Here is a 57,671-nt window from a genome sequence, read left to right as displayed (position 1 = left end):
AGTTCGCTATGTCTGGACCCGAGAGCTGGGGAGTGGAGGTAGGCCCCACTACCATCTGCTGATCCTCCTCAACGCGGATGCGTACTTTAGAGTGGGTAAGAAGACCTCTTCTGGACAGAACATATTCACCCGTTTGCAGGAGGCGTGGGCGCAAGCGCTTAGGCTAAGAGTTGAGGCTGTAAGTGGGCTGGTAGACATCCCTATAGCGGCTGAGTATCGAATCACTCGACAGCCCGCCGATGAGGAAGCTCTGGCTTCTTTGTTCTATCGAGCGAGCTACCTGTGCAAGGCTGCTACCAAATCCTATGGAGATGGCCTGCATGGCTTTGGTAGCAGCCAGCATTGAGGCTCTCAATTGCTAGAAGGCTTGCCCGGCGTTGGCTCTGTTTGGGTAGTCTGGGCCAGCCGGGCTTTTAGATGGGTCTTCCGTAGAATTTTCCCGTCTGAAGCTCGGATCTTGTACAGCACACCGTCCTTGAGCAGATAGGTGATGTCCGGCATGGCCAGGATGATATTGCCTGTGAGAGAGCCATTATCGGTAGTGACCTCTTGCTCGGTTTCTAGCCCCTGCAGTTTTTCTTCAACACCGAGTGATTGCGCTGCAACCTTTAAGGCTGCGTCCTTTCCAGGAGTGAACGCAAAAAAGTAGGGGCCCGTCACAACGAAGAACAGTCCCGAAGCGATAACCCAAGCGAGTAGGGCTTGTGGGACGAAGTGCATGTCTCGCTTGAAGCGAAGCATGATCGCCATCACCGGTAGCGTGAGGAAGGACGCGACGATGGCTACAGCTAACTGACCAGAGAGCGTCATGTTCAGGAAGCTGACGTAGCCAAAGGAGAGTAGGTCGGAAAGGGTGAATGCGACTTCGGTTCGGCTGATGCCAAAGGGCTGCATCAGTCCTACGTAGCGCATGTAGCCCATCACGAGGAGTGCGGTATTCGTTACCCCAACCATGATCGCAGCGAGCTTTAGAAATTGATCAATGCTGATCAGGCCGGTGCGCGGCCCTGTCTCTTGAGCTGCGCTTGGATGTGCAACGGGGTGGGCAGTGGTAACCACGAGTGGTGGGCTTAGAAGCTCGACCCGCACCGTCCTTTCTTTGTTCCAGAACATCCTTGTCTCCTTTAGGCGTGGTGCCCACCATAAACTGGGCCAGTTCCCTGTATTAGTCTGGCCGTTGGGTACGTACCATTCAGAGCTCCTCTGGGACCTTCTGCGAAGCTTGCGCTGGGCTGGAGCTCATCGAGATGCTGGAATGTTCTGAGTCCATTTGCAGCTGGGATAGTTAGAGCAACCGTAGAACTCTCCATACTTTCCGGATCTGACCTTCCTGAATCCATTGCCGCACGCCGGGCAGGGTTCCGAGGAGACCGCGGCTCCATCCTGGCCGACTATGGTGAGCTGCTTTTTTTTCTCCAGCTCGACCAAGAAGGCAGAGCGTCGGAACTCAAGCGTGTAGATGAAGACGCCGCGCCGCGCGCGAGTGAGAGCTACGTAGAAGAGGCGGCGCTCCTCAGCGAAAGGGAACTCCTCAGCTAGCGGCATAGCTGCTTGGAGAATTGGGTCGTCGGTGATTTCGCTAGGAAACCCTTTGCGCCCGCGGGTGACATTCAAGATCAAGACGTAGTCTGCCTCAGTGCCCTTGCTACTGTGCACCGTGGTGAAGTTGACTTCGACATTCGGCCCGCAGATTCGCTTGAGCTCGGGCATGTTGTACGGCCGATCGCTGCGATATCTGCCAAGCAGCATAATCGTGGGTTTACGAGGTAGATCCCACACGGTTTTGAGTTTTGCCGCGATCTTCGTCAGGGTGTTTTCTACGAGCCCTCGCAGCTCATCATCGCTTTGTGCGGCGTAGCATTGCAGCGCCTTTCCACTCACAGTCGAAGTCGTCTTGACGTCCTTCTTTAGCTGTAGCGGATTTTGCTGAACGAAGTCGCTGGAGATCTTGCAGATCTCTTCCGGGCAGCGAAATGTTTGCGTCAGCTGTAGCACAGTTCCTGAGCCGTAGAACGTTTTGAAATTCCGCATAACGCTGATGTCGGCCCCGGCAAAGCGGTTGATGCTTTGCGCGTCATCACCGACGGCTGTGAGGAATGTGTCCGGTCTCACTGTGATTGCGCGAAGCAGCCGCGCTCGTGCAGCTGAGGCATCCTGATACTCGTCGGCGATGACAAGCTTATAGGGGGAGCGGTATCGCCCCGATTCGGCGTGATCAATGGCGAGGTTGATCATGTCGTCGAAGTCGACTGTGCCAGCAGCTTTTAGCTCCGTCTGCCAACGATCGAGCACTCTCTCATACAGGCGGATGATTAAGGGGCCGCGAATAGGGTCGACTTTTGCAGCTCGCTCACTGAGCTCGTTAGGGCCTAGGCGGTTGCCTTTGGCGTGTTGAATCAGGTTGCGGATGATCCTAGCCAGCGCTTCGTATTCAAGCGGTGGACGGCCGGTTGGGATCCGATCTGGATCTGGTTTGAGAACAACCCCGCGGCTCTCGAGTGCGTGCTGAAGCGCTGGCAGGCCCTCGCCGCACCGTAGTGTGTGGCTAGTTGTCTCGAACAGATCCGTCTGATGTTGCTGATGCAGAGCGCGTTTCCAAGTGACACCCTGGGCGTAATCTTTGAACTCCTTAGGCGGAACACCGTGGGCGTCTAGCGCAAAGTGCTCATGGAACAGCTGTATCTGCGGATAGTAGAAGTCCGGGTGGTATTGGCTGTGCTTGGCGTCGGCTGTATCGAAGGGGTAGGGGGCTTCGTACCGATAGTCCACCCAATGGAAATACAACCAGTCGGCAATCAGTTGCTCCTCGCGACTTTTGACTTTTTCTCCTCGCGAAGTGAGCAGCTCATCATCGTCACTCTGGGAAGACGATGATGAGCCAGGCATCCCGCCAATTGGGCGAGAAAAGACTGTCCTGACCAACATCAGAGTGCTGTGGAAGGCGGCATCAGTCTGATCCAGTGCTTGCATCAGCGACACCACCTTTGCGATGTCCTGTCCAGACTCAAGCCACGGCGCTGGGCGCGGTTTAGAGCCTGTCGCCTCTCCAACTACTGAGAGCCCGAAACTGTGGAACGTCCGACATTCGATGTTATTGGCGTCTGGGTATTGAGCCAGACGCTTGTCCAGGCGTTGCTGTAGCTCTTCAGCTGCGTCTGCGTTGAAAGCCAACATAAGAATTTCGTGAGGCTTGGCAATCCCCGTAGCGATTGCGTAGGCGGCCTTAGCGACCATGGTCGCAGTTTTTCCTGATCCAGCTGCCGCCACTAACAACAGCTTGGAGTCGAAGCAGATCACGGCCCGCCGTTGCTCCATGGTGAGCGGCGTGGTTTCAAGAGTGTCGAACAGCGAAAGCGACTTGTGCCGCTCGAAGAGTGCCTCGTTGAGCCTGCTCAGGTGGGCATTCAGGCCCTGTGCAGGGCTGATGGGCGGCGTCGGCAGGATGTCGGGATAAGCCTTGCAGGCGTCAACTATCAGAGGGTGCGAGGCGATGTCCTGAACAGAAAGACCGCATTTGAGATCAGCTTCCGCCTTGCTGCTGGCCAGGTGATCTCCCATCCACGATGGATGCCAGCTGTCGGGTAACCTGCTGAGAATCCTTTTCGACCATTTCGCATAGTCTGCCAAGGCCTCTTTTCCTGCCGTGGCAAGATACTTGAGCTGCAGAGACCTGAATGCGCTGAGCCAGCGATCTCCCTCGACCTTTTCGATTCCATCGAGCTTAACGTCGTCACCCTTGAGCGTTCTGATCTGCAGTGCTGCCCAGACAATTCCAGGCAGTAGCTCAATCTCTGCGATAGCCACGAGCGACCAGGAGTAGCTCTGGTCTCCAAGCTTTAGGGTGAGCTCGTCCTCGGTCAGATAAGCAGTGAAGCGAGGCGAGAATGTGAGGCCGGCGCCAATAAGACTATTCTTGAGTAACACGTCCTTGTTCCGATGCGCGGGATTCGGAGATCCCTTGAGCCAGTTCGTCTTTGTATCACAAGGATTCGTTGAGTCCTTAGCCTGGGCCGAGCTGACAAGCATTGGGTGAGTTTCGGTGCCGACTTCAAAATACAGCGAGTAGTCTAGCGGCAGCTGGAGAACGTTTGAGCCGGTGCTGAGAAAGAAGCTTCGCCACTGAGGTCTTCCGGCTCTACTGCGTGATGGCTGGTCTCGACAGCTCGAAGGCTCGTCTTTAAGCAGTCATGCTGGCTCTAGGAGGGCAGAGCAGGGATTTCGCCATGCTCGAACAAATCCCAGTACCACCAACCTTTTGGGTACTTCTGTCTGTCTGCATAGTGGATGCGTTTAGCAGCCTTACGCTGCTGGTATTCGGGAGTATTCATGCCAAAAACCTCAATGGGGTAGTCACACTCCATATCCAGCAGCCAGAAGTCCGGGAAGACTGCGTCGTCGTGGTCAAACCTCATCGGTTTTGTGAAGCTACGTCCGGCGGCGACTAGTTGCTGCTCCAGAGTTCCTTCGTAGCTCGAATCCAGCGGAATGAAGCGTTCGCTTAGACGTAAGAGGCTAATCCCTAGAACGTCAGCAGTGTCTACGGACGTGCGCGGATTTTTGGGACAGAGTGCCATCTGAACGATTGCATATACTTTCGCCCCGCGTTGCCAGGCACCAAGCTCGTTGGCATAGCTAAGTCTGAGTGCGGCTCGAGTGACCTCGTCTAGCTGTAACTTGGGTACACCGAAGGGCGCGCCTAGGCGTAACTGGAGCATGTCATTGTCTCGTTCCGGATCGAAGCGAGCCAACGGCCCTATTGCCACTAGTCGCAGTCCGCTTCCTCGGGCTTTACTGACCACTCTCTTGTTACGGTCATGTTCTTGCTCGCCTTCCCGCGCAGGTAGTAATAGGACTTCGTCCAGCGTTCTGTGGCGGACATGGATTCGCCTTGCTTGAGTGAGAAGTGCATTGCCGACGCGCTGATCCCATAGTTTTCTTGGATGATCGCTGTGCCAAGTATTGAGCTCCGCTTCCGTCCACAGAAGGTCGAGCAGACCGCCCAGGCTCATTGTGTTTCGGCGTTGCCTTGGAGCGCGATCCCGTGGGGGCGCTAGCGCAGGTTCGGTAGCCCCCGCTCGCGGAGGCGACAGTGCTCGATCTAGCCGGATAGCCAGATCACCATCCTCGCGAATCTGAACTGCTTGCTGGGTGTAGCCTTGCATTCCGCTCTGCTCGTTGCTGGGAGCATAGAATCGGCATTTCTTGTGATGGTGATGGCTCGTATCGCGAAAGCGAGCTACGTAAAAACTCTCTCCTAGGCGTCGGATCGATACGGGCCTAACACGGTCATCATTCATGCACATGCAGAGGCCGTGAGTGGACCGATGAGCTTTCTCAAGGGCGTCGATCCATGCTTTGCCGGATTGCTCCGAAGGAAGGAAAACTTTGCCAGTGTTAGCAATCTTGATCGGATATTTTTGCACTGCAAATCCTTAATCGACTGTCCTTTTTTGCTGCCGACCCTGCTGCGGGGACAGGGACTAAGGGGCGAGCTGCTTGGCAAAACAAAACGCTAATCTAATGGTCCTCCATGCGTGCATTCCTGTTCCGTCTTCAGTGCACAAAGCCAATTGGGCGCTGCGCCGGCGCCGCTTTGAGTGCTAGCTCCGATTGCAGGCCAAGGAAGAATTCGTCTGCATCAGAGAATGGGCGGAAGCGAGAGCGTCGGGCAAGGGTGGCAAAATCGCCAGGCGTCAGACGTTGCAGTGTCCGCACTCTTGCATCTTGGCCAGCAGTAGGGGCATTAAGCCCCAGCTGCTCCAAATGCAGGCGGAACAAATGACTGACCTGTTCGGGGCGCAGATAACCAAAGCCAACCTTCAGATCGAAGCGTCGTAGGGCTGCTTGATCGAGATTCTCCATCAGGTTGGTCGACGCAATAAGTAGGCCCCGATGGCTGTCCATCTGCATGAGCATCTCGTTTACTGCGGTGACCTCCCAAGAGTGCTGGGCGTGCCTACGCTCCTGGAGAAAACTGTCTACTTCATCAAGAAGAAGAACGGCGTCCTCGTCCCTTGCTTGCTGAAAAGCATGGGCGAGGCTCTTCTCTGTCATGCCGAGGTAGGGCGAAACAAGGTCGGAGACCCGCTTAATCAGCAGCGGCCGACCAATTTCTCGCGCAAGCCAATGGCCATACGCGGTCTTACCCGTTCCAGGGGGGCCGTAAAAGCACAGCCTGGCATCGCGATTGTGCGTTAGACCTTCTAGAAGTCCTTCCAAAGGAGTATCCGTATTGCTCTGCTCTGGGGAGTAAAAAACGGGTAGGACTTGATCATGACCGCGTGCAAGCTTGTCAAAGCCCTGAGCCTGAAGGGTGGCGTTGACCATGTACTCGACCGCATGGCTGAGATTGGGAGCATCAGCCAATCCGCGGAGGCTCTCTGCTACCCGCAGAGCTCGGGTGGCAACAGCGGGGGTGAGATGTTCATGGCCTGCCATTCTCAGGACCAATTCATCTTCCAGGTCTCCTCCCGCATTGCGAATGATGCGCTCACGTTCAGATTTCGGGGGATTCTGCAGCTCCAAAAGTAAGTCGAAGCGGCGAATGTAGGCATTGTCTAAAGCCTGAATGTTATTCGTGAGCCAGAAGCAGGGCAGCGAATTTTCTTCCAGCGTTCGATTGATCCACCCCTTTCTTTTGCCCTGGTCAGGGGAGTAGATGCTGGGTTCGCTGATCAGGTCCTCAATCTCGTCGAGCACTAGCATCGTTGCCTTCTGATTCAGGATGCCCATAGCGGTGCGCAATGCGCAAAGGCGTCCGCGGCCGTCGATTGGATCACCATCTCGATTTGTGCAGGCAATCTCGTACAGCTCAGCCTTCAATTCCTCCGCAAGAAGGCGGGGTAGCTGACTCTTCCCTGTTCCGGGAGGTCCGTAGATCAATACGTTGACACCGCGCGTGCCCTCTCGAAGAGCTCGTTTGAGATAAGGGCGGGCGATTGAAAGGGGGAGAGCGAGATGCCGATAGTCGTCGATGCGTAGCTCGCCTTCTGGCGCCTTGCGAAAAGCACTTTGGAATAGGCCGATGGGGGAGCCGCGATGAAAGCGCAAATCGCGAAGCAAATCCTTATTTCCAACACCCAGCCGGTCAATGAGCCCCGAGCGATAGGTGCGAGACATATTCACTTCAATTAGCCCTGTACGTACCAAGGGGCTTTGGGCAGACAGATGTTGCCTGATGTCCTCTGCCGAGTGGCCAAGCAGGTGAGATAGCACGCGCAAGGTGCGGTTGAATCCGATCTGGCCGAGCTGGTCGGTTGCTTCCTCCAGGAGTGCATCGCTATGCATGAGTACGCAAAATCCGAGCAGCGCGCGATCAAGCTCCTCCAGGCCGATTAAATGCGCCAATTGGGCTAGGTTTTCAGCCAAGTTGTCCGGGTAGCCGGGGGTGGGATGATCGCGCAGGAAAAGACGCCGCTCTGCGGCCATTCGACTGAGCACTTTTTGGCGGAAGCTGGTTTTTTGCTTCGGATGCGAAGCGTCATCCTCCTCATCATCGAAAAGGAATCGTCGTTCTTTGAATTGCTCCTCGAGGTCTGCCACTCCCAGTTCAGCGGCAAGAGCATCATCATTGAAGTTGCGTTCGCCAACCAGCTGACGGTGACCGCCTAGGTCGAGAGTTAGGGAGAAGATCCACTTCAAGGTTAGCGGGGTAACGTCATCAGAATGCGGGCCTGCGGCGCGAACAGTCTTACTGCGCATGATGTCTCCTGGCGTTCTTAGACAGTGAAGGCTCCCGGCAAAAACCTTCACAAGGTCGACCAGAGGATTAACCAAGTGGGCGACAGATTGTGTCGTGGTGCTGTGTGGGTAGCGACAACTCTTATGGCGGTCCGATCCTAAGGAGTCTGAGGCCGCATCCTGAGACGCCTCCAGCCAGCCATCCGGAGGCAATGATTTGCTGCTCGATAGCGGCTTCGAGCCGGTGCGCAGTGTTTATAAGATCGCCAAAGGTGAAGTCCAGGTTGGACTCGATTAGCAGCAAGGCCTGGGTCGTATCTGAATGATCAGCAGGCTTCAATTGTGCCAACAGACTGCTCGTAGCCAAGGCGGTAGTAGTGCCCCAGCTACTTTTCACCTGGCCAACTCTAGGGCCGGGTGACCATGCGGTGTAGCTGTCCCAGTTCAGCCCTGGGATGCATGAGTTTTCTCGAGCTAAATACAGGCTTGCCCAGAACGCAGCCAGTTCGTCCCAGTTGGCCCACAAGTAGTGGCGAGCGTGAGGATGCACATCGGGACTAGGCGGCTCCAGGTGATGTATATGGACGATTTTCGCGTGAGCGAACAGTTGCAAATAGGGGATAGGGGCCGAGGGAAGGGCCCTGAGCCAATGGATCTCATCGAATCGCTTATTGGGCCAGTCCTGCGCCATCTCCAGAGCCGTGAGCTGGTGTTGACGGAACTGCAGTTGGCCCAACGTCAGAGGGCTATTGCAGTGCATGTGGATGTCGTTCACGACTCGCCCGGCTTCGAGATATGCCGTAGACGACCATCCTACGAAAATATGGTCTCTGGACGGTGTTTGCTTCGCGGTAATTTTGTCTGCCAATAGCGGTGCCGCGCCGTCGATGCCTTCGTCGCGAGACAGTAGGTGACGCAGGTAGTCGCGAGAATGCCAACGGCGCTGCCCCATAGTCAGCGCACCTGTACCGGCGCGTTCACACATTTGTAGCCGGGGTACTGGGCTTCAGCCGTTACTCGAGCCATATCCGAACTGACAGCCTGAACCGTGATCTTGAAGTTGGCTCGAGAGCCTGCATTGGGCACAACACGCTGCAGAAACGCGGAATAGGTTTTCATCATTAGGTCTCCTATGAATGCCGATAGGAGACAGGTTGCCGGTTGCTTGCGACACCCTATGTCGCATGGGCTAACTCAATCCATAGAGCATTGCCATGCGTGTCACCGTCTCGCGGATTTGTTCGCGTAGCTCGATTGGTTCAAGCACCTCCACATGTTCCCCCTGGCTTAAAAGCCACAGATCTAGTCCTTGGCTCAGATGGAGGCTGCCCGTCACTAACCACCAGCCGTCTGTGAGTGCTTCCATTTGCTGGTCGTGGGTGAGCGCGTTTTCCTGTAGGCGTACGAAAAGTGTCGGGCTGACGCGTAGCTTCAAGGGGACTGGCAGGTCTGTCTTCAGGCTTATCAGGCTCTTCTGAGCGGCGACGGAGTTGATGTCATATTTTTCGGGAGCGTGGAGGTCTTCGAAAGTGGAGCGGGCAGATAAGAAGCGGTGTAGCGGAAGGGCGGCGATGTTGCCGTCCGGAAGGCCCTTGAAGACGCAGGAGAGATAGATGTTCGAGTCTTGGTAGGAAAGCCCAAGGGGCTTGAGAAGAAGCTCTTTAGGTTGCTGCGCCCCTCGTCTCAGATAGCTGGCCTTCACACTGGCGCCGTCCAACAGTGCTTGCTGTATCACCTCAAGAATTTCTTGGGGTACAGAGCTTGGGGCGAGAGTCACGAACCGGGTATTGCTGACAATTTTTCCGGTGCAGTCCTGAGCCGGTCGGTTTCCCTTTAGAAGGGATGCCGCGTATTCCCGAATAGGGGCCAGCTTTCGTACCTGCGTCTCCATACCGAACCGCGATGCATGATCCATGATCATGACGAGGTTCATCGCATCAGTTGGCAACATACTCAGGCGTGAGAGCGACTTGTCTGCCCACCACAACTTAGCTTTACCTCCACCCTTGGGTCGGCTGTGTACATGAGGGAACTTAAGTTCAAGCTCACTCAGGTCGCGCTGGATGGTGCGTTTGTCGACATCGATTCCCTGGCTTGTGACGCGTTGATGGATGGCGGCGCTTTCGAGCGCATTTTCTTTATTTGGAAGCAGGCCAAGGATTAGATCTTGGCGGTAGAGCTGTTCCACTCAGTTACCCCTATTTGCTTGCGACACGAGATGTCGCATGGCTGTTGAAAATGGGCTGAAGCGAATGATCAGCAACGGGGCGTCAGCTTTGGAGAAGCCATCGATGTGTTCAACGAACGTGAGTTTCTTCCAGCCGACCCAATCCTTTCACGTTCGCATAACTGTCCTAACGCTACGGATGCCATGCTGCAAAGACAAGGGATTAGCCGGGCTGGAAAGCTCTTCCAGTTTTGACGAGTGTCAAATGGCCATCCATCGGTAGTAGGATGCTGGAGCTCAAATTCAATATGCAGCAGGGAGGCCGCATGGAGCTATTCCGAGCGATTCCGTCCAACCAGATAGCCAAGGCAAGGGATGGGCTGCGCAGGCACGCGTCTGCTCGTGTACCAAGCAATGTTCCTTATGTGGTTGATAACCTCTGGGAGTGGCTGAGGCCTTTGAGCATGCCCTCCCGGCGGCACGCTATATATGCCAGTCCTACGCCCGAAAGCGCCCTTGCCAACGCAAGTGCCCCCCTCAACGCGGGAGAGCACTACATTGCGTGCCGCGTGATCGTCGACCCAGGCCATATCCGAATTGCACAGCTACCCGTGCGCGATGCGCGTGAGCATCCGGATATTCGAGCAGTTGCTCGATGGGTGAGCCGCAATGGCGATGCGTTCACCGCATTAGGGTTTACGGAAAAGCAGCAGGTCGGGCTGTTGTTTATGCCGGGACTCAAGCGTGACGAGCTTGAGGGCTTGCTCCTAATGAGTCCCTTGGTAGAGCAGCTGTGCAGCTGCGTACGCGAGACATCGACCTTCTGGAGCGCAGCGTCGACGCCCTCTGAAGTATCCGAAGGGGAGCTGTTCTTCGAGCTTATTGACCAATTTGTTACCTACCGGCTGGAGCCGGTTTGAGGATGTAGCGACATGATCGACGTTTTCCAGATTGAACCGTGCACCCAAATTGATCGGGCACAGTCCTACATTCGTGCCTACCCCCATATTTTGTCGGCGTTGAAGACGCCGCATGTGCTGGACGAGCAAGCCTTCGTTTGCGGTGCCCACATGGTGTACGGGTGGATGCCGACCATTTTGGAAATCCACGTCAGCGAGTCGATTGATGTACATGCCGGGGTGGCATTGCTCAACAAAGCTCGCACTGCTGGACGACTTAGCCGTGAAGAGGTTGAGCAGCTAGCGGGTCTCGTTAATCGGTCTGTCGTTGGGGCATCCAAGCTGCTCCACTTTGTGAACCCTGAGGCATTCGCGATTTGGGACTCGAGGATCTACCGCTTCCTGCACCGTGGGCAGAAGGCTGCACACGCTTATCGAGTCAACAACGCCGACGAGTATGAAACCTATCTGGGCCTGCTGCAGCGCTTGCAGCAGGACGATCGATTTCCTGAGCTCCATGCCTCCGTCAATCGGAAAATGGGGTATGCGGTTTCGCCGCTACGCGCGCTTGAAGTGGTGATGTTCCTCAACTCTCCCGCCGTGAAGGTGCCCCCAGAGAAAGGACCGGCAGTGGCGGTTGCCGTTTAGCGATGCTGTTTCAACGCTGTTGCGCACTTTGTGAGCCATGAGTTGGTGGCGACGACATGCGTTGTCGTCGCGCTCCTTTAACGTTTCCCTTCTGTGCATATGCAGGAACCTGACTGATGCAGGAGCTTGAGCCTGGCCTGATCATCATCCACGGCAATCACCTGGAAGAGCTGCGTTCTCTTTCGGTGCAGTGGATGCGCTGCTACCCATTGCGGCCACTGGAAAACGAAGTGCTACTGGTGCAAAGCAATGGCATCGCTCAGTGGCTTAAGCTTGCGCTCGCTGAGCACGAAGGCTGTGGGATCGCCGCGGCGCTTGATGTTGATCTGCCGGCGCGCTTTCTGTGGCAAGCCTACCGCACCGTTTTGGGCAAGGACGCGATTCCTCCTCAATCGCTGTTGGACAAGGCCCCCCTGACGTGGCGTCTGATGCGATTGCTCCCTGGCTTGCTCGCTGATGATGCTTTCGTTCCCTTGCGCCGCTTTTTGTCGGACGACAGCGATCTGCGTAAGCGATATCAATTGGCCGAGCGCTTGGCAGATCTGTTTGACCAATACCAAGTTTACCGCGCCGACTGGTTGGCTGATTGGGCTGAGGGGCAAGATCGGCTACGCACATCGCGTGGCGGCGAGCGTCTGTTAGACGATACCTCTCGGTGGCAGCCGGCTTTGTGGCGAGCCTTGCTCAGCGATGTAGGGCACGAGCATTTGGCGGAGAGCCGGGCGGGCGTGCACCCACGCTTCGTCGCCCGCCTGCGAGAGCTTGAGGAACGACCACCGGGCCTGCCGCGTCGGTTGACGGTCTTCGGGATCTCTTCCTTGCCAGCTCAGGTGTTGGAGGCGCTGCAGGCAATGGCACGTTTTACCCAGGTCATGCTGTATGTCCACAATCCTTGCCAGCACCACTGGGGCGATATTGTCGAAGACAAGGATCTGCTACTCCACGACTACCGACGGCAGCAGCGTAAAGGTGGACTAAACGGGCCATTCGACGACACGCAGATGCACCAACATGCTCAGTCGTTGTTGGCTGCGTGGGGGAAACAAGGGCGCGACTACATCAACCTACTCGACCGGCATGACGAGCCTGAGCGTTATCGTGACCGGTTCGAGCGCATCGACTTGTTCACTGCGGCTCCTGAAAGCACGTTGCTTGGTCAGTTGCAGAACGACATCCTGGATCTGCGCACGCTGGCCGAAACTCGAGCGACTCACCCGCCGGTAGATCCTGATCTTGATCGCTCGTTGCGCTTCCATGTAGCCCACAGCGCTCAGCGTGAAGTGGAGGTGCTGCACGATCAGCTTCTGGCGTGCTTTAGCTCCGACCCGAGCCTACGGCCGCGCGATGTAATCGTGATGGTGCCGGACGTGAATGCCTATGCGCCGCATATTCAGGCGGTTTTCGGTCAGTCCACCCCTGGGGACGCGCGGTTCATCCCGTTCACCTTGGCTGACCAAGGCGTACGTGGCAAAGAACCTCTAGTGATTGCATTGGAGCATTTGCTGCGGCTGCCTGAGAGCCGACTTAGTGTCAGCGAAATACTCGACCTTCTGGATGTAGCAGCTGTACGTGCGCGCTTTGGCATCGCTGAAGAGGACATGCCGATGCTTCGTCGTTGGCTTGAGGGTGCTGGCGTGCGCTGGGGCTTGGACGCTGCCCAGCGTCAGTCTCTAGGTCAGAGTGAAGGGCTGGAGCAGAACACATGGCGCTTCGGTCTTCGACGCATGCTGCTGGGATATGCAGTTGGGGCCGCTGGGAGCTTTGCCGAGATCGAGCCTTACGATGAGGTGGGTGGCCTCGATGCGGTACTGATTGGTCCACTAACTCGTTTGCTGGACGCACTCGATCGACATTTGCAGGTTCTTCAAGAGCCGGCTGTGCCGTCGACCTGGGGAGAGCGTTTGCGCGGGCTGCTAGAGGCTTTCTTCCTGCCCTGTAGTGATAGCGACGAGATATTGCGTACTCAACTGTTGGACGCTCTCGAGGGCTGGTTAGCGCTTTGCGATACTGCGGCATTGAGCGAGATACTGCCCTTGCCAGTGGTACGCGAGGCGTGGTTGGCAAACCTCGATCAGGGGCGGCTGAGTCAGCGATTCTTGGCTGGGTCGGTGAATTTCTGCACGTTGATGCCGATGCGAGCCATCCCATTCCGTCATGTCTGCTTGCTGGGCATGAATGATGGCGACTATCCGCGCAGTAAGGCTCCGCTGGATTTCGATCTGATGGCTGGTGATTACCGCCCTGGAGACCGATCGCGGCGCGAGGACGACCGCTATCTGCTGCTTGAGGCATTGTTGGCTGCTCGTGAACGACTCTATGTGAGCTGGGCCGGACGCAGCATTCGTGACAATAGCGAACGACCCCCTTCGGTACTCATTGGCCAGTTGCGCGATCACTTGGCTAGCGGATGGCGCTTGTCGAGAGCAGGGAAACTGCTCACGGCGCTGACTACGGTGCACCCCCTTCAACCCTTTAGTCGCCGGTACTTTGGGGGCGAGTCAGGTCTATTTAGCTATGCCCACGAGTGGGCTGAGCTGTATGGGCAGGTAGCTGTACCAACAGCGGCGCCTGCCCTTTCGCAGTGGGAGGAGGGCCGCAAAGTCAGTCCCGAGCAATTGCAGAGCTTCCTGAAGGATCCGGTTAAGTACTTCTTTACGCGCCGCCTAAGGGTGTACTTGGACGAAGAGGAACAGACGCAGTTGGATAGCGAGCCCTTTGGCCTTGATGGTCTGGAGCGCTACCACTTGCAGGATCAATTGCTCAAAGCTGCACTGGCAGTGCCGCAGGAAGATCGCGAGGATGCTTTGGAAGCAGCTGCCAATCGATTGAGGCGCAGTGGTCAACTGCCGCTTGCTGGCTTTGGCGAGCAGTACCGTGCAGATCTGTTGGGGCCATTGCCAAATCAGATGGAGCGATACAGCTCGCTATGCGAGCTTTGGCTCGAATGCCAAGAGTCTTCCCTGCAACTGGCTTTTGAAGCCTCCGGTATACAGCTGCAGGGTTGGCTCAGTGGGCTGCGTCGTCATGCTGATGGACGTCTGGCTCGTTTGGAATTGATGCCTGGTAGCCTCGCCAACGATAACGATTTGAAGTGGCACCGTTTGTTGCGGCCGTACGTGATGCACGTTATTGCAGCGGCCTGCGGAGCACCACTGACGACGCTGTTGGTGGGGGAGGATCAGTCGCTGAGCTTCGCGCCGGTATCGGAGGTCGATGCCGAACGCGTACTAGGTGGGTGGTTGCAAGCTTGGGGTACTGGTATGGCGGTTCCTCTGCCAGTGGCTCTGAAAACCTCTGTGAATTGGCTGCAGAACCAGGATGAGGACAAGGCGCAAAGCTGTTATGAGGGTGCCTTCAAGATCGTCGGTGAGGTTACCACTAGCGCCAGCCTTGCTCGCCAATATCCCGACTACTCTGCGCTCATCGCAGACGGGCAGTTCCCGATTTTGAGCGAACATCTCTATCGATCTCTTTTGGATAGTGAGCTGACCCAGCTTGAGGAGTCCCAGGCATGAGTTCGTCACAACGGCCTCTGGCCCTGCGCTTCCCGCTGTGTGGCAGCAGACTGATTGAAGCAAGTGCAGGTACGGGTAAGACCTTCACCATATCCGCACTCTACTTGCGGCTGATCCTTTGCCATGGAGGCGAGCACGCCTTCCGTGAGCCCCTCTTGCCGCCCCAGATACTCGTCGTGACCTTTACTGATGCGGCTACTCGAGAGCTGCGAGATCGCATTCGTGCGCGGTTAGTGCAGGCGGCGGAGGTTTTTCGAGGAGACGGTGAGCCAGACGAGTTGCTCGAGGAGTTGCGCGGTGATTTTCCCGAAGCTGAGTGGGCAAGTTGTGCGCGACGTTTGGAGCTGGCTGCGCAGTGGATGGACGAGGCTGCGGTCTCAACAATTCATGGCTGGTGTCAGCGCATGTTGCGCGAACATGCTTTCGACAGTGGCAGCTTGTTCAACCAGACCCTAGAGACCGATCACAGCGACCTACTGGCTGAGGTAGTCCGTGACTATTGGCGACAGCATTGCTATCCGCTAGATGGGGCTGCGCTGTCATGGGTGGTTAAGAACTGGGAAACCCCTGCGGGTCTTGGCAAGAAGTTGCAGGATCTGCTTGGCGAGACGGACGCTCCTGACAGCCTCTCGCTTCGAGAGGTGATTGATCACAGCCAAGCCAGGCGAGCGCAAGAACTGTCAGACCTGAAGGCACCATGGTCGGCCTGGGCAGATGAGATCGAATCGCTGCTAGATCAGGCACGAGAATCCAAAGCGTTCAACGGAAGTAAGCTCAAACAGCCGGACTACAAGGGCTGGAGCAGGAAGTTGAGGGAATGGGCCTCTGGTGCTGAGGTGGCACTGAAAATTGGCAGAGGCTTCGAGCGTCTGACTCCCAACGGCCTAGCTGAAATCTGGAAAACGACGCCGCCCGATCACCCTGCCCTGAACGCCATGATCACGCTGCCCGAGCAACTGAAAAGGCTCCCTGATCCCGTTGAGCCGGCCTTGCGCCATGCAGCTGCTTGGGTGAGTCATCGCTTCGATCACGAAAAGCGCCAACGTGCTGAGATGGGCTTTGACGACATGCTGTCCCGTCTTGACGCAGCGCTGCAGAGTGACAATGGTCCGCGCCTTGCCGAGGTAATTCGTCGGCAATTCCCGATTGCGCTGATCGACGAGTTCCAGGATACCGATCCGCTGCAGTACCGCATCTTCGACACGCTTTACCAGGTCGAGGCCAATCGGGAGGACTGTGGATTGTTCATGATTGGAGATCCCAAGCAGGCCATCTATTCGTTTCGTGGCGCCGATATTTACACCTATCTGCGGGCTCGCCGTGCAACCCTGGGGCGCCACTACAACCTAGAGCGTAACTTCCGTTCCAGCCAGAACATGGTTGATGCTGTGAACGAGCTCTTCCTGCGTGCTGAGCGCTCTGCAGTCGGGAGCGGGGCATTTCTACTACGTGACGAGCTGCCGTTCATTCGAGTGGAGGCAGAAGGACGCGAAGAAGTTTGGACTGTGGAGGGCGAGGAACAGCCGGCGCTCACTGCTTTGCAGTTGACCCAAGACAAGCCAGTGGCAAAAAAGACCTATCGCAAGGCTTTGGCAGAAGGGGCGGCCAGCGAGATTGTCCGTTTGCTCGATTTGGGGCAGCAGGGGAGGGCTGGATTTAGACGCGAAGGTCAGTTTGACTCGCTGCGACCTAGCGACATTGCAGTGCTGGTGCGCGATTTCAAAGAAGCCCAGGCTATCCGAGGGGAGTTGGCAACCCACGGTGTGCGCAGCGTGTATATGTCCGACAAAGACTCAGTTTTTGCCGGACAGGAAGCGCGAGATGTCTTGCTCTGGCTTCGTGCCTGCGCCGAGCCCGATCAAGATCGTCCGCTGCGAGCGGCGCTTGCGAGTGCAACGTTGGGGTTGGATCTCGTCGAGCTAGAAGCACTGAACCTCAATGAGCGTACTTGGGAACGTCGAGTGATGCAGTTCCGGGAGTACCGCCAGCGTTGGCAGCGCCAGGGTGTTCTACCGATGCTGCGTCAGTTACTCCAGGATTTCGCGCTGCCACAGCGTCTGATGGGGCGTGCGGAGGGTGAGCGCGTACTAACTAACGTGTTGCATTTAGCTGAGCTGCTACAGCAGGCCTCTGCTGAGCTTGATGGCGAGCTGGCGCTGATCCGACATCTGAGTGAGCTGCTAGCCAATGAGGGGCCGGCTGCGGACGATCAGGTGCTTCGTCTGGAGAGTGACGAAGCGCTGGTGCGCGTGGTGACGATCCACAAGTCCAAAGGTCTGGAGTACCCGCTGGTATTTTTGCCCTTCATTTGCGCCTTCCGGTCGGTAGATGGCGATAAACCAATTCAAATACATGATGGGGAGCAGCGGCGACTGGTGTTCAACGCCGACGCACAAACCCTGGCGCGTGCTGAGCGCGAGCGTTTGGGTGAGGATTTGCGCCTGCTCTACGTTGCTCTGACACGGGCACGACATGCGTGTTGGATGGGCGTTGCGGATCTGAAAATTGGTAACGCACATCGGTCGCGGCTACACGATTCTGCTCTGGGATATTTGCTTGGCGGTGGCCTACCGCTAGCTGCTAGCCAAGATTTGAACAGATGGCTGGCGCCTTTGATCGATCCTTTGCGCAGCGCAGTCGCAGCTGCCCCAGAAGCCAGCCAACAGCATTACCGCGCAGATGAGGCGCAACTCCCTCCCGTTCAATGGAGCACCCCAGCACGGGATGCCGCTGAGCACTGGTGGATTGCGTCATACAGTGCACTGCGCGTAGACGAGGGGGCGATCATCCCGGTGAGTCGGCATGAGGATACCGCGCCAGACAGCCTGGCGATGCAGAACTCCACTGATGATGACAGCTCCGAAGTAGTACCGGCATCGTTGCTCATGTCCACTCACGGGCTGCATCGTTTCCCTCGCGGATCGAATCCAGGAACGTTCCTGCATGGCCTTCTGGAGTTGGCTGCTGAGGAAGGCTTTGCCCACTGTCTAGCGAACCAAGCGCAGCTGCGCGAGCTCGTGGCACGACGTTGTCAGCGTCGTGGCCTCGAGGCTTGGATCGATCCGTTGCACGAGTGGCTGTTGGCGTTGCTGAGTCAGCAAATGGCTCTCGGCGACGGGGGCTCGGTGAGCTTAGGAGATTTGACTCAGTATCAGGCTGAGCTGGAGTTTTGGTTCGAGGCCCGGCAGGTCGATGTCAGGCAGCTAGATCAATTGGTCAGGAGTACTGAGCTGCCCGGCCTACCGCGGCAGCCTTTGCAAGCCGACACACTGAACGGCATGTTCAAGGGCTTCATTGACTTGGCCTTCGAGTACCAAGGGCGCTACTACGTAGCGGACTACAAGTCCAACTGGCTCGGTGCTGATGATGCTGCTTACACGCGCGAGGCGATGGAGTCGTCGATGGCGGCCCATCGCTACGACCTACAGTACGTGCTCTACGTGCTAGCACTGCACCGTCAACTGCGTTTACGTCTGCCGGATTACGACTATGACCGTCATATGGGGGGAGCTCTTTACTTGTTTGTGCGCTCCCCAGGGGGCGGGGTTTACCAGACTCGCCCCGCGAGAGGGTTGATTGAGCAGCTAGACGCCTTGTTTCTTGGTCAGTCCCAGGAGAGATTCGCATGACTGTTGAATCGTCCTCGGCACTTTCCGACCATACTGAAACGTTTGAACTGCTCGAAAGCTGGTGCGAGCGCGGCTGGCTGCGTGATCTGGACCGGGCACTGGCTCAGTTCTTCATTCAGTTGGACCCAACCGCCTCTCCGCTCCTGATCCTGGCTGCCGCGTTGGCAAGTCATCAACTGGGACAGGGCCATATATGCCTTGATCTTGAAGCGACGCTGAGACACCCAGACCTGGCCCTGTCATTGCCGCCCGAAGGCGAAGCCCCGGAGGTAGCTGCGCTGCTACCCTCCCAGATACTGGCAGGATTGAGTTTAGAGGCGTGGCTACAGTCTTGTGCCGGTAGTGTGTTGTTAGAAGGTGATTGCGCTCCGCTAGTGTTGATCGGTCCTTGTCTGTACATGCGACGTTACCGGGATTACGAGCAGCAAGTTGCTACCAGCATTACGCGACGGATGCGATTGCCGGCAGATGCACCAGAGGACCTTGCTGCTCGCCTGTCGACGTTATTTCCCGAGCCGTTTCTGCTGGATGGTGAGCGCAAGACCGACTGGCAAAAAGTGGCATGTGCGCTCGCCGCGCGTGAACATTTCACTCTCATCACGGGAGGGCCTGGTACCGGGAAAACCACCACAGTAGTTCGACTCATTGCCCTACTGCAGGAGTCTGCGCTTGCTGTGGGGGCGCCGTTGCGAGTGAGTTTGGCCGCACCAACTGGTAAGGCCGCTGCACGTCTTACCGAGTCAATTGGTGATCAGGTGGCGTCGTTGCCGGTGCCAGCGAACGTACGTGAGCAGATACCTACTACCGTAACCACATTGCACCGATTGCTTGGCAGCTTGCCTGACTCTCGCCACTTCCGGCACAACGCAAGCAATCCACTTCCGCTAGATGTGCTCGTGGTGGATGAAGCGTCGATGATTGACCTGGAAATGATGGCCAATCTTCTCGGGGCCTTGCCTGACCACGCTCGATTGATACTGCTCGGAGATAAGGACCAGCTTGCTTCAGTTGAGGCCGGGGCAGTACTGGGCGACCTCTGTAGGGAGGCGGAGCGGGGCGGTTACAGCGAAGCCACCTCCGAGTGGCTAGAGTCTCAGACCGGCGAGCAATTAATGGCAGCAGAGTTGGTGCAGGGCGAGCAAGAGCTGGCACAGCACATCGTGATGTTGCGCCACTCTCGGCGCTTTGGCAGTAGGTCTGGAATTGGTCGTTTGGCGCGCGCTGTTAATGCTGGTGATGCCGCAACTACCCGGGCGACGCTTGTCGATGGAGACGAGAGCTTGCATGTTCAGTGGCTCTCGGGAGAGCAAGATCGAGCTTTAGAATCGCTGCTACTCGATGGTGTCGGAACTGGAGATCGAGGTCCCTGCGGTTACGCGCATTACCTGGAGGTGATGCGGGCTAATCGTCCTTCGCCTGGTGATGATGGTGGGGTCTGGGATGCCTGGGCTAGTCGTGTGTTATCTGCCTTTGACCAGTTCCAGTTGCTATGTGCTCTTCGTAAAGGGCCTTGGGGAGTAGACGAGCTAAATGCTCGCATCGCTCACGCGCTTCAGGGGAGGGGCCTGTTGGAACAGGACCATGGTTGGTACGAGGGGCGGCCGGTACTGGTAACTCGAAACGATTATGGCTTGGGGTTAATGAATGGCGACGTCGGTATCGCCTTGCGTCTGCCTGAGCCTGCGGATCTGCCCGATTCTCCGCCGAATCTGGTTTTGCGAGTGGTTTTTCCTCGTAACGATGGTAGTGGCGAACTGCGGCATATCCTGCCGAGTCGACTGAGTGCGGTCGAAACTGTGTTTGCCATGACCGTACATAAGTCCCAAGGCTCAGAGTTCGAGCACTGTGCATTGATTCTGCCCGATACGATGAGCCCCGTGCTGACTAAGGAGTTGCTCTACACCGGCATTACTCGCGCTAGAAGCTGGTTTACCCTGTTGGAAAGCCGGGTAGGCCTACTGGAAAGTGTCGTGCGCAAGCGAATTGAGCGACGCAGCGGGTTGAGAGAGTCACTGATTGCTGGGGGTTAGGAGCGCAAACTGCGGCGGGGCGACATGAATTGTCGCTCCTGTCTGCCAGTTTGGAATCTCTTGGTCGCCGCGAGTACATGTGATGCCGATGCCGCCCCACCCCTACGTGTTCAGCTGTACATCCTGCCGATGGAAGAAAATCGTAATCCCTCTAAGCGACGCGCTGGCTTTGGGCAGGGACTGGTTCGACAAGTGCCCTCAATGTGGATGTGAGGTTTTGCAGCAGCGGTACGCTTCGCAAGGGGAGATTCTTAAGGCGAAGGTTGTGCGTCTGCTTCTGGCTCGTCGGTGGTGAGTAATCATCTATGTAAGGCTTTTGTTGCATGGCCAAACGCCACCTTCCGTTGTAGGCTTGCACCATTGCGCGTGCCAATCGGCTGGCGACGTGTGTTTGACAAGCTTTAGGGAATTGAAGCGATGCCGCCATCAAGGATGCGATGCACTGGCCTGATCTTGGATTTTGCCGCGATGCTGCTTTCCGCGGTTCCTTCTCCCGCCAGAACTGGCGCATCCTGGATAAATATTCCCGACGACTTGCGGAGCAAGCTCGTCAATTCAATTCTCTGCCACCTCTCACCTAATGGCGTACGCCTGCCATTAGGGCGTCTGGTTACCTCAACCGAACTTTTCAAGCGTGCAGTAGATGCAGCGCGCTCGTAATTTGCTGGCCTCAGAAAAGAAGAGGCACGTTCAAGGAGATGACATGCACGAAAACACCATCGCAATTCTTCAGGAGGAAGCGCGCAGGCTTCTTGATGTTGAAATTGACCTGCTTGAACGGATGCAGGCCGAGCCAGGTGTGGTGGTAGATGAGCAGGATGGTGGGCATCAGACGTTCTCCAGCACCTCGATTGGCAAAGACATTGAGATGCTGCGTGGTGAGCGAGCCAAGCTAGAGAACCTGGATATGGTACTGGCTGTCGTCGGCACGATGAAGGCAGGGAAGTCCACCACCATCAATGCGATTGTTGGTACTGAGGTGTTGCCGAACCGTAACCGGCCGATGACAGCTTTGCCGACGCTCATTCGCCACACTCCCGAGCAGATCGAGCCAGTGCTACGCCTGGAAAATAGCGCTCCGATTAACGATCTTCTGGGGCAGCTGTATGAAACATCTCACACTCCCGCTGGGAGGCAGGCCATCAATGGCCTCGACAGTACCGACGATATGAAGGAGCTGCTGAATATGATTCAGCGGCAAGAGCGTTTCGGTAAGAAATATGAAGGAGCTGAGGCAATTTTCGGCTTCCTCAAGAATCTCAATGACCTGGTACGGCTGTCGGCAGCGTTGGAGGAGGAGTTCCCGTTCTCTAGTTATGACGAAGTGCATGAGCTCCCTGTGATTGAGGTGCGCTTCGCTCATTTGGGGGATAAGGCTGAAACAGGAGGAAGGCTCACTCTACTGGACACTCCTGGGCCCAATGAGGCGGGGCAGCCACATTTGCGCAAGATGCTCCGGGAACAGCTTAGAAATGCTTCCGCCGTTCTGGCTGTTATGGACTTCACCCAACTCAAGTCGGACGCTGATGAGCAGGTACGTCAAGAGTTAGAGAGTATTTCTGAGGTGTGTAGCGGGCGCATGTATGCTTTGGTCAATAAATTTGACCAGAGGGATCGGCATGGCGACAGTGCAGAGCAGATTCAAAGTTTTGTCGCTGACACCTTAATGGGGCAGTGCCTTAAGCGAGAACATGTCTTCCCCGTTTCCTCCCGTTGGGGGTATTTGGCCAATAGGGCCCGTCATGAAATCGCTAATGGGAGGTCCTTGTCCGCCAGCCAAGCTTGGGTAGCCGACTTCGGCGAGCTAGCTCTAGGTATGGGCTGGGAAGAAACCATCGAAGACGCAGGTGAGGTTTCGCGTAAGGCGGAAACGCTGTGGAAGAAGTCTCTTTTCAGCGCGCCACTGGACAACGTCATCCGCATGGCGCATGGACAGGCGGCAAAGCTTGCTATCGCATCCGCGGCGTCGAAGCTGGTTGATATAGCATCACGCCTAAATAGCTTCTTGGAAGTTCGTGATACCGCGTTAGCCAAAAGCGCTGAAGAACTAGAGGCTCAGATAAAGTCGATTCTAGATGATGTTGAAAGGGTCGAAAGACTCGAAAAGGAAAGTGGCGATAAGTCCAATAAGGTCATGGCGGAGATATCTAGCGAGTTGGAAGATATATTCAACTCGATTAGGAAGGGAATTGATCAGGAGATTGAGGAAAAATTCAAGGCCGGAAAAGAGTCCGAGAAAGAGCGTGTGCGCTCTCAACGGAAGGAGGTTGTTCCCTTCGGTGTCGGTGTCGGTGAGGTTATCAGAGCCTTCCTGGGGAATCCCGAGCGCCAGCGAGAGGGGTTCGGATTTGAATTTGACGAAAGCCATCCTTTGATTAGCTTTAGTAGCCAGGAAGAAGCCGTAGCCTTGGTGAAGAATATAGAAAACGGGGTTGCAGAAGTAATTGCAGATGGCGAGAAGATCCTGACTGGTGATGTGGAGAGTCTGCTTAAAAAGTTTCGAGAGAGTTTTTCTCGAGATATCAGAGGTGAGGCGGAAGGATTGGTAAGCGCACTTAATCAGCGCTTTAATCAAGATGGATTCTCGATTGATGTTCGACTTCCAGATACTGCCCCTTTGTCCTTCCCTTATACAGCAAGTGAGCTGTTGGGAGAGGTTGTAGATAGCAGGACTCGCTCAGTGAGGCGATATCGTCGCAGCACTAGTGTTTGGGGGAAGCTTTGTGGTTTGTTTGATAGTTCTGACTGGGGCTGGGAGTCTTACCAAGCCTCTGAAGGCTATTATGAAGTAAATATAAACAAGGTCCGGGTGCAGATTAATAATTCCGTTGCTCAGTTGTTCTCTGAATTGCGTGAGACTACTGATTCCACCATTAAGGCTCCTTTAGAGGCCGGTGTGCTTCAGTTTTTCAGGCAGCTAAAGTTTACGTTAGAGAATATTCGTAGTGACTTAGCGCAGAGTCTGATCGACAAGCAGAGCAGTCGTGGAGAGCAGCAAGCGTTGGCTAAGCGCCTTACGGGTCTGAAACGAAATGTTCCAGGAATCCGTAAGGACAGCGAGGAGCTTAAGAATGATGTACAGCCTACTTCGGGGGAGGTGGTAGCATGAGTGAATCTGGTGCGCTGACATTAGAGTCGGAAGTTCTACAACTACTTACCTCCTTGCCGGAGAAGTTCGTTGTCGATTTTGCAAACGGTATTGATGTTGCTCGCGAGCGCCAGCGCTATATCGCTGGTAGAACTGCTTTCTTCTCCCGGATGTACGATGGCTTCACTGGGCAAGGTGCACGTCACCAATCCGAAATTAATGCCAGCCTCACTGATGGGGTAGAGGGGGCCCTGGAGTGGCTCAAAGACCTTAGCGGATCTTTAGCTAAGAGCAATCACGCCATTATCCAGGTAAATACTCGTGTAAGTACGCTTAAAGAAGATGTTGCTAAAATTGCAAATTACTCCATCACAACCCGTCAGCGCTTGGAGAAATTATCTGACGAGTTAGAAGGGAGGTGCGGTGCGCTGGAGCAACAGGTCGCTCGTATTGGTAGTTTGCAGCAGGCACAAGTCCATCTAGACGCGGTCTTCAGCAAATGGGCGGCGGGACGGTTAAGCAGCTTTTCCTTGTCAGGGCGCTGCTATGCCGCGCTGGAGGAGCTGCGTTGGGGCGCGTTTGGCGACCATCTCCAGCGGCTCTCGGGCCATGAGCGTCAAAAGCAACTCGAGCTATTGGCTGATCGCGCCATCGTCCAGCTAAGTCAGGACGCGAATCTGAGCTTAGGGGAGCGGATTGGTACTCGAGACCGCTGGCTCGCTCAGCCGCAAGGACGCCATGTATTAACCGATGCAAACGATGCTTTGGAATATCTGGGCGACTGGGCTGACGTAGAGCGTAATCCGTTTATTTTCGCTGTTTCCCAGCAGCCAGAGGAGTTGCCGCTACAGGTCCCGCGTTTAGGCTCCGCACAGCGATTCACCGAGACACTCATTAGCGAGCTGTTCCTGGAGGCGCGGCATGGCTGAGTCGATGAAGGTTGGATTGGTTCTGTCTGGTGGCGGAGCCAAAGGCGCTTATCAAGTCGGCGTGCTCAAGGCTCTCAGGGAGCTGGGCACTCGAATTGATGCAGTCTCAGGAGCTAGCATCGGCGCTCTGAACGGGGGCGTTTTGGCTTCTGCTCCATCTCTGGACGTCGCGATTGAGCGTCTTGAGGAGCTTTGGGGGCGGTTGGCCAAACAGTCGCCCCTGAATATGAAAGTCCCCGGGTATCTAATGATGCTTGCCGCAGCAGGCTTGAGGCTTCAGGGTGCAGGTACTGCGCTAGCAGCTCTTCATGCTGCACAGGACATTGCTCGCCGACTAAATTACGAGCTGCCCGAATGGCTGGAGTTTCTTGAGGACAGCTTGCTCGATGACCAGCCACTCAAGGAGCTAATGGATGAGTACCTCGTCTCTGATGACCTTGATACTGGTCTGCCGCTTTATGTCTCTATCTACAAGAGCTATGGCGGGTTGACTGATCTTCTCTCTGCTTTCAAAGCAGAGCTTGGCTTCATCGATACTCCGGATTCTGACTTTGTTCATATCCAGTCGATGGAACCTGCCGAGCGCAAGAAGCTGCTTCTAGCGTCCGCTGCGATTCCAATGTTGTTCAAACCCCGCACCATCGAAGGCCAGCGGTACACCGATGGTGGTCAAGGTGGTTGGCAAACCATGCAAGGCAATACCCCTATCCAGCCGCTGCTCGAGGCTGGCTGTAATTTGGTTATCGTTACACATCTCAGCGATGGATCCCCTTGGAGCCGACACGATTTTCCGGGTGCAACCATCCTGGAGATTCGGCCGAGTGAATCGCTCAATCGCGCCCAAGGCCCCTTTGGGGGGGCTCGTGACCTGCTCGGATTTGATGCTGAAAAGATCCCCTCCTGGATTGATCAGGGATATCGCGACACGCTTGCATGCGTCGGAAGGGTCATGGACGCTCAGAAAAGTCGAAACGAATTACGTGTCTCCGAAGCTGCGCTGGATGCTCTCGACCAGCAAAGTGCACAGGCCGACAAGGCGCTAGCAGACGCAATGGCTAGGTTGAAGTAGAGATGGCAGTGGAAGAAGACGTAAGTGAAGTTGATGCGTTGAAGCGATTGCTGGCGAATGCGAACTCTGAGTACCTCGATCTATTGGTGGACTACATCACTGATGGTGGGAAAGGGCGCCTAATGTTGTCGGCTGCCAACTGCAAGGCCCTGGTTCAGGCTAAGGCTGACGGCGAGTATTCCGAGGCTCAGCTGGAGCTGCTTATCAGCGAGCTGCTGCATTTTGGAGGCAACAGCATCGCCAACCTGTGGCGTAGCGAGGGTGCTCCCTGGGCGTCGATCGTCGTGGATGTACTCGATCATCTAAAAGGGAAGCGCGAGGACGGAGACTCGATCATTGAGTTGGAGCGTCGAGTGCTTGTGCAGCTTCTTAGACACTTCTGGAGCAAGTTGTCTGAGGCTGAACTTGAGCCCTTGTGTGAAGTGCTGAAGGTAAACGGTATGCCGGACAAGGACCAACTGGAGGTTCTGCGTCAGGCCGTTATGGGGGCAACCGAGATTGGAACGACGTTAGCGAAGATATTGGCTGCTTCCATGGCGAGCTCAACCTTCGGAGCTAGCGCAGCGTTTACTGGTCTTTCCTGGGGAGGCGCTGCTGCAGGAGTTGCGCAGTTTGCAGCTGGCCGTGGGGCCGCAGTAGCGTTGGGGCCCATCGGGCTTGCGCTGGGCGGAATCTGGGGAGCCTATAGCCTAACTGGCCCCGCGTTCCGGGTCACAGTTCCTTGTGTTGTGCTGATTGCGCTCATCCGCCTTGAGGCTCGGCATCCCGGTTGACCCTATGTTCTTTGCGACTGACCGGTGCGTAATTGCACTGTGAGGTCGTTGCAAGAGTGCAACAAGTAAAGGTAGTGCTATGTCTGAAGCGAAGGATACGCTGCTCAGGATGTTTGCGTTGCTGCGTCTGATCCCCGAATTTCCAGGTCACATCGCATCGACAACGTTGTTGGAGAAGCTGCGCGACCGTGGCTTTTTCGTTGATATGCGTACAGTGCAACGAGATCTGAATCGGCTTAGCACGCCTTTCTCGTTGATGTGCGATGAGAGCGTTTCACCGTATCGGTGGAGCTTCACAAAGGATGCGGAGCTGGATCTGCGAGAGATGGACCCCTCCACTGCGCTGGTTCTGTATCTGGCTCAGGATCATCTTAAGAGCCTTCTACCGCAAAGCGCACTCGACCTGCTGGCGCCGCAGTTCAACCGGGCTCGTAACTACTTGGAAGGGTTGGGGCAGAACGGACTATCGCATTGGGCGAGACGCGTACGTGCTGTGCCTAATGGCAGAGCCTTGGTCCCGGCACCGATCCCGCTTCAGATATGGGACCAGGTGTCGACAGCGTTGCTGGAGCATCGTCAGTTGCGAGTTCTTTACCTTAGCCGCAGCAAGGCGACGCTTAAGGAGATGCGACTGCACCCTGTCGGTTTCATTTCTCGCCACTCGATCAGCTACCTGATTGCTACGGTTGATGGTTACAGCGATGTCATTCAATTTGCTGTGCACCGCATCCGTGAGGCTGAATGTCTCGATCTCCCTGCTGTGGGGGACGCGGATGTGGATCTTGATGAGTATCTGAACGGCGGTGGCTTCAACAGCGCAGGCCCTGTGCCCATGGTAGAGCTGAAGGCTGACGTCTCACCTCAAATTGCCTGGCATTTGGGTGAAACTCCCTTGAGCCAGGAGCAAACGATCGAGTATTTGCCAGGATCGGACTGGAAACGCTTGAAGGCTTGCGTGCCGCAGGATCAGGAAACGCTGTGGTGGATATTCGGATTGAACGAGAACATTCGCGTTCATGAACCGCAAATTTGGGTAGATGCAGTTAAGGAAAAAGCGGAGAGAGTCAGGCAGCTGTACGCCTGACAGCCAGCGTCCCCATGCCATCGGACCTATCTGTTCACACCGATGGCACGGGCCTCCCTTTTAGTCGTTTACGGCCAGTAATTCTTCCAGTTGATCAACGACCGCTTTGGCGTCGTCGTCACTTCCGAGTTGGGCCACCCCGACGCCGTGCGCGAGCCAGAATTCCTTGCTTTGTAGCTTTTCTACGGCTCCTCCGCGTGGGATTAACAGAAGAGCGCAAGCGGGTTGGTAATCGAACCAGCGCAAGCTGTCATGGTAGATATGGGCGGAAGCCATGCCGTCGAGAACCCCTTCGCGGCTGGTCCTGTACTTTGCATCGAGTATCACGAGCTTGCGTCGGTTCCCTGACTCCAACGTAATCGCGATGTCAGGGAAGCGCCGTTTTGAGAGGCTAGAGAAGCCGGCATAGTTCTTTTTGTCGATTGATGGGCATCGGACCTGAAGCCAGACTTCCAACGTGAAATCCGAACCCTTTCCGCTCCAGCAAATGCAGTCGTCACTCTGTGTCGGATAGCGGCCATTCCACTTTAGAGTGGGGTAGCGTGAACGCAGCTGCTCGACGATTTTGATATAGCACCAGCGCTCGTAGATCTCCCAGGAAGGGCTGATCCACAGGCTCTCTTCGCCTGTCGTTCCCAAGACCCCAGGCCTTAGGCTATGCCAGCCGAAACGGTAAGCCCGCGCATAGATAGGGTGAGCGGAGATCGCATTGAGCCCGGCGGCAGTGATTCGCTGAGTACTCAGGTGGCAGAAGGGCTCCATTCGCTGCTGGCGCCGCAGTGCTCGGTACAGGCCATCGAGGAAGGCGATGCGCCTCTTTAAGCGTGGTGCTAGCTCCGATCGCGTATCGGAGCGGCGCTCCGTTTCAGCAATACGTTCAAAGGCTCGAATCGTCTGGCGACAGCGAGACATTACCTTGAGAAGTATCGCTCCAAGCACCTGATTTGCAGGATTATCTTGATGCTCAAAAACCGCAGCGACTTCGAAGCTGGCTTGCGACGAGGGCAGTGTCACGCCCTCCGATCCCAGAATTATCGTACGGCTCTTAAGAGCTGCTCGGACCGCTGATGGCTCCAAGCGCCTAACCTGGTGCGCGCCTACTGCAACGCGTTCTCGGCGAAGCCTGGTAAGGGGGCGCTCGGTCACCTGACGGAGTGCGGCAACTAGCGACTCTCCATAGCGCCGAAGCCGCGCGTACTGTAGGTGAGGGTTTGAATCCTCGCCGTCCGTGCCTATGGAGATCTGCGCGCTCTCTGTGCCGAACAGCAGTTTCGCGTCGAAGGCAACGATGTCTTCCAGCATCTTTGTAAAGATGTCTTTGCCAAGCTTATCGCTGCTGGGGGCGACATCCAGACGGTACTGGGCGACGATGCTGCCGCTCAGATTCGTTAACTCAGCAGAGACCTCACCCGCAAAGAATCCTGGCTCCCAAAGCCAAACGACTTCACCTTCATGCAGCTGCTCGGGCAGCAGCGCATCGTCGATGTATAGCCGATGCTCTGGCAGAGCTCGGAAACGGTACGAACCCAGCTCATCAAACCCTGAGGCGGGCTCGCCAGGGGTAACCGGTATAGCTACGTTTTTTTCGTTGTAGCAGTGAAGGCTCGTCATGCTTAGCGCCAGAATCGGGCTGAGCCTAGGTGATGAAGGTCATCGAGCATCTCCGTCACCTTGGCTTTGGACGCTTCCAACTTGACGTTCGTCAGCACCTCAAGGACGTCTTTGAATACCTTCTGCAAACGCGGACTGTCTTCGCCGCGAAGCTTTGGAAGCACCTTCGCGTAAACAGCCTGATCCAAGGCTTGGTTGAAGGGGATGACTTGTCCATTGGCAGCCTCCTGGAGGTAGCCGATGACGTCGTGAAGAGTCCGCCAGCCAAAATGCAGGCGCATTGGCCTAAGTGCCTGGACAAGCTCTGCCAACAAGGAGCGCACTATGGTGATCTGTTCTGTTGGCAGCGATGTTGTCGCCCAGCCCGGGAATGCTTCGACATCGATATCCCAGAATTCGATTACCGCCGCTCTGTCGAGCACTTTGTCACTCAAGCCATGAGTGGTCTCGTCCATGTTGACGGTGCCAATGATCAGCAAGTTGGCGGGGTAGGGGATGGATGTCGGTACGTCACTGATGCCGTCCCCCAGTGCATGGAGCTCGATGTGATCGCCGGTCTCCATCGCTGACAGAAGAGGAGCCAGATATTGCTCCGGATGCGACAGATTCATTTCGTCCAGGATCAGCGTGTAAGGGCTAGCGGGATCAGCGCTGGCGCGTAGCAGGAAGTCCAGGCAGGCCGTACGCACATACGTGTCGGCCTCCAGTGGGTTCACATAGCCAAGTAGGGCCGAGGGATCGTGCCAGCCGGGCTGCACTGGCACGATGAGCAGTCCCTCGTGAGGATCTTGGGTTTGTTGCCAGAGGCTCAGCGCGTATCCCCGAGCCAGTTGTGTTTTGCCCGCGCCACTGAGCCCGGTGAGTACGGCCAAATGGCGACGGAAATGGCTCCAAAGTCCCGCATCAAGCTGGGCGATGAGCTGCTGGGGAAATTGAATCTCTGGAGCAAAGCCCTTGATGATCTCCATCAGGGCCGGCCGGCTCGCTTTGATTGACGAAGCAGCACGGGGAGCCTCGGGATCACTGGGGCCTGTGGCAATTGGTATTGCTTTCAGGGCACCCGGTGTCCAGTGAATGCGTGCGACCCACTCTTCGCCCCTGTCAGTCAGGCGAAGGAGCTTTGCTCCATCTAGTTCAACCAGGGCCAGGGAGCGAAGCCAACTTACGAGGGCGCTCGGCGCGAAATTGCTGGTCCAGCCGGGATTGACTTGGCGTAGCAGGTCATTCGCTTGCTGGGTGGATAGAGGTGTGTGTTTGAGCGTGAGCAGCAGATTGTCGAAGCCAAGGATGCGAGTGATCATCCAATCGATTACTTCATCTGGCTCGCCTGATTCCAGGAGGGCCTCGCCGCGGGGAGTAAGTTGTAGATCGGTTCCCTGTGCGCGCAGAACGCCCCATTCTGCGATCAGTGCATTGAGTTGGGTACTCAACGAGGACTTCTTGAAGGCGGGATTGAGCGATTGAAGGTGCTGCATGAAGTCTTCACGCGTACATCCTTCTCGCGCAAATTCAATCATTGCCAGAATGGTGGCAATCCCTCCGCCAATCGAAAGCAGCCCACGGCGCCGACGTTCTGCAGGTAGAGGGTTGAGCAGCTCCTTGCCCGTTTCTGGGTCGGCCAGCTCTGTAGACTCTTGTTCCGGCCGTTGGACGTATGTCACGTACAGCAGCCAGGGTAGGGTCATGCGCTCCACGCCGGCGGTAGTGAAAATGTCGGCGGCGGGGCCGAGCACTTCATCAAGACGGTCCAGCACCTTGCGATGAAGGAGCTGGCGTGACTCACCTCTTTGGGCAGCCCCCATTGCGCTCGCGAGCTCGCGAAGTTTTCGGGAGTGACCGATGGTGGTGAAAAATCCTGGGCAAAGCACTGCGAATACGCGGTACATCTTGAGCTTAGGAAAACGCTTCACCAGCGGTGTGATAGCGGTGATCAGAGCGTTCCAGGTTTCGGTGATAAGCAGCTCTTGTTGAGCTCTTTCAAGGCCCGGGAATCGGTTTTTAAGCCGCCACAGCTGCTCAATCACGCTGGTGTCTTGGGCGACCTTGGAGATATCGACCTGCCCCATCCCGGTGGACGTGACCTGCTCGCTATCCCACAGATTGCGTTGGAACCGCTCGCTGAAAAAGGTTGGCTCGTCGACGTCGCGAACTTCCTGCAGCAGTGTGAGCAGGCCTGCTACCCAATCTCGATTCCCTTTTTGCGTTAGGGTTTGTTGCAGGATTGTGTCGCATGCTTGCTTTAGTTGAGCGTCGTCTTTCAGATTCAGGACCATCGAGGAGCCATCTCCTTTGCTCAAAACGGCGGAGTCGTTACAGGTAATGGATGGGGCTAGCCTATTGGGGGGTCAGGCGAATTCCTGGAGCTTTTCGTGCTCCTCTAACACCTCGTCAGTCACGTGACGAGCTCGATTTCCGCGACCGCTGGGTTGCATGACCACGCGAATGGACTCTTCCATTGTCATCGCGTTGTCATCGGTGTCTTCACCTATTACATAAGTGCGCGAGAACGGGGCGAGGGCCTGGGCGAGCAGTTCGATCATGGTCGCGCGGTCTGAAAGCTCTTCTTCATCGAGCTCTAGCATTGAGGCCATGATCGAGCAGTCGATCATCGTGGCAGGGAGCCAATCGCAGCTGGACGAGTAGCCGACACACCACTTGATGTTCGTGCCTTGCATAAAGACCTCGATGGTATCGGTGTCCGTGCCGGCGAAGCAGGATCCCAGCATGATGCCGGTGATGTTCGTATTCTTGGAGTGATCTCCGATTGCGAACAGAATGTCCTCCAGCTTGACGCCGCCCACCTTGCCTTTGTTGCCATGCGCTGCGATGTAGATAACTGCGTTGTTGAAGCGAGCGCTGCAAAGAATTTCGAGGGCTCGATCGAAGCTTCGCTTGTCATAGAAGTTGGCGTGAAACACCTCGGTATCGCCTGCTAGCTTGGCAATGCCTTCGACAAAGGGCAGTACGCTCGTGCGGTTGCAATCTCCCTCATCCAGCTCCCAAGGGTTTTCGAGAATCAGGATGGCTCTGTTGGAGTAGTGGTGTCGTGGCATCGTCTGGCTTCCTTGTCTCAGGCTCGAGGTGTCAGGCATACATGAGGGGAGTGGCGCGTCTGTGGCTCAATGTATCGGCATGGCACCGTATTGAGTTTGATGCTACTCAAAGGGAGTGGCGCTGTGCCATCTCCCATGTGTCAAGGTCGACCAAAAGATCAATGATGCCCGGAGTTCTTTAAGAACTGCTCCAGGCGTTCTTTGAGGATTTCCTTCCTGTTCGCGACGCGCACATCCAATGAGGGGGTCTGGCAGATAGGGCAGCCAGTAAGCCATTCGCGAGGACGCATTCTAGTGCCTTCGCTAGGAAGATAAGTCTTCTTCCAGGAGCAGTAACTGCAGGTGAGGGTGAAGGGGTGTGGCGGTGAAAACATGTCTGCATCCGTGGCCGTCAATCGACAACAGATTGGCTGCTTTGGGCGACAAGTTGTGTCGCTCACTGAAGGTGCTTCACAGCCAATGCCAGTCATTGAGCTAGGGCGTTTGTTTGCGAGGACACGGAGAGTGCAGGCGCTCTCCGGAGAGAGCGCCTGATAACCGCAAGTATCGGTGCGGGTGGGAGGCGGATTGTCAGCGGTACAGCCAGGGCTGCAGCTCATCAAGGTTCGCCGCGACTATCTGCTGTGCAGTCGCCTTGGTATGCAGCTTTGTAGGGTCAATCTGATAGCGCTGGAGCACGTATTGAACCAGTGCGCCGCGGACTTCAATCACCAGCTGGCCATCCTGCATGCCGTAGTCGGCCTCGATGATGCTTCGCTGCTCAGGCTTAAGCCGCGAATCGGGTTCGATGATGACCGGAACGAGCGTGTTCCATCCAAGGTCGTCTTCTCGGGTGTGTTCAGACTGGTCATCCATTAGCTCTGGGATACCACGGAAGCGGCTCAACACAAAGTCACGATAATCGCGGTTCTTCTCGCAGTAGGCCCGGACGTGCCAGCGTATGCCGGTGTAGATGAGTGTATGAGGTGCTATCAGCCTGGTTTCACCACTCGGGGTGGTAAAGGACACGTACTCGCACTCCAGGCGTAAACCTTCCCGGCAGGCTCTGAGCAACGGGCGTAGTACTTCGGGGCGAACTGTACGATCGGGAACGCTCAGGACTTCTGTGTGGGCATAAGCGAGCGCTAACCCCTCGACGTGCGGGGCACGCTCGTGGTTTTGATTCAGCAGGTGTAGGTAGGCGCTGGCACTGTCGTCAATGAACAAGGGCCTGAACTGCTTACTCGGTACGTACCCTTTCAGATGCTTGTCGTATGTCAGATTTTTGGACGCATGCTCATTGATGTAGGTATTGATGTCCTTTGACGCCTGCTGTCGGCTGATGCCAAAGCTCTGCATCAGATGACCTGTGGTTAGCCGTCCCTCCCACCAGACCACGGTCTCTATTAGCTTATAGCGAAGGGCCAGATCCCAGCGGACTGACTCGATCGACTGCTTACGTTTCATTGGCTCTCCATGTGCTCGAATTGTTTACCTGTACATGTAAACATTCTAGATACAGCTTGGAAAGCTACATATCGTGAAGGTGTTCTAGGCCGCTGCGGGAGACTGGCCCTCGATATGGATTTTCTTACCTTGCTCTGGGCTGTTGTGGCCACGTTGCTTTTCCTGGGCTTGCTGGGCACCGGCTTGGTCATGTCTTTCTGGGTGCGCTGTGACCAATTGGCGGAACAGAAAGCCAGCCTCCAGCGACAACTGGAGATTGAGCGCGCAGATAGAGCTGACTTGGTGAGCAACCTGATGGAGCTCCAGGCCGCCCTGCGAGCGGAGAAATTTCATGTCGAGCAGCTGCAGCGCAAGATCCAACTGTTGCAGTTGCCCTTTGGCCACGGTTGCTAACGTGTCGGAGGCGAGAGGGGCACCGATGAACGTTGACGCGACTAGCAATCACTTGGGTAGAGAGCCCGCGAGCCTTGAATCAATCGTGGCTTGAGGGCAAATTGACACTATTAGGATATTGGGAGGGAGTTATGCAGCAGCTGACTACGGCGCAGGGAGCATTCGAGTTGACGTTGCTCAACGCCGAGTGCGCCAGAGATCAATTTGATGATCTGGTCATCGAGGGATTGAGCCTCGGTATTCCGGCAGAGATCATGACTCGTCTTGAGGCGATCTGGTCTACCACAAGGAAAATTGCTGGAGAGGTAATCACTGTCGGCAGGATCGTTGTGAGGCAGATTCTGGCATTCATCAAGGCCCATCCTGGAATTGCCATCGGCGTGGCGATAGGGGCTGCTATCGGGGGAATAACCTCAGCGATTCCTTTCATTGGTCCTCTGCTCGCGCCAATTACAACCAGCGCTGCAGTGCTGATGGGCGCAGCTGTCGGGGCGACCATTGATTCGGGAAGTCCCTCTTCAGATCCTTTGGTTGCGGCGATCCAGCTCGCTCGGAAGTTCTTTGAGTTCATCCAATCGGTCTTTCTGGCAGTCAGAGACCATTACTCCGAGGTTTAAAGCTCGTCATGGATGACTACAGTGCGAAGGTTCATCGGCTACGGAAAGCTGTGAGGGAGCGGGTGCAAGCCGAAGACCCCACTCCGGATCAAGGTGCAATGGTCGTATCCGAAGAGCTAGCTGCCATTGCCTTTGAGGATCCTAAGGTTCGAGCGGCCCTCGATAAGCTTAAAGGTCGAGACCGAGTTGGCGTAATGGGGGAGGGGGCCGCACTTCTCGGCGGCGCTGGCGCGGGAGCAGCATTGGCCGGAAGTGCTGCGAGCATGGCAGGCGCTACCACATTGCTCGGCTCTACAAGCCTGGCGAGCCTGCTAGGAGGTGTGTTCGTTACGACCACTCCGATTGGCTGGGTAGTTGGGTCTGCTGCAGTGGCGGGAGCTGCTGGCTACGGCATTGCAAAACTCATTCGGTCAGGCAGTAAGCAGGATCAGCGAAGAGATGCATTGTCCGAACGCCTAGCCACGCGGTTGATGCTGCATCATAAACCTGGGGCTGAGAATGAGTTGGAGGCGCTGCTTGCGGCTGCTCTAAAGGCTGGGACAGTTTCGTCAGAGTCCGGGCAGAAGATGCGGGCCCAGATTGAAGCAAAGTTGCTGAGCGTTGACTTAGCACTGCTGCGGTTGAGAGCTATTGCAGGATCGCAAAGAGATTCCGACGTCGAGGCTTAATTTCTTGTTCTGGCCTCTACATACGAGCCTAGCCGCCTCCTAAACGTTAAGCGAATCCACGACCAGGTGTCGCCTCTCGAGTTGGTATACCCAGTCCATTGGCAGATCCTCTGATCTGCTCTCAAGTCTATCGACAAGGAAGAACAGCATGGAAATGGCTCCTGTCACTCTTATTTTCATAGCACTGGTCGCATTGGTTTTTCTGGCTGTCGGGTGGTTCATTGGAGGCAGAATGACCACTTTGAAGAGCGCTCGTACGCAACTGGAAATTCAAGCCAGCCATCAATCGCAGTTGGCACAGCTCAATAGCGATTTGGCTCTATCTCGACAGAGCGAGGCACACATTCGCGGCGAGCTTGAAATGGCCGTGCAGGCTCGCCAACAGTCCGTTCAGCAATTAGACGGAGTGCGTGCGGCGGCGAATAAGCTGAATGCTGAGTTGAGTGCTGCGCAGGCGACTCTTCAAGCTGAGCTTGAGAAAAGCCAAGAGAAGTCCCGCTTGCTCGACGAGCAGGCGCAGCAAATTATTGAGCATTTCAATCGCCAGGAGACGCTGCAGCAGCACGTTTCAGCGCTTCGAGAGCAGCTTGGCATGAGCCAGGAACAGGCCAACCTGTCAGGGGAACTCAAAGCAAGTCTGGCAGCCTTGCAGGGGCGCTATGAGCAGGCGCAAGCGGAGCTTCAAGAGCATCGTGAGCAGCTTGGTCAGAGTAATGAGCAGGCGGCGCAATTGGTGGAGTTGAAGGAGCATATCCGTCGCTTCGAGCAACGTCACCGCGAAACTGAGGATGTGGTCAAGTCTCAGCGGGAGCAGCTTGGACAGAGCAGTGAGCAAGCCTCGCAGCTCCTGGAGCTAAAGGAAAAATGCCGCCAGTTTGAGCAACTGCTGCGTGATTCGGAGGAAGTGCTGAAGGGGCAACGGGAACAGCTGGGGCAAGCCAACGAGCAGAGGATCCAGCTAGGCGAACTGCGGGATAAGTATATTGCTCGCGAGCGAGAAATAAGCGAATTGCGGGACCAGCTTGCCAAGACCCGGTCGACTCTGGCGGAAACCATCACGGGCCGTGATAAAGATCAGCTTGCAGCTGAAGAGAAGCTCCAGCTGCTCCAGGAGAACAAGGAGCAGCTTAAACAAGAGTTTCAGAACCTTGCGAATCAGATCTTTGATAGTAAGCAGCAAAGCTTTACCGAGCAGAGTCGGCAAGGGCTGGATGCGCTCCTCAAGCCGTTTAAGGACCAGCTCGAGTCCTTCCGAAATCGCGTCGATCAGGTGCATTCGGAGGCTATCGATGGGCAGAGCTCGATGAAGTCGGAACTGGTCAAGCTCATTGAGTTAAACGCTCAAATCACCACAGAGGCCTCAAACCTCACCAAGGCGCTTAAAGGAGACAAAAAGCTGCAGGGCACCTGGGGGGAGCAGAAGGTGGAGCTGCTGCTTGAGCAGGCGGGATTGCGCAAAGGGGTTGAATACCACCGCGAGGCGAATTTTAAGGACGAAGATCATGAAAACGGTCGGCCGGATTTCGTGGTGCAGCTGCCCGAAGGCAAGCACATCATCATCGATAGCAAGGTCTCGCTTGTGGCTTACACCGACTATGTCGCTGCCGAGACTGATGAGCAGCGTGCCGCGTCGCTCGCGGCGCATGTGCAGGCATTGCGCAACCACGTCCAGTCGCTGGCCGGTAAGCGCTATCCCGAACTCACCGGAATGAATTCGCCAGACTTCGTCTTCCTTTTCATGCCTGTCGAACCGGCCTATCTACTGGCTGCTGAACATAGCCCCTCTCTGTTCCAGCAAGCTTACGAGCAGCGCATCGCAATCGTTACCGCTACAACCTTGCTGCCAGTGCTGCGTGTGGTGGCCAACCTTTGGAGCATTCAGCGCCAAAATCAGAGCACTCTCCAATTGGCTCAGCAAGCGAGCAGTGTCTACAACAAGCTGCGTGTCTTTGTGGAGAAGATGGAGAAGCTCGGCAATCAAATTGGCACTGTTCAAAAGACCTACGCTGACACCTTCAATACGCTAACTGGCCCGCACGGAAGCTTAACTCGTACGGTGGACAAATTCGTTGATCTTGGAGTCAAGGTCGTCAAGCGTCTGCCCGCATCGGTGGTAGGGGCAGGTGACGACCCAGCAGGAGAGGGCGATGTGCTAGCTATGGAGGAGACTACAGAGTGAACCGGCCTGTCACTGTGAAAGCGTTGGAGGAACTGGGGCGTCGAAGTTTGTCGAAAAGTTTTTTTATGCGCGACTTCCTGTACTCGGAAATCAGTCAGATTGAAGGGATTCCTAACATCCCCGACTTTCCCGATCGAGCTGTAGAAGCAGGACGTCAGCTCTGTGAACAATTGTTGGAACCGTTGCAGGAGCGGTTTGGTCGTGTCGCCATTCGATCAGCCTATCGGAGCCCAGCGGTGAATGCTAAAGGGGCGGAGAATGGCAATCAGTACAGTTGTGCTGCTAATGAGAAGAACTACGCCTCACACATTTGGGATTATCCCGATGAGCAGGGGTACCTGGGGGCTACGGCCTGCATCGTGGTACCTGCGTTATTACCTTGGTATGAGCAGACGAGGGATTGGACGCCACTAGCCTGGTGGATTCATGACAATCTGCCGTATGCGAGTCAATTTTGGTTCCCCAAGCTTGCTGCCTTCAATCTGCAGTGGAGCGCCAACCCGGCGACGCTCCCAAGCATCAATACCTATGTTCTCAATCCGCATACTGGGGACCGGACTGCATTAGTCAAGGATGGTGTAGCTAGATGCAGCCTTGAAGAGCGCAAGCTCATCGTTGGTCCATGGTTGGACAGCCTCAAATAAACGCGCTCTGGAAATTGACGGATATGCGAGGAAAGCACTAACAGACTGCGGCGGTATGACCCAAAACCATTCGAACCTGCCTGAATTGTTGACCTGTATGAACACCCAATATTGGTGTGTCTAGTAGGGCGACATATCCTGCTGCTGTACCCGCTGGATGCGGGGGGAGAAGCCCGCCGGTCAAGGATGACCAGCTCGACGGGCCTGGAGTCGACTTCGGCAGAGGAGCTGGGCAATGGAGCTTACCGCACATGCCACGCAACGTTGCAGTCAGCGCGGAATCCGCATACAGCAGATTGATTGGTTGATTGCGTATGGACGCCACGTGTGGAATCGAGGCGCTCGCGTGTACTTCTTCGATAGGGCGCATTTCCGGCAGATGCTTTTCAGCCTGACGGCATCAGAACGGCAATTGGCGGAGAAAACGCGCAATAGCTATGTGGTAGTGAAGGACGATCAGGTGATCACCGCGGGGCATCGTCAGCCGGTGTTTTGCGCCAATAAGCCAGGTAGCCATCATCACAGGCGTACTGACTGGCGGCATGGCGGATCTCGAGTAGCGTGAATCTGAGTGCGAGGACAGTAGGTTTGGTGAAAAGTTCCATTTGAGGCTTCAGCTGGTCTTTACCCATGAAAAGCAGCTGGATATTGTGAGCAGATTAATATTTTGCTCAGCCTCAGCTACATCGCGCGGTGCGAAAGCGAGCAGGCAGGATGCGCTGAAGGTCGCTGTGGTGAAGAGTCAGACCATCACAGGGAACCTTGAGATATGTGGTCGAAGCTTTATGCCTCGTGACAAAAATGGATTGCAGTTGAGAGGGCTTCATGGCGTTCAAGGATAAGGCGGAGCTGCGTGCGTTTCTGGAGATGGAGGCGGGATCAATATCTCACTTGCCGTCTTCGTCTCGGCGTGGGGAACCCTCCGCCAGCGCTGAGGAGTACGCTCGAGCACTCAAAGAAATCGAGCCACGCATCTCTGACGGGCAGCGTCGCATGCTAACAGGCCACGCTATAGCGCCAGAGCAGACTTTGACCATGACGCAGTTGGCCGCACTGATGGGGCAGGTCAATTTTCAAACTGCCAATAGTCAGTACGGTCGACTCGGTGGAATGCTGGTTGCATCTCTTGGTGTTCCAAGGCCTAAGTGGTTGGTCTATGCCATTGCGAGCTTCGATGACAATCCGGAGTCCGGGAAAAGGCGTGCGCGTATGCATCCTGAGCTGTCCCAAGCGCTTCTGCAGTTGGGGTGGATAACACCGCAGGATTCCGGTGGCGCGATTATCAGACAGCCAGGCAAAGAGCAGGAACCGGCTTTCAGACCTCACCACGGCTCGCTCAGGGCTCAGGATGTTATTGCTGCACTGGAGGGGGCAGGTTTTAGTCGGCCCGAACAGTCCGGTCTCAAGGTGATGCGTCTGGCGCATCCAGCCCTGACTGTGCCTGTGTTCGTCAAGCAGAGCGCCAGTGAGACGCCCCTCGTGCTACACCCGAAATATGAAGAGCAGCTCTCTAGCTGGCTGAGCATCCAGGGTGTGGAGCGAGGCCAAACGCCTTACTACCACAACAGCAATCTTCGTGGATTCCCCAAACGGAGAAATACGGGAGCCACGGATATCAGCTACGGCATTGATTTAGGGTTTCTGGGCTCAGGTGCGCTCGAGGAACTCATCAGGAAGCTTCTAGATCAGGTGGGAGTTGGGAATGACACACCTGTAATGCCGACGCCACTCTTGCCACAGGGCCTCTCAGAGGAATTGCCTCTGACCGAAACTGAGCGGGAGGCTTTGATCAAGGCGCGAATTGGCCAAAATGGTTATCGCGAGGCGCTTTTGGCGTATTGGGGTGGTTGCGCGGTTACCGACTGTTGCGTACCTGAGCTGCTACGCGCTTCGCACATAAAGCCTTGGCGCGCTGCCAGCTCTAGTGAGCGGCTGGATCCGTTCAACGGCCTTCTGCTGACTCCGAACCTCGACCTGGCCTTCGATCAATGCCTCATCAGTTTCGATGAGGATGGGCTTATCTTGCTTAGCAGTGATCTGGATCCTGCCAGCGCTAAGGCGCTTCACCTCACGCCCAGACTTCGCTTGCGTCAGCTCGAGCCACGTCACTGCGACTATCTGGCTTGGCACCGTGAGCATTTATTCAGAGCTTGATGATGCTGCCCACTACTGTCAGATCTATTCCCAGTTGCCTAAACGCTGCGGCCAGAGCCGAGGACGACGAATTGCACTAGCAGGATGTTGGGCGACGATGAGATCAACTCGTTCCCGCATTACAGAATTTTCCTTCTCCTTTACCTCCTTGTTCGAAGACGTCATGGACGAAAATCATGGAATTTCTATATCACCTGTTGCCCAATTTTGCCTTACTGAAAGGCGGTAGCACGGAAGCGCTGGGCGTCATCTTTTGGTTGGTCATGGCAACGCTATTTGGCTATTCGCTAGTTTCGTTGGTGATGAGCAGCGCCCGCTTTAGGGTACGGGTTCGTGCCTTGAACAGCTTGGTCACGGGGCAGAGCCGCGAAAACCTGGCATTAAACCGTCGAGAGATATTGCAAAAAGCCCTAGCGCTCAAGGACAAACGAATTGGTGCGCTATGGCGGGAGTTCGATGACAGCTTGGTTAGTTCCAGCGACCATAAGCAGCTCTTTAATACTTTGGATGCCGAGCATTTCTTTAATGTGCGAACTCTCGCGCATGGTTTGAGCGGAAGTCGCTTTTTCAGTTCTTTGCCAGGGTTGCTGGTCGGGTTGGGCGTGTTAGCCACATTCGTAGGCCTAACCATCGGTTTATCGAAGTTGAAACTAGATAGCGCTGCAGGCGTGGATCAGTTGCGGGAGGGTATCTCCGTTATGATCCAAGGGGCGGCAGTTGCCTTCATGGCATCGGTTTGGGGGGTAGGTTTCAGCCTAATACTAAATTTAATTGAGAAGATTGCTGAGCGCTGGGCGCTTGGGCGCGTGCAGGATCTACAACATCGCATTGACACGCTGTATCCGCTGATCCCTGCTGAACAGTCGCTGGTTCATATTGCTGACTACAGTCGGGAAAGTAAGGAAGCACTGCAAGAGCTCCACGAACGTATAGGTGACCGCCTTCAGGAAAGCTTGGTAGGCATGAATGAGGCTATGCAGGCGGCCCTTACGGATGCTTTGAACAACATTATGGCTCCGGCCATCCAGACACTCGTCAGCACGACCAGCCAGCAATCTACACAAGTGCTAGAGCGGCTGGTAAGCAATTTCACTGATGGCCTCACGTCGGCAGGGCGTGAGCAGGGCAGTCTGATGCAGCAAGCCGCTGCCGATGTGAATGCTGCAGTCGGTGGAATGACCGACCGCTTGAATCAGCTGTTCCAGACTCTGAGCGATCAGCAAGGGCGACAGCAGGAGGCGGCCAGACAGCAAAGCGGCGAGTTTCAGGCCCAGATGGAGCGGATTTCTTCTTCAGCAGATCAGCGCCAACAACAATTGGAGTCACGTTTCAGTGAGCTGTTGAGCGGATTGACTGGCCAGCTGGATACGCAGCTTGGCTCCGCGCAGCGGCGGGATGAAGAGCGTCAGGCGCTTTTCGAGCGCACTTTGGTTGAGGCAGGGGCGAGCCAATCTGCGTTGTTAGAGAAGTTCGCCAGCGCAAGCCGTGAACAGCTTCAGGCTATGGCAGAGGCTGGAAACGAGCGGCATGGCAATCTGGAGAAAGTCTTCTCCCGGCTAATGATGACACTGAACTCCCAGCTGGATTCGCAAATGGGTGCTGCTGAGACGAGAGAGCAAGAGCGAGCCTTGCGCCATGATCAGCAGCAGGCTGCGGTATTGGCGCAGCAACAGCAGTTAATTGGCAGCCTAGGGCAGACCAGCCAGCAGCAGATCGGCGCAATTGCCGAAGCGGCGGCTGCACAGCAACGTGCTTTGGAGGAGTCAGTTAGCAAGCTGCTCGGTAACTTCAATGAGCAAATGTCGGGCCATGGCCAGCAAGCTGAGCAGCGTGAACATTCTCGCCAGCAACGCTTCAACGAGCAGCTGGAAAGCATGGCGGCGCAGCAGCATGCTCTGCTGGAAGGCATCGCCACAGCTGTACAAGCAACCCAGCAGCAAAGTCGCCAAATGGCTGAGCAGCATCAGCAACTGATGGGGCGTTTGCAGCAAGCCAGCGACGCGGCCGCTACTAGCAGCCGACACATGGACAGCAGTGCCAACCAGCTCGGATTGCTCTCAACCAATGTTCGTCAGGCAGCAGAGCTTCTTGGTCAGCGGTTAGAAAGCGTGACGCAGCGTATTGAGTCTGCTGGTGAGCAGAATGCTGAGCTCGCAGGCCAACTGCGACAACAAGCTACCGCTTTGGCGCAACTTCAAGGTGCGTTGTTGGACGGCGCTCAGCGCTTCGAGCAGGCCGCCGCGGAAGCACGCAGCGGATTTGGCGAGATGAGATCTCATCAGCAAGAGTTCCTAACCGGAGTGCGTGGTGAGTTCACTGCTCTGGGAGAGGCGCTGCGCAGTCAGGTGCAGGGGGTCGAGCAGCAAGCTGAGCAATGGCTGCGTAGCTACTCCACCGAAGTACGCGATCAGGTGCATGAGCGCATGGACCAGTGGAACAAGGAAACCCTGAGCTTTGCTGGCCAGATGCATGCCGCAGTGCAGGCGATCAGTAACGTGGTCGACGAGCTGGAGGCGCGCTAATGCGTTGGCGAAAATCCCATGACGTACCAATGGAAGACGAGGATCCGTACTGGAAGTCTTTCGTGGACATTATGTCGGCGCTGCTGGTGCTCTTCATCTTGGCGTCGGTGGTACTGATCCTTCAGTTGATGGAGAAAAGTGCCGACTTTGATCAGCAGGTCGAGCAGCTGAAGAAAGCAGAAACCGTACGGCAGCAGATTCTCGATGAGGCGGTGGAGAAGCTCCGCCAGCGCGGAATTAAGGTTGAGGTTAGCGAGAACCATACGGTCCTGCGTATACCCAACGAATTGCTTGGCTTTGACACGGGCGCCTTTGAAATTCAGCCACGCTACCAGCCGACGGCCCTGGAGATCGGGGAGGTCATCAACCAGGTGATCAGTCGTGAAGATCGGGTCAACTACCTCGATACCATCTTCATCGAAGGGCACACAGACAACCGCCCCTTTCCAGGCTTTATGGGGAAGGGGAACTGGGGATTATCGACGTTTCGTGCAATCTCACTCTGGCAGTTCTGGAGCACCGAGATGCCTGAAGCGGAGCGTCTGAACCGACTGAGCAATCAGGATGGTGAGCCTTTGTTCTCGGTTAGTGGCTACGCCGAGACTCGCCCTGTAAGTAAGCGGCAGGACGGGGAGGAGGACTATCGGTTGAATCGACGTATCGACATCCGCTTCACCATTCGCCGGCCGCAGAGTTCTGAGTATGAAGCGGTTAAGTCATTGCTTGGGAACTCAACTAAATGAAGCTGCCGCCGATCGATAACCGCCCTGGTGAGTGGTCGCCTACGGTCATCGAGGGCTGGTCGCGCTTGGTGGAAAAGGCTAGCCGCATGAAGGCGAAGGTCGGTAGCGGCGATGCTTTCGAGCGAGCTATTGCCCGGTTGCGCAGCATGGCTAGTAGTGGGCGATTCGACGGACTAGTTGAGTTACTCAGCCGACGTCTAGGTGCTAGAGCGCTTACTTGGCTGTGGTTGCATGATGATTTTGCTGGTACTCGACTGTTCAACGGACGAATGCTAGAGGCCTTGTTGGAGAGCCAGCAGCCCCGCTTGAGCCGACTGACGTTGATTCAGTTGCTCCAACTGTATTTCATCGTTTTTGATCGCCTTGACGAGAGAGACAAGCGGGCCGAGACCAGCTTACGAGGAAGGTTGGAGTGGCATTTACTGGATCAGCTCAAACGTTTGCCGGAGAAAGCTCGGCCCCAATCATTCGTTGCTGATCCGTTAACAACGCTCAAGACGGAAGGAGATTGGCTGCTGGCACTGGACGGCCCACTTCGTCTCGCACAGGCTGTGCGACAGCGTGGCAAGGAGCTAGCACAGACTTTCGAAGAGATGGGCCTGAGCGGATTTGATGTCGGACGTTATGGGGATATCTGTCGCGCACACTTCTACTTGGAAAGGCTGCGCCAGCTGAGACCAGGTGAGTGGGATGAGGTGCTCGATGAACTGCTCAAACCATCAGTGAGTAAGGCGCCGTATGAGGCGGATAGACGCATTGGTCATGCTGCACTGGAGATTATGATCGATCGTGCTGGGGATGATCCAGGCGACGCCTGGCAAAACTTCATTCTCAGCCTGGCGGGTGATCCACGTATTGCGAGCTCAGCTCCGAATTTCCGCGAGTGGTGGAAACCTCTGGGCGAGGAGCGCATTGGTAAGGTGCGCGGGTGGCTATCCAAGGAAGACCTGCGTTTATTCCTGCAGGCTGTTGAGCAGTATGGCGTGGAGTCAGGCAAAGAAGACCTCCAGCGTATGTTCCCGGCACGCAAGCTCTTTCTGGAGGGGTTGTTCAAGCTTGGCCTTATCCGATACACACGCCTGATGCTCGGTAACAGCGCCACGCACTCCGTTAAGCGCATCCTTGGGGGTGAAGTAAAAACTAGTTTTGCCAGCATGGACTCAGTGATGAATGACAAGGCTGTGATCTATCTGGACTGCGGTGATTTCCATTTAGTCGAGGGCTCGCATAGCTTCAGAATCTGGGCCTATCTCGGTCAGCCGGGCCATTGGATCAAGTCATACGAGCGCAATCATTTCTCGCATCATGACCTGACTATTTCGTTGCCCAGGGAGTACAAGGCGGCCTATCCGGGGCTTCCCTATGAGGCAGTGGTTCACAACGGGTCCTGGCAACACAAGGTGTTCGAGTTTCTGGCAGAAAACGGCATTGCTCTGGATATCGAGAAGCTGCTTAGCCGATCAGACTACAAAGCGTATCTAAGCAGGTACGGCATGCCGGTTGTTGGGCTAAAGACGGCGAGAGTTGAGCCCTTAGTGCCGCCGACTGCGGAAAGTGGGATTAGCAAGGATCGGGAGCTTGGGGCCATGAGCTCGGCCGAGTCGAACCCGGTCAAGCTTCAGGCTGCACGGAGGGTTGCACCCTCTGCGGGAGCACCTAGTCCCTCTCAGATCGAGCTCAACAAGACTCAGCGTTCAATCTTGACCTACTTAGCCTCGAATCCAGATCGTTCCATGGGGGAAATCCGGCGGGCGATGGATGGGGATGAGGCTTTGCTTTATGAAATACAGGAGAGTCTCAGGGGTAGGCTTGCAGCCTACGTTCAACAAAATGACGTCTTCCAATGGTCCCTGTCGGAAGCAGGGCGAAATCTTCTCGGAGACGTGCCTTCCCCTGCTCGAACCAAGAGCCCTAGCACGGGCAGCTCTAATAGCGCAGCTCAGCTGAAGCGGCTTGGCGCGTTTGAGTTGCAGGTGCTTTGGTACTTCAAATCAAACCCAGGCGACAGGGTCAGATCTGCGGCCAACGTTCTTGATGTTGAGGCACGAGAGATTAATCGGGTGCTCTACGGAGCCCTTAAAAATATGTGTGAGCAAGGCAGAAACTTTGGCTGGGCAGTAAAGGCCGACATATCTGACGCCTTGGAGCAACTGCCAACAGAATCGTGAGACGACCATGGGATTGGCTGACATCTTTAAAAGCCTGCTTGGCGAGGGGCGAGCAACGCTGAGCACGCAGCAGGGATTCGCCTACGCAGCGGACTCGGACGGCGTGAATTTCTACTTGGACAAGAAGGTGTACGCGGCGCTGGCAGCCGGCCAAGGGAATGCCTTGCAGAAGGTCCAACTGATCGTTTTGCGTATGCTGCAGGAGCAGGGCTTAGCTGAGCCACTTGCTAATGGATTCCATGTGGCTGCTGAAGACGTCGCCGGCATGGATGATGAGCAGGCTGAGATTCTTCGTTTGCCCCGCCGGCTCAGCATGAGCTTTGTCAGCAGAATCAGCGGTCGAACTGGGCATAGCGGTTTTCGTGTCGATCTGACGATTCAATCCAAAGCAGGTGAAGTGCCCTTCACGCGGAAGGGGCCACTGCTCTACCTGACATCCACAGAGTGCTATCGCCTTACGCCTGCTGAGTTGATGGGGCTAATGGCGTGGGAATACCACCAAAATCTGCCTGCACAGCTACGAGGAGAAGCTTCCAATTTGAGGATGATGGCTGAGCTGCAGACCGCTGCGCGTAGCGGGATGCGTGTCGACCTCAGCCATTTTGAAAGGCTGGATGTGGTGGTGCCGGAGAACATTGGCGTCATTGCTACGCGTCTGGCAGATGGCAGCCTCATGCTCAGCCCCAGCTTGGGAGATGGCTCTACACCGGATCAGTTAGAGAAGCGCTGGTCCCAACTGGATATGGGAGCAGATGGCGGAGTATTGCGCATCGACAACCGTGTGGTGCTCCTTGAGCCGCAGAAGATGGCTGCGATTAAGGAAGTGTTGCGCAGTAAACGCATTCCTGCTGACCGGGTCGCGGAGTTCATCGCCACACCAAGCGCGTTCCTGGATGCGGCGTTGGTCAATCTTGACCTTGGCTTTTCTGTCCGGGTCGCAGGCATTGGCAAGCTTCAACACATGGAGTTTGGCGACTTAGACAATCAGAAGAATGATTGGTTTGCACTGGATTCACGCCCCGCTCCCGCTGAGATCATTCCGAAGTTAGTGCAATCCGAAGAGGACCTACAGCACTTCAACGAGCTCTACAAAGCGGCCATTGAGCAGGGCGCGACCAGCATGACCTTTGGGGGAGAGACGATTGATATCTCCGATCCCGCCCTTGTTGAGCAACAGCTGAAGAGGATTGAGGCGTCTCTGAGGGACCCGGCACTCAACGAAGTGCCCGGGGACTCATTGTCAGTAGAGCCCAAAGAGCGAGTGAGTGTGCTGCTACGTGATGCTGACGAGATCAGCAGCACGTTGTTGTGCAAAGCAAGCGAGGCTAAGCCCGCGCACGAGCCTGAGTGGAGTGCGTACGCGCGCCAACCCTTCCCGCACCAACGGGAGGGGGTTGAGTGGATGCTTGGGCTGCTGGAGTCGGCAGTTTGCGATGATCATGATGATCTGTATCGGCTGCAGGGCGGACTGCTCGCTGACGATATGGGGTTGGGTAAGACCTACATGTCGCTGGTTACAGTAGGTGAGTATCTAGCACAGCAAAAGGCCTCTGGGCGTGCACAAAAACCAGTGCTTGTGGTGGCTCCCTTGAGCCTGCTGGAGAACTGGGAAGATGAGGTCGCGCAGACCTTTAGAAGCATCCCATTCCGGGACATCGTAGTGCTGCAGTCCGGAAGGGACTTGAGCCGCTTCAGAGTCAAAGGGGCCGAGCGAGAGTCCGCGCAATTGGCTTCGCTGATAAATGACGATGGAGAAATGGACGATGAATCCATTCGCTATGCGCTCACCATCGGTCCAGAGGTGGGTGTCCACCGCCTGGATATGGATCGTCGCCTGGTTCTGACTACTTATCAGACCCTAAGGGACTACCAGTTCTCTCTGTGCAGAATTGACTGGGGGCTGGTGATTTTTGATGAGGCACAGAACATCAAGAATCCTAATGCGGCGCAAACGCGAGCTGCGAAGGGTTTGAAAGCGGACTTCAAACTGTTGGCTACCGGTACGCCAGTCGAGAACAGTTTGGGGGACTTCTGGTGCCTCATGGACACGGCTCAGCCAGGAATCCTCGGAGGCTGGAGCCAGTTTCGTGACAATTGGATCAAGCCGATCCTGGCTGCGGCAGATGATGAAAAAGATGAGGTTCGGCGAAGGGTTGGGGCTGATCTGCGAGAGGCTGTAGGCAGATTCATGCTCCGCCGTATCAAGGAAGACCAGTTAAAAGGGCTTCCAAGCAAGACCATCCATAGCGGCGTGGCGCAGCCTCTTGGCGGGCTTCAGCTTCATGCAGCTCATCTTGCGGTTTCCATGAAGGGCATGCAGCTTCAAGCTTACGACGCCGTGCTCGAGGACTTCCGGGCAAGGCGTGCGACTGAGGACATGCGCGGTGCTGCGCTTGCAGCTCTTTCTCAGCTTCGAGAGATCTCTCTGCATCCTCGTCTTCGTGAAGAGGCAGCGTTGATGGCTGGCAGCGCTAGTGAGGCGCGTACCCATATGGCTCAGTCAGGGAAGCTGGTGGTGCTGCTGGACTTGCTCGATCGAATTCGTCAGGGCGAGGAAAAGGTCATTCTGTTCATGGTCACCAAACGGCTTCAGAGGATCTTGAAGCTGTGGCTCGACCAGATCTACGGGTTGGACGTAGCGATCATTAATGGTGAGACCGCGGCAGTTGCGAAGAGATCAGATGAGCTGACTCGCAAAAAGCTGATCGGTGTTTTTGAGTCTAAACCTGGCTTCAACATCATGATCATGTCTCCGGTTGCTGCAGGGGTTGGATTGACTGTGGTCGGAGCTAATCACGTTGTGCATTTGGAGCGACATTGGAACCCCGCCAAGGAGGCTCAGGCGTCCGATCGTGTGTATCGGATTGGCCAGAAGAAAGACGTGCACATACACCTGCCCGCTGTGCTCCATCCGCAATTCGACTCTTTTGACGTTCACCTTGATCGCTTGCTTAGAGGCAAGCTGATGCTCAAGGATGCAGTCGTGACGCCCGAGGTTGTGAGCGAGGGAGAGATAATTCGCTCCATGGGGCTGTAATGATGAACACCTAGAGGCGTAGGTCAGTGAGCTGTGGTCGTAGCGCTTAGATAGTTTGGAGCGGACCAAACCATATGGAATGTGGCTTCTGCCGAATCTTGAGAGGTGCTCAAGCAATTCGGCGCCAAGTTTACAGGGCGTTGAGATATCTCGATGAGTGTAGATGGTTACCAGTAGCAAATCGGAACTGGCAAGCCGGCAGTAGTGACGAGCAATCGCTTGAATCTCTTCCCCCCGCGCTCCGCGCTTCCTTTATCATTCCTCCACTTTGTATGGACGGTTGGCGTTAGCGCCTGCCAGTGCCGCTTCTTTGCAGTAGCGATCGGGATAGCCGCATCTCATGAACGCCGTAGAAATCGAACAAGCTATTACCGACCTGGCCGGCCAGCCGTTTGACCAGGTCGAGTTCCCCTATGCCTTCCTGCAGGCCTTTGGTAACAAGGAGACCACCCTCAAGCGTCTACGCTCGGGGGCAACCAACAAGTCCGATCTGGGCGGCGTGCTGCAAACCAGCAATATCCACCTGGCGGTGTGTGAGCCAGGCAATGTCACCGAGACCTTGGCGGCCCTAAAGGCCAGCCCGGCCACAGCGCGGGCCAAGGCCAAGTACGTACTTGCTACTGATGGTGAAACACTGGAAGCCGAGGAGCTGGAAAGCGGCGAAACTGTTGCCTGCGCTTACTCGGAATTCCCCGATCACTTTGGTTTTTTCCTACCGCTGGCGGGTATTTCCACGGTCAAGCAGATCCGCGAGAACTCCTTTGATATCCGCGCGACCAGCCGACTGAATCGGCTCTATGTGGAGTTGCTCAAGGATAACCCGACCTGGGGCACGGCCGAACGCCGTCATGAGATGAACCATTTCATGGCGCGGCTGATCTTCTGCTTCTTCGCTGAAGACACCGACATTTTCAATGGTACCGGCCTATTTACCGACACACTCACGCAGATGAGCGACCGCGATTCCAGTAATCTGCATGAGGTGATGGGCGAGATCTTTCGCGCCATGAACACGCCGATCGCTCAGCGAGCTTCGGCAAATCTGCCGCGCTGGGCGGATACTTTTCCCTACGTCAACGGTGGGCTGTTCTCGGGCGAGCCGGACGTGCCGCGTTTTTCACGCATTGCACGGAGCTATCTGCTGCATATCGGCGCGCTGGATTGGAAGCAGATCAACCCCGATATCTTCGGCTCCATGATCCAGGCCGTGGCGGACGACGAGGAGCGTGGCGCCCTGGGCATGCACTACACGAGCGTGCCCAATATCCTCAAGGTACTCAACCCGCTGTTTCTCGATGAGCTGCGCGCCAAGCTGGAAGAGGCAGGTGACAACGCGCGCACGTTGCTCAATCTACGTAAGCGCCTGGCGCGTATTCGTGTATTTGATCCAGCCTGTGGTTCAGGCAACTTCCTGGTCATCGCCTACAAACAACTGCGTGAGATCGAAAACACCATCAACGAGCGCCGTGGTGAGCCCGGACGCAAGAGCGATATCCCGCTGACTAATTTCCGAGGTATCGAACTGCGGGACTTTTCTGCAGAGATCGCGCGATTGGCTTTGATCATCGCAGAGTATCAATGCGATGTGCTGTATCGCGGGCAGAAAGAGGCTCTATTGGAGTTTTTGCCCCTGAATAGTCAGAACTGGATTACCAGCGGAAATGCATTGCAGCTTGACTGGCTCAGTGTCTGCCCCCCTACTGGGACCACGGTCAAGCTGCATGCCGATGACCTATTTGGCAGCCCATTGGACCAAGCCCAAATTGATTTCGAGAATGAAGGTGGAGAAACGTATCTCTGCGGTAATCCGCCTTATCGTGGGAGCAAATGGCAAAGCGAGGAGCAAAAGGCTGACTTAGCAAAAGCCTGGCGTAGGCATCCTAAACTAGCCAAGACAACCGATTATGTAACCGGCTGGTTCGCCCGTTTCCTAGACTATGCTGATCAAGAACCATCAGCTGTCGCTGCTTTTGTAGCAACCAACAGCGTCTGTCAAGGGCAGCAAGCGACAGAGGTGTGGCCTGCGGCATTTGAGCGCGGCTGTGAGATTCGTTTCGCTCACACCTCATTCAAATGGGCTAACTTGGCCAGCAACAATGCTGGTGTCACGGTTGTCATCGTTGGTCTGAGCAAAAAATCACCTGCTACCAAGACGATTTATCAAGACGACTTAGTCAAACAGTGCACCGCAATCGGCCCCTATCTAGTACCGGACAGTTTGGCGTATGTGCAGAAAGCCAACCTGCCAATCGGCGAGCAATCAATCATGCTCTTCGGAAATATGCCGCGCGATGGCGGGTACTTGTTCTTAGATTGTGATTTAGCAGAAAAAATTGCCAAAGAAGACCTGATTGCTAAGGATTTTATTAAGCACTTCGTTGGTTCAGATGAGCTGATTAATGGGCGGCAGCGCTATTGTCTGTGGATTGAAGATGTCGGAGTTGAGACGGCAATTAAAAGCGAATTTATAGCCCAGAGGCTGCGATTGGTTGCAGAAAATCGTAATCAATCGAGCGCCGAGTCAACTAGACAGTTTTCAAAACAGCCACATCGCTTTGTCCAAATTGCTGGGAAAACGAAAAAAACAGCCATCGTTGTGCCGCGGGTATCGTCTGAAAATAGACCTTACCTGCCAGTCGACTACCTCACTTCAAATTACGTCGTAGGTGACCGAAACTTTGCTCTTTATGATGCACCTTTGTGGAATATGTCGCTTATCGCTTCGCGCTTACATTGGGTTTGGATAGCCAGCGTTTGTGTCCGTCTTGAGATGCGCTTTTCCTATTCTAATACCCTAGGCTGGAACACCTTCCCGGTGCCGCCTCTGACCGAGAAAAACAAAGCCGACCTCACTCGCTGCGCCGAAGACATTCTTCTAGCACGCGAAGCTCACTTCCCGGCCACGATTGCAGATCTCTACGACCCAGAGACTATGCCTGACAATCTGCGTGCAGCACACGAGCGCAATGACGAAATGCTGGAGCGCATCTATATCGGTCGTTGTTTTAAGAATGATACCGAACGCTTGGAGAGGCTGTTCGATTTGTATAGCAAGATGACGGCCAGCCAGAAACCACGGAAGGCCAAGTAATGAGTGACCTTATCCCTATTAAATACATGGGCATGAAGCCCTGAATGGATGCATAGCCATGACCCAAACCGTTCCTTCCGTTTCCGTCTCCTATGCCCAGAACGGACGCTCCACCAAAGCCAACGAGCTTGGCATGCGACCTATGCAGGAGCGCGTCTTCGAGCGACGTGGTGAGCAGTACCTGCTGATCAAGTCGCCGCCTGCATCCGGTAAAAGCCGGGCCTTGATGTTCATTGCTCTAGACAAGCTGGCGCACCAGAGCATCAAGCAGGCCATCATCGTGGTGCCGGAAAAATCTATTGGTTCGAGCTTTCACGATGAGCCGCTTAGCCGCCACGGCTTCTGGGCTGACTGGCATGTGGAGCCGCGTTGGAACCTGTGTGATGCCCCTGGCACCGAAGATGGAGGTAAGGTCAATGCTGTGGGTACGTTCCTGGAAAGCAGTGACCAGGTTCTGGTTTGTACCCATGCCACCTTCCGTTTTGCGGTGGAAAAATTCGGTGTGGCGGCGTTCGATGACCGCTTGATCGCCGTGGACGAGTTCCACCACGTTTCTGCCAACCCGGAGAACAGGCTGGGCACGTACCTAGGCGAACTGATCGCCCGCGACAAGGTACATATCGTGGCGATGACCGGCTCCTATTTCCGGGGTGATGCCGAGGCTGTACTGTCACCCGCCGACGAAGCCCGCTTCGATACTGTGACTTACACCTACTACGAGCAGCTCAACGGCTACGAGCACCTGAAGAAGCTAGACATTGGTTACTACTTCTACTCAGGGGCTTACTCCGACGACATCCTTAAGGTGCTCGACCCGAACGAAAAGACCATCCTCCACATCCCTAACGTGAACTCCCGCGAGAGCACCAAGGACAAGATCCGCGAGGTGGAGCACATCATCGAAGAGCTGGGCGAGTGGCAAGGCACTGATCCGGTGACGGGCTTCCAGCTAGTGAAGACATTTGATGGGCGTGTACTTCGTATTGCCGACCTGGTGGATGACGACCCGGCCAAGCGCGATAAAGTCTCGGCTGCCTTGAAAGATCCGACCCAGAAAAACAACCGCGATCATGTCGATATCATCATCGCGCTGGGCATGGCCAAAGAGGGCTTTGACTGGATCTGGTGCGAGCACGCCCTCACAGTCGGCTACCGTTCCAGCCTGACCGAGATTGTGCAGATCATCGGGCGGGCGACACGCGATGCCCCCGGCAAAGCACGGGCACGCTTCACCAACCTCATCGCCGAGCCGGATGCCAGCGAGAAGGTGGTGACCGAGGCGGTGAACGATACTCTCAAGGCGATTGCCGCCAGCCTACTGATGGAGCAGGTTTTGGCGCCGCGTTTCGAGTTCAAGCCGAAGACTCCCACTTCTGGGCCGCAGGAAGGCTTCGACTACGGAGATGCGGGCTATCAGCCCGACAAGTGCAACGTGGGTTTCAACCATGAAACCGGGCAGCTGCAGATCGAGATCAAAGGCTTGGCTGAGCCCCAAAGCCCCGAGGCCAGCCGTATCTGCCAGGAAGATCTGAACGAGGTGATTGCCAGCTTCGTTCAGGACAAGACCAACATCGAGCGAGGCCTGTTCGATGAGGAGCTGGTTCCCGAAGAGCTGACTCAGCTGCGCATGGGTAAGATCATCCGCGACAAGTACCCCGAATTAGATGCCGAGGATCAGGAGGCTGTTCGCCAGCACGCCATTGCGGCACTGAACTTGACTCAGCAAGCCAAGCAACTGGTGTTGGGTGATGACCTGCAAGGCACCGTCGGTGGGGCAAACAGCGCCCCGAGCACTGCCCTGATTGATGGCGTGCGAAAGTTCGCGATGGATGTGCGTGAGCTGGATATCGACCTGATCGACCGGATCAACCCGTTCAGCGAGGCCTACGCCATTCTCGCAAAGACCATGAGCGAGGAAAGCCTCAAGCAGGTCGCTGCGGTGATCGGTGCTAAGCGCACCCGCCTGACGCCAGATGAAGCCAAAGACTTAGCCATCCGTGCCGTGAAGTTCAAGAAAGATCATGGTGGCCGGGCTCCTTCACATACCGCTCAAGACCCTTGGGAGCGGAGTATGGCGGAGGGCGCTGCTGCCTTTATGCGTTTTAAGAAAGAGGGCCGTTATGGCTAACGAATTTGATCTTGATGAGCTGGAAGCGGAGCTTTCCGATTTCGCCACGTCAGACAAAAAGACAGGTCGCACTCCTCGCGAGGAGCGCATCATTGCCGGCTTCGAAGATATTCAGCGCTTTGTTGAGGAGCACGGCCATGCGCCGTGCCATGGCGATGATAAAGACATCTTCGAGCGCCTGTATGCCGTGCGTTTGGATCGTCTGCGCGATCAGGAAGAATGCCGCACCCTGCTAATGCCTCTCGACCATCAGGGCCTATTGAATGCGTTTGAGGTGCGGGAGCCGCAAGGCGACTACACCATGACGGACGACGAGCTGTTGGCGGAACTGGCCGGCGGCGACGATGGTTCGGATATTCAGAACCTCCGTCACGTTCGCAGCAATGCCGAAAAGCGTGAAGCCGAGGAGATTGCACAGCGCGAGCGTTGCGAGGACTTTGAGCGGTTCCAGCCGCTGTTTGAGCAAGTGCAGCGCGAGCTGCAGTCGGGCGTTCGAGTTACCCGCACCTTCATCCGGGATGCGAGCATCGAGGAAGGCCAGTTCTTCATTCTCGGTGGGCAGACGGTTTATGTCGTCGAGGTCGGCGAGTCCATTAAGGCACCGAATGGTGAAAGCGATGCCCGGCTTAGGGTGATTTACTCCAACGGCACAGAGAGCAATCTACTGCGCAGATCCCTGCAGCGTGCACTGTACAAGGATGATGCCGGCCGTCGTATTACCGATGCGGATGCCGGCCCATTATTTGGCGAAACGCTGGAGCCCGACGATATCGAAAGTGGCACCATTTACGTGCTTCGCAGCCACTCAACGCATCCCTTCGTGATCGAGCATCGCGACCTGATCCACAAGATCGGCGTCACCGGTGGCAAGGTGGAAACACGTATCGCCGGGGCTGACAAGGACGCCACCTACCTGCTGGCGGATGTTGAGGTGGTCGCCACTTACAAGCTGCACAACATCAATCGTACGCGGATGGAAAACCTGTTCCACCGTCTGTTCAGCCCTGCCCAGATTGAGCTGACGATCCCCGATCGCTTCGGCAATCCGGTCAAGCCAAGGGAGTGGTTTCTGGTGCCGCTGCACGTGATTGACGAGGCCGTGGGGCGGATACGCGATGGCTCCATCACTGGGGTGATGTACGATCCGCAGTCAGCTCGACTCGTTCAACAGAGTTAACCCCCATCATCGAGTGCGAGGCCGAGAGGCCTCGCACTCGATTGTCTATTTATGATTGATGTTGCGTTTAAGCATGTGAAACCTTGCTGTTGCCATCGCCACCGAGGGGAACCGGGTGGATTTCGTGGCAGGGCGATACTATCAAGCAATCAAGGCAAGAGCGCTTCAAGTCTCTTTCCCAGAGAGTGCCAGGCTTCGGTTTTTTCCTTGGCATAGTCATGATGCAAATAATGCCGGCGCACCTTGGATCCGCCCAGTAGATGGTTCTGGCAGCGGTCAATGATTTCTAGCGTTACGCCAAGTTCCTGCATCATAGTTGCGCCAGTGCGGCGCAAATCATGTGGTGTCCACTCGCCCTTGGCGCCCTTGCTAAGTACTAGCGAATCATCATGGTGGCGACCAGTAAGCGGTTTGCTGCGATTCTTAAATCTGCACTGTCGATCGCCGATCAGCTTGCTGACCGTCTTGGTGTCGACATGGGTATTCTCGTCTTTGCTGGGGAAGCAGAACGGGGTATGGCCGGTTTCTTCTTTCAGGCGCTTGAACTGATTCAACGCGAATGAGGATAGAAATACGTGGTGATCCTGGCGCTTGCCCTTATGCCCCTTGGTGGCTTCTGCAGGGATGAACCAGGTGCCTTTCTCCAGATCCACATGGCGCCATTCGGATTTGAGCAACTCACCGATACGGCAGAGGGTGCTCAGGCAAATCCAGACGGCGCATTGCACACGTGGATTGACCGGGCGGATGCCGGAGTATTTCTGGCCGGCGGGTAGGGCGTTGTAGTCGCGTTCCAAGCGGGCGAAGATGTTGTGCAGTTCACGGATTTCGTCAGGAGAAAGTAGTCGGTCGCGCTGTTCTTCGTAGTCGTGATCGAGCAGCTTATTGACATCCACCAGGTCGGCCGGGTTGCCGTCGGCCATTAGGGTGCGCCATGGCTTGCGTTTCTCCGCCCACCGCAGCATCTGGCCGATGTCCTTGCTGCGAATCACTACGGTGCGATTCAGTCCGCGGGCTTTGACCGAGCGTAAGACGTTGAGCAGATCTTTCTCGGTTAGGGTGCGCAGCGGCTTCTTGCCAATGAGTGGGAGCACGTCTTTGGTGAAGCTGCGGCGCAACTCGGCGTTGCCGTCTTGACGGGATACACCGTCGCTCATCCACTCTTCGAAGAGGTCGGCGACTGTCTTGTTCTCGGCTGCCTGGCGTTCAGCTTCAGCAATGGTGGCAGCGATCGCTGCCTGGGCTTCGATCTTGGCGGCCTTGCGGGCTGCAGTGGGATCGATCCCTTTGGCGGTTATCGCTTTTACTTCGTCGCGCTCAGCGCGAATCTGCGCTAGCGATTTCTTCGGCCAACTGCCCAGGCTTTGGTCGCGCTTCATTCCATCCTGCTTGAATTCGTAGCGGAACTGCACTGTCACGCCACGCACGCCGGCACGGACTTTGGCGACCAGACCTCCATCCTCTCGGATGATCCTGCCGTCGTCGGCAGTGGTGAGAGCTTCCAGTTGCTTGGCTGTCAGTTTGGGCATGTCCTACCCCTTGCCTGATTCAGGTTTCAGAGAATTTTACCCCACTTTTACCCCACCGAATTGCTTGGCTGTCGGTGGATGCTAGTGGATCGTAATGGACGCTAATTTAGCCTGTATGCCCCGTATTTTCTAGGGTTTATGCGTTCCGTTAATGTCCATTGACATCTATGGAAATCCATCAAATAAGCGCATGGGGTGCAAGGGGTAGAGTGTTCGAATCACTCCGTCCCGACCAAATTTAAAAGGCCGGTTCAGCAATGAATCGGCCTTTTTTCATTTCTCTTTCCGCAAAAATTCTTAGATCGCCCGCCAATGCGGCGTCTCCCTTGGTGCCTAATTATCCTGCGCTTTTGGGAATTTAGGCGGGGCGCCTGTCGATCGATCCAGGTTTCGCCTTGTCACTTGATGACGCTGGTGCGTGGGGACGCCTGGTTCATGAGGGTGCGGTTGGGATTAGTGTAGGGGCGTGCCGGAGGGTAAGGGGTGTTGAGTTATTTGGCGATAATGCGGTGTTTATGGTGTCAGAAGTGGTAGAGGGCTTTAGTAGGAGCCAGCTTCGCTGATGACATTTACTTCCTCAGTCAGTAGGGCGGGGTATTGGGCGATGGGCCAGAGTTGACGGTCGATTAGGACTGCGCGGACTTGCTGGGCGTGGTCTTGGGAGGCGACTCGATGATTGGCGTCTCGCATGGCGGGGTTTCATCTACGAGGTTGAGGGCGCGCCACGCATCGTCATCAAGCGAGGAGGTTGGTAGTGCCTTCTTTATATGGGTGGCACGACTCGGTTGCATGGTCGTTGCTGATACGCCTGGGCTGGCGCTGCTGTGGGACGGTGCTGCTTCTATATAGAAGGAGGAGGGAAGAGACCCATTGTCATCTTTCTGCAAAAAGTCGTTGACGGCCCATTTAAACTCCCTATAATGCGCACCACTCCCAGCGACGAAGCGCTGAAAGAACTTGAAAATCAAGTACTTACAGAGATTCGAAGTTGAGAGTGGTG

Annotated in this window: 37 protein-coding genes (1 of these 37 running past the window's edge); 24 read left to right on the top strand and 13 right to left on the bottom strand. The window is 55.7% G+C overall.

The genetic code is table 11. The features are described from left to right. Window positions 1-346 carry the 3' portion of an inovirus Gp2 family protein gene (locus ACNFH5_RS29895; RefSeq protein WP_416752455.1) on the top strand. It extends 317 nt beyond the left edge of the window, so 346 of the gene's 663 nt are visible here — the last part of the coding sequence; the start codon falls outside the window, past its left edge; the stop codon is at window positions 344-346. A gap of 5 nt (window positions 347-351) precedes the next feature. On the opposite strand, the gene ACNFH5_RS29890 is transcribed toward ACNFH5_RS29895, so the two are convergent. From ACNFH5_RS29890 to ACNFH5_RS29860, 7 genes are all read right to left on the bottom strand, one after another. Further along, a complete protein-coding gene (locus ACNFH5_RS29890; RefSeq protein ID WP_416752453.1) occupies window positions 352-1,113 on the bottom strand; it encodes a hypothetical protein in 762 nt (253 codons plus the stop codon). A gap of 126 nt (window positions 1,114-1,239) precedes the next feature. Then, window positions 1,240-3,924: a UvrD-helicase domain-containing protein gene (locus tag ACNFH5_RS29885; protein WP_416752450.1), complete on the bottom strand. Its 2,685-nt coding sequence runs from the start codon at window positions 3,922-3,924 to the stop codon at window positions 1,240-1,242. A gap of 272 nt (window positions 3,925-4,196) precedes the next feature. Beyond that, window positions 4,197-5,423 carry a DUF1173 family protein gene (locus ACNFH5_RS29880; RefSeq protein WP_416752448.1) on the bottom strand — a complete coding sequence of 409 codons (1,227 nt, stop codon included), beginning with the start codon at window positions 5,421-5,423 and terminating at the stop codon, window positions 4,197-4,199. Window positions 5,424-5,553: 130 nt separating this feature from the next. Next, window positions 5,554-7,701 (bottom strand): AAA family ATPase, encoded by a 2,148-nt coding sequence (locus tag ACNFH5_RS29875; protein ID WP_416752446.1) that lies wholly within the window; start codon window positions 7,699-7,701, stop codon window positions 5,554-5,556. Window positions 7,702-7,822: 121 nt separating this feature from the next. After that, window positions 7,823-8,632: a hypothetical protein gene (locus tag ACNFH5_RS29870; protein ID WP_416752444.1), complete on the bottom strand. Its 810-nt coding sequence runs from the start codon at window positions 8,630-8,632 to the stop codon at window positions 7,823-7,825. A gap of 2 nt (window positions 8,633-8,634) precedes the next feature. Continuing rightward, entirely contained in the window at window positions 8,635-8,802 is a 168-nt protein-coding gene (locus ACNFH5_RS29865) for a hypothetical protein (RefSeq protein WP_416752467.1), read from the bottom strand. Window positions 8,803-8,869: 67 nt separating this feature from the next. After that, window positions 8,870-9,868 (bottom strand): helix-turn-helix transcriptional regulator, encoded by a 999-nt coding sequence (locus ACNFH5_RS29860; RefSeq protein WP_416752442.1) that lies wholly within the window; start codon window positions 9,866-9,868, stop codon window positions 8,870-8,872. Window positions 9,869-10,134: 266 nt separating this feature from the next. On the opposite strand from ACNFH5_RS29860, the gene ACNFH5_RS29855 reads away from it, so the two are divergent. The 10 genes from ACNFH5_RS29855 to ACNFH5_RS29810 all read left to right on the top strand — a co-directional run bounded on the left by ACNFH5_RS29855 (window position 10,135) and on the right by ACNFH5_RS29810 (window position 27,511). Continuing rightward, window positions 10,135-10,767 carry a hypothetical protein gene (locus tag ACNFH5_RS29855; protein ID WP_416752440.1) on the top strand — a complete coding sequence of 211 codons (633 nt, stop codon included), beginning with the start codon at window positions 10,135-10,137 and terminating at the stop codon, window positions 10,765-10,767. A gap of 12 nt (window positions 10,768-10,779) precedes the next feature. Beyond that, window positions 10,780-11,394: a hypothetical protein gene (locus ACNFH5_RS29850; protein ID WP_416752438.1), complete on the top strand. Its 615-nt coding sequence runs from the start codon at window positions 10,780-10,782 to the stop codon at window positions 11,392-11,394. 116 nt (window positions 11,395-11,510) lie between these two features. After that, window positions 11,511-14,909 (top strand): exodeoxyribonuclease V subunit gamma, encoded by a 3,399-nt coding sequence (recC, locus tag ACNFH5_RS29845; protein ID WP_416752436.1) that lies wholly within the window; start codon window positions 11,511-11,513, stop codon window positions 14,907-14,909. Continuing rightward, complete coding sequence (recB, locus tag ACNFH5_RS29840) at window positions 14,906-18,538, top strand: exodeoxyribonuclease V subunit beta (protein WP_416752434.1); 3,633 nt, start codon at window positions 14,906-14,908, stop codon at window positions 18,536-18,538. Before recC ends, recB begins: the two co-directional genes overlap by 4 nt. Further along, a complete protein-coding gene (gene recD, locus ACNFH5_RS29835) occupies window positions 18,535-20,568 on the top strand; it encodes an exodeoxyribonuclease V subunit alpha (RefSeq protein ID WP_416752432.1) in 2,034 nt (677 codons plus the stop codon). The genes recB and recD overlap by 4 nt, the downstream gene beginning before the upstream one ends. Before the next feature lie 703 nt (window positions 20,569-21,271). Continuing rightward, entirely contained in the window at window positions 21,272-23,677 is a 2,406-nt protein-coding gene (locus tag ACNFH5_RS29830) for a dynamin family protein (RefSeq protein WP_416752430.1), read from the top strand. Continuing rightward, window positions 23,674-24,585: a diguanylate cyclase regulator RdcB family protein gene (locus tag ACNFH5_RS29825; protein WP_416752428.1), complete on the top strand. Its 912-nt coding sequence runs from the start codon at window positions 23,674-23,676 to the stop codon at window positions 24,583-24,585. Before ACNFH5_RS29830 ends, ACNFH5_RS29825 begins: the two co-directional genes overlap by 4 nt. After that, the gene (locus ACNFH5_RS29820) at window positions 24,578-25,654 is read left to right on the top strand and encodes a patatin-like phospholipase family protein (RefSeq protein WP_416752426.1); all 1,077 of its coding nucleotides are present in this window, start codon (window positions 24,578-24,580) and stop codon (window positions 25,652-25,654) included. The genes ACNFH5_RS29825 and ACNFH5_RS29820 overlap by 8 nt, the downstream gene beginning before the upstream one ends. Before the next feature lie 8 nt (window positions 25,655-25,662). Beyond that, window positions 25,663-26,427: a hypothetical protein gene (locus ACNFH5_RS29815; protein ID WP_416752424.1), complete on the top strand. Its 765-nt coding sequence runs from the start codon at window positions 25,663-25,665 to the stop codon at window positions 26,425-26,427. A 79-nt stretch (window positions 26,428-26,506) separates the two neighbouring features. Further along, window positions 26,507-27,511, top strand: coding sequence for a helix-turn-helix transcriptional regulator (locus ACNFH5_RS29810; protein ID WP_416752422.1), 1,005 nt, complete (start codon window positions 26,507-26,509; stop codon window positions 27,509-27,511). 60 nt (window positions 27,512-27,571) lie between these two features. On the opposite strand, the gene ACNFH5_RS29805 is transcribed toward ACNFH5_RS29810, so the two are convergent. The 4 genes from ACNFH5_RS29805 to ACNFH5_RS29790 all read right to left on the bottom strand — a co-directional run bounded on the left by ACNFH5_RS29805 (window position 27,572) and on the right by ACNFH5_RS29790 (window position 33,621). Beyond that, complete coding sequence (locus ACNFH5_RS29805) at window positions 27,572-29,122, bottom strand: hypothetical protein (protein ID WP_416752420.1); 1,551 nt, start codon at window positions 29,120-29,122, stop codon at window positions 27,572-27,574. 2 nt (window positions 29,123-29,124) lie between these two features. Continuing rightward, window positions 29,125-31,395, bottom strand: coding sequence for an McrB family protein (locus ACNFH5_RS29800; RefSeq protein WP_416752418.1), 2,271 nt, complete (start codon window positions 31,393-31,395; stop codon window positions 29,125-29,127). A 72-nt stretch (window positions 31,396-31,467) separates the two neighbouring features. Continuing rightward, window positions 31,468-32,175: a hypothetical protein gene (locus ACNFH5_RS29795; RefSeq protein WP_034074088.1), complete on the bottom strand. Its 708-nt coding sequence runs from the start codon at window positions 32,173-32,175 to the stop codon at window positions 31,468-31,470. A gap of 570 nt (window positions 32,176-32,745) precedes the next feature. Beyond that, a complete protein-coding gene (locus ACNFH5_RS29790) occupies window positions 32,746-33,621 on the bottom strand; it encodes a helix-turn-helix transcriptional regulator (RefSeq protein ID WP_170859649.1) in 876 nt (291 codons plus the stop codon). A 114-nt stretch (window positions 33,622-33,735) separates the two neighbouring features. On the opposite strand from ACNFH5_RS29790, the gene ACNFH5_RS29785 reads away from it, so the two are divergent. From ACNFH5_RS29785 to ACNFH5_RS29725, 13 genes are all read left to right on the top strand, one after another. After that, window positions 33,736-34,014 (top strand): hypothetical protein, encoded by a 279-nt coding sequence (locus ACNFH5_RS29785; RefSeq protein ID WP_043157636.1) that lies wholly within the window; start codon window positions 33,736-33,738, stop codon window positions 34,012-34,014. Window positions 34,015-34,145: 131 nt separating this feature from the next. After that, window positions 34,146-34,631, top strand: coding sequence for a hypothetical protein (locus tag ACNFH5_RS29780; protein ID WP_058199728.1), 486 nt, complete (start codon window positions 34,146-34,148; stop codon window positions 34,629-34,631). 900 nt (window positions 34,632-35,531) lie between these two features. Further along, entirely contained in the window at window positions 35,532-37,478 is a 1,947-nt protein-coding gene (gene rmuC / locus ACNFH5_RS29775) for a DNA recombination protein RmuC (RefSeq protein WP_416752414.1), read from the top strand. Further along, window positions 37,475-38,122, top strand: coding sequence for a peptidase M15 (locus tag ACNFH5_RS29770; RefSeq protein ID WP_079385314.1), 648 nt, complete (start codon window positions 37,475-37,477; stop codon window positions 38,120-38,122). Before rmuC ends, ACNFH5_RS29770 begins: the two co-directional genes overlap by 4 nt. 235 nt (window positions 38,123-38,357) lie before the next feature. Continuing rightward, complete coding sequence (locus ACNFH5_RS29765; RefSeq protein ID WP_124101420.1) at window positions 38,358-38,687, top strand: hypothetical protein; 330 nt, start codon at window positions 38,358-38,360, stop codon at window positions 38,685-38,687. Between the two features lie 470 nt (window positions 38,688-39,157). Beyond that, a complete protein-coding gene (locus ACNFH5_RS29760; protein WP_416752411.1) occupies window positions 39,158-40,276 on the top strand; it encodes an HNH endonuclease in 1,119 nt (372 codons plus the stop codon). A 173-nt stretch (window positions 40,277-40,449) separates the two neighbouring features. Beyond that, window positions 40,450-42,798: an anti-phage ZorAB system protein ZorA gene (zorA, locus tag ACNFH5_RS29755; protein ID WP_416752465.1), complete on the top strand. Its 2,349-nt coding sequence runs from the start codon at window positions 40,450-40,452 to the stop codon at window positions 42,796-42,798. Beyond that, window positions 42,798-43,541 (top strand): OmpA/MotB family protein, encoded by a 744-nt coding sequence (locus ACNFH5_RS29750; protein WP_034020197.1) that lies wholly within the window; start codon window positions 42,798-42,800, stop codon window positions 43,539-43,541. The genes zorA and ACNFH5_RS29750 overlap by 1 nt, the downstream gene beginning before the upstream one ends. After that, complete coding sequence (locus ACNFH5_RS29745) at window positions 43,538-45,709, top strand: EH signature domain-containing protein (protein WP_416752409.1); 2,172 nt, start codon at window positions 43,538-43,540, stop codon at window positions 45,707-45,709. Before ACNFH5_RS29750 ends, ACNFH5_RS29745 begins: the two co-directional genes overlap by 4 nt. Window positions 45,710-45,716: 7 nt before the next feature. After that, window positions 45,717-48,746 carry a DEAD/DEAH box helicase gene (locus ACNFH5_RS29740; RefSeq protein ID WP_416752407.1) on the top strand — a complete coding sequence of 1,010 codons (3,030 nt, stop codon included), beginning with the start codon at window positions 45,717-45,719 and terminating at the stop codon, window positions 48,744-48,746. A gap of 340 nt (window positions 48,747-49,086) precedes the next feature. Further along, window positions 49,087-51,837 carry a class I SAM-dependent DNA methyltransferase gene (locus ACNFH5_RS29735; protein WP_416752405.1) on the top strand — a complete coding sequence of 917 codons (2,751 nt, stop codon included), beginning with the start codon at window positions 49,087-49,089 and terminating at the stop codon, window positions 51,835-51,837. A 58-nt stretch (window positions 51,838-51,895) separates the two neighbouring features. Continuing rightward, a complete protein-coding gene (locus tag ACNFH5_RS29730) occupies window positions 51,896-53,965 on the top strand; it encodes a DEAD/DEAH box helicase (RefSeq protein WP_416752403.1) in 2,070 nt (689 codons plus the stop codon). Further along, a complete protein-coding gene (locus ACNFH5_RS29725) occupies window positions 53,958-55,142 on the top strand; it encodes a GIY-YIG nuclease family protein (RefSeq protein WP_416752401.1) in 1,185 nt (394 codons plus the stop codon). Before ACNFH5_RS29730 ends, ACNFH5_RS29725 begins: the two co-directional genes overlap by 8 nt. A gap of 149 nt (window positions 55,143-55,291) precedes the next feature. Here the strand turns inward: ACNFH5_RS29725 and ACNFH5_RS29720 are convergent, their stop codons facing one another. Continuing rightward, window positions 55,292-56,671 (bottom strand): tyrosine-type recombinase/integrase, encoded by a 1,380-nt coding sequence (locus ACNFH5_RS29720; protein ID WP_416752399.1) that lies wholly within the window; start codon window positions 56,669-56,671, stop codon window positions 55,292-55,294. A 626-nt stretch (window positions 56,672-57,297) separates the two neighbouring features. Next, window positions 57,298-57,671: hypothetical protein (locus ACNFH5_RS29715; RefSeq protein ID WP_416752397.1), on the bottom strand; the 374-nt coding region annotated here is incomplete at its 5' end.

The sequence above is a fragment of the Pseudomonas sp. NY15435 genome, from assembly GCF_048068295.1.
In the GTDB taxonomy this organism is placed as follows: Bacteria; Pseudomonadota; Gammaproteobacteria; order Pseudomonadales; family Pseudomonadaceae; genus Pseudomonas.
This window is presented reverse-complemented; position numbering and strand designations above follow the sequence as displayed.

Bases quoted from the DNA above. Each gene is read 5' to 3' on its own strand.
- ACNFH5_RS29870 (WP_416752444.1), bottom strand. From the start codon at position 8,632: ATGGGGCAGCGCCGTTGGCATTCTCGCGACTACCTGCGTCACCTACTG.
- ACNFH5_RS29720 (WP_416752399.1), bottom strand. From the start codon at position 56,671: ATGCCCAAACTGACAGCCAAGCAACTGGAAGCTCTCACCACTGCCGAC.
- ACNFH5_RS29850 (WP_416752438.1), top strand. From the start codon at position 10,780: ATGATCGACGTTTTCCAGATTGAACCGTGCACCCAAATTGATCGGGCA.
- ACNFH5_RS29790 (WP_170859649.1), bottom strand. From the start codon at position 33,621: ATGAAACGTAAGCAGTCGATCGAGTCAGTCCGCTGGGATCTGGCCCTT.
- ACNFH5_RS29830 (WP_416752430.1), top strand. From the start codon at position 21,272: ATGCACGAAAACACCATCGCAATTCTTCAGGAGGAAGCGCGCAGGCTT.
- ACNFH5_RS29780 (WP_058199728.1), top strand. From the start codon at position 34,146: ATGCAGCAGCTGACTACGGCGCAGGGAGCATTCGAGTTGACGTTGCTC.
- ACNFH5_RS29875 (WP_416752446.1), bottom strand. From the start codon at position 7,701: ATGCGCAGTAAGACTGTTCGCGCCGCAGGCCCGCATTCTGATGACGTT.
- ACNFH5_RS29785 (WP_043157636.1), top strand. From the start codon at position 33,736: ATGGATTTTCTTACCTTGCTCTGGGCTGTTGTGGCCACGTTGCTTTTC.
- ACNFH5_RS29730 (WP_416752403.1), top strand. From the start codon at position 51,896: ATGACCCAAACCGTTCCTTCCGTTTCCGTCTCCTATGCCCAGAACGGA.
- ACNFH5_RS29855 (WP_416752440.1), top strand. From the start codon at position 10,135: ATGCTGGAGCTCAAATTCAATATGCAGCAGGGAGGCCGCATGGAGCTA.
- ACNFH5_RS29760 (WP_416752411.1), top strand. From the start codon at position 39,158: ATGACGCAGTTGGCCGCACTGATGGGGCAGGTCAATTTTCAAACTGCC.
- ACNFH5_RS29745 (WP_416752409.1), top strand. From the start codon at position 43,538: ATGAAGCTGCCGCCGATCGATAACCGCCCTGGTGAGTGGTCGCCTACG.
- ACNFH5_RS29735 (WP_416752405.1), top strand. From the start codon at position 49,087: ATGAACGCCGTAGAAATCGAACAAGCTATTACCGACCTGGCCGGCCAG.
- rmuC (WP_416752414.1), top strand. From the start codon at position 35,532: ATGACCACTTTGAAGAGCGCTCGTACGCAACTGGAAATTCAAGCCAGC.
- ACNFH5_RS29750 (WP_034020197.1), top strand. From the start codon at position 42,798: ATGCGTTGGCGAAAATCCCATGACGTACCAATGGAAGACGAGGATCCG.
- recD (WP_416752432.1), top strand. From the start codon at position 18,535: ATGACTGTTGAATCGTCCTCGGCACTTTCCGACCATACTGAAACGTTT.
- recB (WP_416752434.1), top strand. From the start codon at position 14,906: ATGAGTTCGTCACAACGGCCTCTGGCCCTGCGCTTCCCGCTGTGTGGC.
- ACNFH5_RS29795 (WP_034074088.1), bottom strand. From the start codon at position 32,175: ATGCCACGACACCACTACTCCAACAGAGCCATCCTGATTCTCGAAAAC.
- ACNFH5_RS29825 (WP_416752428.1), top strand. From the start codon at position 23,674: ATGAGTGAATCTGGTGCGCTGACATTAGAGTCGGAAGTTCTACAACTA.
- ACNFH5_RS29765 (WP_124101420.1), top strand. From the start codon at position 38,358: ATGGAGCTTACCGCACATGCCACGCAACGTTGCAGTCAGCGCGGAATC.
- ACNFH5_RS29890 (WP_416752453.1), bottom strand. From the start codon at position 1,113: ATGTTCTGGAACAAAGAAAGGACGGTGCGGGTCGAGCTTCTAAGCCCA.
- ACNFH5_RS29810 (WP_416752422.1), top strand. From the start codon at position 26,507: ATGTCTGAAGCGAAGGATACGCTGCTCAGGATGTTTGCGTTGCTGCGT.
- recC (WP_416752436.1), top strand. From the start codon at position 11,511: ATGCAGGAGCTTGAGCCTGGCCTGATCATCATCCACGGCAATCACCTG.
- ACNFH5_RS29865 (WP_416752467.1), bottom strand. From the start codon at position 8,802: ATGATGAAAACCTATTCCGCGTTTCTGCAGCGTGTTGTGCCCAATGCA.
- ACNFH5_RS29740 (WP_416752407.1), top strand. From the start codon at position 45,717: ATGGGATTGGCTGACATCTTTAAAAGCCTGCTTGGCGAGGGGCGAGCA.
- ACNFH5_RS29725 (WP_416752401.1), top strand. From the start codon at position 53,958: ATGGCTAACGAATTTGATCTTGATGAGCTGGAAGCGGAGCTTTCCGAT.
- ACNFH5_RS29805 (WP_416752420.1), bottom strand. From the start codon at position 29,122: ATGACGAGCCTTCACTGCTACAACGAAAAAAACGTAGCTATACCGGTT.
- ACNFH5_RS29800 (WP_416752418.1), bottom strand. From the start codon at position 31,395: ATGGTCCTGAATCTGAAAGACGACGCTCAACTAAAGCAAGCATGCGAC.
- ACNFH5_RS29820 (WP_416752426.1), top strand. From the start codon at position 24,578: ATGGCTGAGTCGATGAAGGTTGGATTGGTTCTGTCTGGTGGCGGAGCC.